The organism is Paenibacillus phyllosphaerae, assembly GCF_014192105.1.
GTDB lineage: Bacteria > Bacillota > Bacilli > Paenibacillales > Paenibacillaceae > Paenibacillus_Z > Paenibacillus_Z phyllosphaerae.
In genome coordinates, this window is the sequence record NZ_JACHXK010000018.1 from 115,343 (window position 1) to 169,821 (window position 54,479).

A 54,479-nucleotide genomic window follows, 5' to 3' on the forward strand; every position below is an offset into this window, starting at 1 on the left:
CGACTATGCTAGCAAGGCAATAAGATTCTTTGAGCAGTTGTGCATAGGGAAGCGAGTTGGAAATGGATAAAGTGTAGAAATCCTCCGGCTTTCAGAAGATAAAATGGGATTTTCATCAATTGGCCAAATTTGATTTCAGACCCAAAATCAGCGCAAAGGCAGTCAAAAACAACATATTGTCCGCTTGTCATGAAGAATTGTCAAAGCCGCTTGAGCCGTGAAGTTAAGCGGTTTCAAGCGAATGCGGAAACGACATATTTACATGCCTTACAAGCTCGCCTATCGTTAAGGTCAGGAAGGGGAGATTGTATGCGGGAAACGAATGCCGGCCTATCAGGCGGCGCAGCGACGGCCCACCGACATATGGGGAACCGGACGCTATGGAAGCGAATCGTACGGAACTGGGAATTGTACATTCTTATTGCACCTGCGTTTTTCTACTTTCTCATTTTCTGCTACGGACCGATGTACGGCATCCAGATTGCCTTCAAGAATTACATACCTACCAAAGGGGTGATGGGAAGCCCTTGGATCGGCTTCGATCACTTCGAACGCTTCTTTCATTCCTATTATTTCTGGGATCTGATCTGGAACACGCTGAGCATCAGCTTATACGAGCTGGCAATCGGCTTCCCGATTCCGATCATCCTGGCGCTGGCCTTCAACGAAGTACGGCAAGGGTTCTTCAAAAAGATGGCTCAGACGGTCACGTATGCGCCGCACTTCATATCCGTCGTCGTCATGGCAGGGATGATCATCACCTTTCTGTCGCCCTCCACGGGTATGGTGGTACGGCTCGTCGAGGCACTCGGTTTCGACAGTCCGGCATTCCTGACCGATCCCCGTTGGTTCAAGACGATGTACGTATTTTCGGGCGTGTGGCAAAGTGCGGGCTGGGGGACGATCATCTACTTGGCCGCCCTGGCTGGCGTAGATCCAAGTCTGCACGAAGCGGCAGTCATCGACGGGGCTTCGCGCTTCCAGCGCGTACGCCATATTAACATCCCCGTGCTGGTACCGACGATGACCATTCTCTTGATTTTGAACATGGGCAGCTTGTTCGGCGTCGGGTTTGAGAAGATATTATTGCTTCAAAATCCGCTCAATATGGAAGCCTCCGACGTCATCTCAACCTTCGTCTACCGCTCCGGTCTCGAGGACGCCCAGTACAGCTTCTCGACGGCGATCGGCTTGTTCAACTCCGTCGTCAATGCGGCACTCCTGCTGCTCGTGAACGGAATCGTTCGCCGAACGAGCGAGAACAGTTTGTGGTAGGAGGGTGCACATGACAAGCGGCATTAAAGAAACGCGGCGCGACCGAATCTTTTTAATCTGCAATTATGTATACGTTTTCTTAGCGTTCCTGATCGTGTTTTATCCCGTGGCGTATATCGTCAGCGCATCGATCAGCGATCCGAAGACCGTCGCATCCGGCGAAATGTGGCTGTGGCCAAAGGGCATCACGTTCGACGGGTACCAAAGGGTATTCGAGAATGCGAATATATGGAGGGGCTACGGTAACACGATTCTCTATACGCTGGTCGGCACGGTAGTCAATTTGCTCGTCACGCTGCCAGCCGCCTATGCGCTCAGCCGGCGGGACTTCGTCGGACGCGGCTTCTTCACCGGCATGTTCATGGTGACCATGTTTTTCGGCGGCGGCCTTGTGCCAACGTATCTGCTCGTGAAAGGGCTAGGCATGGTCGATACGATGTGGGCACTGATCATTCCGTCAGCCGTCTCCATCTGGAACATTATCGTCTCGCGTACGTTCTTCCAAAGCTCCATTCCAATCGAGCTTCAGGAGGCGGCACAGATCGACGGCTCTACGAACATGCATCTATTCGTGAGGATCGTGCTGCCTTTGTCGATGCCCATCATAGCCGTAATGGCGCTCTTTTATGGCGTAGGCAACTGGAACAGCTATTTCTCGGCGCTCATTTACTTGAATGATTCCGCCAAATACCCGCTTCAGCTTATCCTGCGCCAGATTCTGGTCCTGCAGGAGATGGGCGCTCAGGGCGGCGGGGCGATCGACGCCTCCACGGCTGCAGCGATGAATACGAAGGCAGAGGTCGCGGCCTTGGTCAAATACGCCGTCATCATCGTGGCGACGGTACCGGTTATCCTGATTTATCCGTTCCTTCAGCGTTATTTCGTCCAAGGTGTTATGATTGGTTCCGTTAAGGGCTGATCGTTATCCATAACCAAATTAAAGGGAGAGGTTCGCATGCAAAATCTTCGAAAAGCGTCATCCATTTTGCTTTGTCTGACCCTGACCGCATCCATGTTGGCCGCTTGCAGCTCGACCAATAACGAAGAGAAGAACCAGCCGAACACGGAAGCGGGTACGGATACCGGCAAGGAAGACACGGGGACGGAAGGCGTTAAGAAAGAAGGTTTCCCGATCGTGGAGGAACCGCTCACCCTTACGATGATGTCGCAGGATGCGGGGGTAGCGGACTGGAACACGATGCCGGTACTCCAAGAGATGGAGAAGTTATCCGGCATGAAGTTCAAATTTCAGCTCGCGCCGATCGACAGCTTCGCTTCCAAGAAGAACCTCGTCTTTGCAAGCGGCGACTTGCCAGACGTCTTCTATGCGGCTGATCTGAAACCGGCCGAGCAGGTTACTTACGGCTCGCAGGGCGTGCTTATCCCGCTGGAGAAATACATCGATGAGGGCTACGCGCCCAACATCAAGAAAATATTCGACGACAATCCTGACATCCGCAAGTCGTTCACGACGCCGGACGGCCATATCTACGCATTGCCGTACATCGATCTCTCCGCGGTGTGGTACCGTTCGCCGATGTGGTACAACGGGAAATTCTTACAAGCCTTGAACGTCACAGAGCTGCCGAAGACGACCGAGGAGCTGTACAGCTTCTTAAAGCGCGTGAAAGAGGAAGATCCTAACGGTAACGGAAAAAAGGACGAAATTCCGCTCACCTCGGTCAAGCTAGACGATCTGCGTATGTATTTCTTCGGGTTCTGGGGCATGTACGATGAGGTCATTTATGCGGATAAAGAAGGCAAAGTGCATTATTCACCGCAGGAGGAAGGCTACAAAGGTTACCTGACGTTCATGAACCGGCTATGGAACGAAGAGCTGCTCGATCATGAGACATTCTCTCAAACGCCGGACCAGAAGAAGGCCAAAGGACAGAACAACCAAATTGGGGTATTCAACGATTACTTCCCGTACTTCACGCTTGGCGGTGAGCCAAGCGGCGATAATCCGCTCATGACTCCGGTTGCCAGCGAGATTACAGGGTCGCCCGTCTACGGCAAGCATCCAGGCATCTCTGCCAACGGCACGTTCGCGATCTCGAGCAATAACCCGAATCCGGAAGCAACCATGCGCTGGGTCGATTACCTGTACGGCTACGAAGGCTCGACGCTCTTTAACCAAGGGCCGGAGAACCTGTTGTGGAAATACAAGAACAAAGACGCGCACGAGAAGGAATGGCTGCCGGTTCCGGGAGGCGGCGACCGTGAGGAGTATCGCGGGAAGATTACCCCGAACTTCGGGATCCTCACGCCGGGAGTCAACTTGAGCGAGCTGAACAACGGGCTCAGAAGCGACTTCGATGCGTGGATTGACAAGGAAAACGCCGCGAAGCTGACACCGATTGGCAAGGCGCCGTTCCGCAATGTCTATCTGACGACAGAGGAACAAAGCGAGGCGACGGCACTGCTGTCCGATCTCAATACCTATGTGCAGCAAATGGAAGCCAAGTTCGTCACGGGCCAGGAACCGCTAGCCAATTGGGACAAATACGTCGCGCAAATCAAGCAGATGGGCGGCGACCGGATTGCCGAGCTCTACCAAGGCGCATACGATCGATAACCGATAAGACAAACGAATAGCGGCAATGACAAAGGAAGCCAACCGATCGGACCCTCTAGGCCGGCAGTTGGCTTCCCTCGTTACTCGTCGTCTACATCCAGTACGGCCCCGGCACGAAAGCCTTGCCCGTGCATTTTTCGATACTGGCCTGGCGTGCACCCGGTTTCCTTCTTGAATTTGCGGATGAAATTCGGCGTGTCCAAGTAGCCTACCTTCACAATAATATCTTTGAGCGGATCACTAGTCGTTTCTAGCTGATGCTTGACCTGCTCCATCCGTTTCTTCCAGATGTACGTGAGGAAGTTAACGCCTGTCTTCTCCTTAAAGGATCGACTGAGATGGGAAGGCGAGATGCCAAACTCGAAAGCGATCGTCTCTAAGCTTAGATTCATATCGCAGTAGTGCGTGTCGATATAAGCGGCGATCCGTTCGATGACCGACTGCTCTTCCTTCTGGGTACGTTGCTCGACCTGCTTGCAGATCTTAGCGGCCAGCCGGAGGAGTCCTCGCTCGAGCTCATCCAGGGAGCTGCTGTAGAGCATGTTTGGCGCGATTCCTTGAACTAGGCTGTGATGCCCCAGCTCCGAGGCCGTCTTAAGCATGGTATTGAGCAGGTCGGCCCCAATGCAGCGAACGAGCAATGCGGAGAGACCGGACGATTGCAGGTTTGATACAGCCTCTCGGATGATCTGGGCGGTTACGTCGTAACTTCCTTGCTTCAAGCTTTGCGACAGTTTCATCAGCGTGCCGCCCGGGATCCAGACATCCTGCTCCGACGCATAGGAAAGCTTCTCGAAATAAGTGACGGTGCCATTGCCTGTCGATAGCCGCAGCTCAAAGGCCGAGCAAGCTTCGATAAAGGACTGGTTCAGCTGATCCGGGCTTGCATAGCAGGAGCCGACTCCGATGCTAGGGATGAAATCGAACGTCTCCAGCATCGTGCCGCGAACCGCTTCCACGATCCGGCTCACCTGCACGAAGGCATCTGCCTCATAGCCTTGATTGAAGCTGATGATGAGGCCGAATTGATCCGGCTGAGACAGCTCAACGCCGTAGCCGTAGGCGGCAAGCTCCGGAAATTCCAGCTGGGCGAGCATCTCGCTCCTTTCCCGGCGCGACCGCGGCTCGTCGTCATCGCTCAGCTGCCAGCCGAGCACCATGACAAAATGGTGTGAGCGATCAAACGCGAGATTGAACGCATCCAACAGCTCCGGAGTCAGGCTCTGGGCATTACCGTACTTGAGCAGCAGCGACAGAAAGTGGTTCCGGGCGAACGGCTCCTGCAAATCGATCCTCGAGCTGTACGTTTGCAGAGCGTTGCGTATATGGTCCAGCTCGTTGCCACCTTTCTTCGACGGTAATGGTTCGTTATTGGAGCGAGCGGCATGCGACTTGGACGCTGCGAACTCCACCAGCATCGAAATCGGTTGATACTGGGCTCGCGCCAAGAGCACCGCAATCGCGGCGCCGGCAATGACCACGATGAAGAACAGCATCATGATGAAGCTGCGCACATGGAGCACGCTGCTGAAGAATTGGGCGCTCGGCATCATCGTTACGTAGCTAAAGCCATTATGATCCGACTTAACGGAGATGATGGAATGAGCTTTTCCGCCGATTTTCCGGTCATGAATGCCGGGAGAAAGCGAATCAAACAGCGAATGCAGTTCTGTGTCGCCCAGTTCTTCGCCTTGTCTGTTGCCGACCAGGACTCGACCCTTGTTGTCAAGGATATAGGTCAGTCCCTTATAGTTGCCGAGAATCAAATCGATCAGGCTTGTTAACTCGGATTCCTTAATCAGATACATGACCGTGCCGTGCGGATTCGGATTGTTGGGCGTAATCGGATTCAGGTAGGCGAGCATCGAATCTTGCCGCCCGTTTGGATTGCTGACCATGTCGGCCGGGCGCATCGTTGGGAACTTGGTCTCATTCAGATCCATGAAGAGCGTTTCCTTGTCCCAATTGCGGAAGAGGGTGTTCTTCGCAAATACCTCATAATTATTCAAGCCAATGCTTGAGTAAATTTTCTGGTCGCCATGAAAATACAGGTACAGCTCGCCGATGATGGAGCTTGTTGCTTTGTATTGGTCGAGTGCCTGGATGGCCTCACCGCTGGTGATGGGATCGTGCACCCGATAGGGAGTAAGGCGCTCGTCGTAAGAGATGCGGGAGGCGATCTCGCCAAGCTCCTTCATCCGCCCATCGATGATGACCTTCGCTTGGGTCAACTGCGCTAGGGAAGACTGTTCAATTTCGGAGCGAAGATTCGTTACGGCGTTGCGGTAGACAAACAGGGTCAGAAACAGCAAGGGGATCAGCAGGATAAACATGTAGGACGATATGTATTTGACGAAAAGCTTGGATTTAAAGTAGGTCATTCTTATCCAGTCTGCCTCCTTTTCAATTCCATGCTGCATGAATGTTTACATGATACCAACAAAACGGCGGTTTGAACATAGCAGTAAAGGAAACGCTTCCAAAATTAGAGTGACAACCGGGTGGATCCACTTTTGAGCGAGAACAGGTTCAGGAAAACCGCGATTTCGGAGGGAAAGCTATGGAGGGAGACGATCGTATGACCGCAAGCAAGTCCGCTGTATTCGGACTGGATACAACCGCTTTGGAGCGGACCGAGCGTAAATTCCGGATCAAAGCGGCGGCCGCTAAGGCTAGGGCGCAGGAACTGCTGGGCGTATTTGATGAGCCGCTGACCGAGGAAGAGTTGTGGGCAATGAAATACTTGTATGCGTATATGCCGATTAATGACATGGCCGACTATAATGGCGAATTATTCCTTAGTCATGTCCGCCGGACGCTCGCGATTCGCCGTAAGATGCCCTGGGGGGCGCGCGTTCCGGATGGCCTCTTCCTGCATTTCGTTCTCCCTTACCGGGTCAATACGGAGAATATCGAGGACTCGCGCGGCATGCTGCACGATATGCTGGCTCCCCGCACGGCCTCGCTCTCTATGGCGGATGCTATCCTTGAGACGAATTATTGGTGCCACGAGAAGGCGACGTACATCGGCAGCGATCTGCGGACGATGTCGCCGCTTACGATGATCCGCAATGCACGCGGCCGTTGCGGCGAGGAATCGACGCTCGCGGTCGCGGCGCTGCGGAGTATCGGTATTCCTGCGAGGCAAGTTTACACTCCGCGCTGGGCACACTGCGACGATAATCATGCGTGGGTAGAAGCCTGGGCAGACGGGAACTGGTATTATTTCGGCGCATGCGAACCGGAGGCCCGACTCAATCAAGGGTGGTTCACTCCGCCTGCAAGGCGCGCCATGCTCGTCAATACGCGAATTTTAGCCGACTATTCGGGCCCGGAGGACATTACGCTCGCCGCGGAATGGTTTACCGAGATCAATCTGCTAGAGAATTACGCGCAAGCGCGGACGGTGACCGTCCGCGTGAAGAATGCGCAAGGCATGCCCGTTGTTGGAGCGGACGTGTATTTCGAACTCTATAATTTCGCGGAGTTCTATCCCATTGCCTCGCTCAAGACGAACGAACGGGGTGAAGCGGCATTCAAGAGCGGCTATGGCGATCTCGTTATCCGAGCGGTTCAAGGTGGCCAATGGGGGGAAACGAAGCGTGAAGGCGGTGCTATTACAACCGTAATCGAGATCGTGATCGACAGTAGCGAGCAGCCTTGCGATTCTCGGGATATCGAAATTGTACCGCCACCAGAGCTCGAAGGGGTGGAAGCAGAGCCAATAGATGGGAAGCAGATGGAGCGGCATAACCGGCGTCTGGAAGAGGGCAGCGCGATCAGAGCTGCTTATGAGGCGACGTTCCTTGGTGAAACGGAAGCGAGGCATCTCGCGCAGTCTAAGGGATTTTCAGAAGAACGGGTATGGAACCTGCTGCGCAAGGCGCGTGGAAACAGCCAAGAAATCGCCGCCTTCCTGAGCGGGAGCGCCGCAAGTTATGGGGAGTGGCCGCTACGCCTTCTCGAGAGCTTGAATGAGAAAGATCTTGCGGATACGTTCACCCCAACATTAGACGATCATCTGTTCCAGTCGCTGGCGGTACGCGGCGAGCTGGCCGATGAGCTGTTCGTCCCTTACGTCCTGTGCCCTCGCGTGCTGCACGAGATGATCGTGCCCTATAAGCGCTTCTTTCAGGAGGCGTTCGGAGGAGAGCAGCAAGTGACGTACCAGGCCGATCCCCAGGCCCTTGCCTCATGGCTGGGCGAAGCGTTCGAGCTGTGGGAAGATATGCCGAACCTAAAGGGCAAGGGCAATCCAGTGGGGGCGTATAAGCTGATGAAAGGTGATCCCATCACCCGAGCAATCGTGTTCGTGTCGGCTTGTCGAAGCTTGGGCATTCCGGCGCGGCTGCATCCGAGCGAGCTGAAGCCGCAGTTTTGGCAGCGCGGTGGTTGGGAAGACGCATGCTTCATGGGTGCGACTTTCCTAGAGGGTGCCTCTCCGAGCGAGACAGCTCAGGGATCGGGTCTGCTGCTCTTCCTTCGTGATCCTGCAGCCGATTCTTCCGCACCGGAGGCTTCCTATATGGAGAACTTTACCTTTGCCCGTCTGGAAAAAGGGATCTATAAAACGCTGCTATACCCGCACAGCACAAGCGATGTGTATGAGCGGCCGTTCGAGGTAGAACCTGGCGCGTATCGGCTGACGACAGGCGTTCGCCACAAGGATGGCTCCGTGCTCGCAAGATGGACGTACTTCACGGTTCAAAAGGGCGAACGAACGGACGTAACGCTCACGTTTAGGCAGGATGCGGCAGCCATTCCTCGGTTGGGTACGTTGAATATGGCCGCCAAACTTACGGTGCCGGACGGGAGTGGTCAAACACTTGGAGAACTGGTCGGCATCCAATGCGCGATCGTGGCATGGATCGAGCCCGAGCGCGAGCCGACGAAGCATCTGCTGCGTGAGCTGGCGGAACTTGCGGAGCCGCTCGAGGAGCTATGCATGCCGGTCATTCTCATCATCGGCGACCGGGAATGGGTGTCTTCGCTTACGCACAGCGGATTTCCCGGCTTGCCGTCACGCGTTCGATTTGTCCGAGATTCCACATTCGAGGCGCTGCCGTCGGTAAGCGAAGCGGGATATCCCTATCTCTTCGTCTTGGATGGCGGGCACGCGATTCGCTATCGGTCTTCGGGGTATCGCATCGGAGCGGGGAAGGAAGCGCTCAGGATCCTGACTCTCATTACGGCCAATGGAGCTGAAGGAGGAAAGAGAGATGAATAAGCGGACATATATCGTGGCTGGCTATGTGAGCGGCGACAAGCTGCAGGAGGTGACCGCGGAGGACTGCCGGAAGTTGACGCATCTGAACATTGCGTTTGGTCATGTAAGGGAGGATGCGATCTGCGTTGAACACTTAGGTCATCTAGGGCATCTCCAGTTACTCAAGCGCGACCATCCGGAGCTTAAGATTTTGCTGTCTGTTGGCGGCTGGAGCGCAGGGGGTTTCTCCGAAGCGGCTTCGACCGAAGCGGGAAGAGCGCGCATGGCCGAGGCCGCGCTTCGCATTCTTCGGGAGCATCCGTTCGACGGCATTGACCTGGACTGGGAGTACCCGTGCTACGGGGTGGCAGGCATTGCGGCAAGTCCCAACGATAAGAAGAATTTTACGCTGCTCATCCAGACGATGCGGGAAGCGCTGGACCAACATGGAACGTTAGAAGGCCGACATTACCTGCTGACGATCGCTGCGGGCGCTGACAGCTATTATGTGGATGGGACGGAGATGCATGAGGTCCAGCGGTATCTGGATTTTGTTCAGTTGATGACCTACGATATGCGTGGCGGATTTCAGAATTTAACGGGACACCATACGAATCTGTATACGCCGACCGGGGACCTGTTTCGAATCAGCGTCGAGGCTTCCGTCGAACTATTCATAAGAGCCGGTGTCCCGCGCGAGAAGCTCGTGATCGGAGCCGCTTTCTATTCTCGGATATGGAAGGGGGTACCGGACCGTAACCAGGGATTATACCAGATGGCGGAAACGACCGGCGGATACGGACCCGATTTCACAGAGCTGGTCGCCGCGTACATCGGCAAGAACGGCTATACCCGGCATTGGGACGAGGAAGCCTGCGCGCCGTTTTTATTTAATGGCAACAGCCTAATCTCTTACGACGACGAAGAATCGATTCGGCACAAATGCGGTTTCATCAATAACAACGGGTTGGCCGGTATCATGTTCTGGGAATACAGCTGTGATGGCACGCATCGGCTGCTTACGACGATGCACGACAATTTGACGTAAGGCCAAGGGCCGTCCGATGGGCGGTCTTTTGACGTTAGCACACCTTTAACAAGAGGGTGGGGCTAACGCTTCTCGCGTTGGCCTCCCTGCGGCATATCAAACGCGCAGGACCATGAGGTCTTGCGCGAGGGCCCTGAGGCAGAATTAGAATTAATGCAATTGGCAACTGAAGTGTTTAAGAGATTGGATATACCTATATGAACCCGATCTGATTATAGTTGGCGGGGCAGCGTCTTCAATTAACACTAAACTATAAGGAAAGCGGCTTAACTTCCCGAAAGAACCATTTGTATACGGACCGAACCGCATAAACCATAATCACCATCGATAAAAATGTGTCGTACCAGTCCCATTGCAAATACTTAATCAGCAGCGTGTACTTTTCAATGAAATACTCCGCCAAGGTGAATGCGCCCATGGTCGTGATATAGTACAATAACTTGATCGAGAGGCGGCTATCCTTAGGATAATAAATATTGAAGAATACACATATAACCGGAAGGATCAAAAACTCAAAGGAAAAGCTCGTGGCATTTGCCTTGTGCATTTCCCTAACCGGATATTGGATCCAACCGATCTCTACGACAAGCAGGCCGAGGAGCCAAGCAGGCAACTGCGTAAAGAAGTAAATGAAAGAGGCTTTGCGGATCAGCTGCTTCGGCACGAAAAAAATTGAAATCAGGGTTACGCCCCATATGCTTCCGAGAATTATCCTTTCGATGACATACATCGATCTATTCCTCCGCAACGATTTCCTTCTTGAAGAACCAAGAGATATAGAGATGGCATCCCGCAAATTGAAGAAAATTTCTCACATACCCGTTAGCAAGTCTCGAGAATTCCGTCCCTCCAAGGAATTTGTAGATGTCCGAATATTTTGCTGTAAAGTAAATAAACCACACCATGATCGATACGAACAGGATGTAGTGCATGATTTTTGTGAATAAGCTTCTTTTATCCGGGAATAGAAGGATAAACCACGTAAAGAGCATCGGATAAAAAATAAATTGCGGCACGAAATTCACCTCAGTGGCGCGTTGAAACTCCCTGATGGGGAGTGCGGAAGAAAGGTAGATAGAGCCAGCGAAAAAGTGTCGGATGACAAGAACTAGACTCCTTATTATAAGCATTTTTCCCTGTAATTGGTTATGGACATGATTGGAAACCAATCTCTATAATAGTGAACGAATGAGCCTATTTAGCGTTCGCTATTGAAGAAGGGGGAACACGTTTCATGCAGCAACGCCATCGCATACCCTCTCATCTTTTTGTATTCATAGGATGTTATTTGCTTATCCAATGTTTCGCGGCTGTTCTTCTGCCTCGCAGCAGCATTCTACCTTATCTCATGCTCATAGGCGCACCTTTGATTGTCATCGCGTTCCTATTGCCCGTTATTCGCCGACATACGGGGAAGCAGCGAAGATTCTGGGTCTACATCATTTGTGGACTTTTCTTCAATGCAATCGCGCATTTCATAAACGCGTTTGATAACTGGACTGTAGGGCTGAACGTGATGGATGTTCGCGCGGCGGATCTGTTCTATGTTACGGGCTATCTTTTTCTTGTCATTTCGTTGTTCTCGATAGGGTTTCATTTTGGCAAAAGGATCCGCTATCTAGCGGACGCGATCACCATCATGACGACGCTGTTTCTGCTCAGCTGGACGTATGTGATTAAGCCAATCTACGCGCAATCCGAGATGAGTAGCGCACTTGTATTAATCGTTAACTTGACGTACCCCCTAATGGACATTCTCATGTTATTCGCCATTATTATGTGGAAATATAAAGGGGAGATCCAAGTAAGCCGGTCGGCTCAATTTTGGCTTATCATGGGTTCCTTAAGCTGTATCGCAGGCGATACGTACTTTCTAATTGTTAGCGATATTTACGGCTACGAGGTTAATTCCTTAATTGGACCGCTTTGGAGCTTGGCCTCTTTCGCCGCGCTGCTCGCCGGACGTTCCGCTTTAGTAACCCGACGTGAGGACAAGATCGTCCGTTTGAATCCCGACAAACGGATTAGTTACGTGCTGCCGTACTTCGGATTAATGATCCTGACCATCAATCCGCTTTTTCGTTCCAGCGACTTGATCTATAAGCTCGGCTTGGTGGTGGTTGTCGGAGCGCTCGTGATGCGTCAAATCTTGCTCGTGGCGGAGCGGGAGAAGCTGCTCATGCAAGTGAATGGCACACTCGAGCAGACGGAATATATGGCCCGTCATGACACGTTGACCCCGCTCCTGAACCGCAGGGCTTTCTCGGAGGAGCTTCACGGTACGATACGCCGTGCCCAAGAGCAGAATCAAAAGGCCGCTTTGTATTATTTTGACCTCGACGGATTCAAGCCGGTTAATGACCAATACGGTCACCAAGTAGGCGATCTTCTGCTTAGTCACATTGCTGCACGGCTCTCGCCGCTCATCGAGGCGGAAGGGACATGTGCCAGGTTAGGCGGAGACGAATTCGGCGTTATCCTCTATCCGGCGGTCTCTGAGCAGCATGTCCGCGAAGTCGCGGATTTCCTGTGCGAAGAACTGGCATCGCCATTTTGGCTAGATGATAAAGAAATTCGCGTCACATCCAGCATCGGTATAGCCATCCTCGATCAGACCCAAGAAGTGACGGCTGCCGAATGGGTTCGTTCTGCGGATAATGCGATGTATATATCGAAACGCAATGGCGGCAATCAAGCGACGATTGTGGCAATGAATTATGATAACTGCGACGAAATAGCGATGAAGAACGAATAAGCGCAGCCCCGGATTGGGCATGCGCTTATTTTGTCTGCTTAACCAAGCTTGTGTAAGGCACCGCTGTTCGGAAATGATGACAGATCATGTATGAATTAACGCAAAGATTTTGTTGAACGAATCCGATTGATTCTTGTCTAAGCGTGCGTGAACTCTTGTCCATTTCGACGGAACTCATTAGGGGTGACCCCATATTCCTTCTTAAATGCCCGGTAAAAGGAACGCAGGCTGTTGAAGCCGCAATCGAAAGCGATATCGGTGACTTGATGGGACGTGGATTGCAGCATCGCTTGGGCGAGTGCGGCCCGGCGGCCGTTTACGTAATCGCGAAATGAGATGTGAAGCTGCTCGGAGAATATACGTGAGACCATAAACTTGCTGATACCCAGCTCTTTGGACAGTGCGTCAAGCGATATAGGTTCCAGAAAGTGCGTGTCCAGATAAACCAGTAGCTTCTGTACCATTGCCAAATCTTTATTGATTTCCCTGCGCTTAAGAGATAACAGCGGGAATAGGTTGCCCATCACCACAGAGGTATAAGCCTTGATCAGTCGGTTGTCTCCACGGGCCTCATACAAGTCATGTAAAGTGTGAAGAAGTTGTGTGAGGTGAGGGGGGGCCTGGCTCTGGGGGACAACCGGATGGTCCGGCACATGGGTAACAAGATCGTCAGCATAATCTCCGATAAAAACGGGGTCAAACAAGGCCAATAAAATCCGGCTATGCTTGTCTGTTCGGTATCCGTGAGGTTGGTTTGGGAAAACAATAGCCACGTCCCCCTCCGACAGGACATATTCCTGTTGGTTAGTGGTGATCCGAATTTGCCCGGAGATAACCATGGCCAGCTCCACATTCTTGTGCAGATGAAGGGGATATGTGTTATCGGTTGAGAGAAAGGAATGAAATGGCTGATTTCGGTGTTGGTAACGGATTGACATAACAGAGTCCCCCTGTCCGCCCGAGTTAGTTTACATGGTAGTTGATAATGACTTCCAACAATCTGCCTGTACATATTCTTTTGGGTAATAAACCATCATGCAATAATTGGCACAAAAAACAATCTTTATTGGCAGGTACAAAAGCTGCAGATGCTATAACATATCAGATGAAAGCAGCTAGAGCAGTTGTGCAACCATCGTATAGCTACTCAAAATTTGTCTTGCAAACGCATTCAGACAACAGATTACCTCATTTCTATGCCGCCAACCAACATGTAATCGAAGGGAGGAAGTATAGCAGGACTGTGCTAGATGACAACGGGTTAGCTGCTCTAGTCAAGCAGGATCCTGATATACGAAGCAACAGATGAAACGTATGAGTCCCCGTATGAAAAGAGCAATCACCGTCATTTCCTGTCTTTCGATAGCGCTTTCACCTAGTTTGATTTTACCCGGTGTTACGGCCACAATACAAGCGGAGGAAGTCCAATCGAAGGATGCGCAAGTGCTGGCTTTCCCCGGCGCAGAAGGAGGCGGGGCTTACACGAGCGGCGGCCGGGGCGGTGATGTGTACATCGTAAGCAACCTAATGGACTATGGTTCAGGTGAAAATCCCATTGAAGGCTCTCTCCGTTATGGGGTCGAATCAACCCCTAAAGAAGGACGTACCATCGTGTTCCACGTGTCGGGCACCATTGAGTTGAAGAACTCCCTAAGACTGAGCAACATCAAGAATCTGACCATTGCCGGACAAACTGCACCGGGTAGCGGCATTACCCTAGCCGGCTGGGACACCAATATCAGCAACTCCGAGAATATCATCATCCGCTATATGTCTTTCCGACCAGGTGCCACAAATGTCTTCAACGGCAGTGATTCCATGGACGCTCTGTGGGGAAGGGATAACAAGCAGTTTATTATCGACCACGCTTCCTTCAGTTGGAATACGGACGAGACCCTCTCAACCTACCGGGGCGAGAATGGCACCATTCAATGGTCCATCATCTCGGAGAGCTTAACCTTGTCGGGGCATTCCAAGGGCCGACATGGCTATGGCGGGATTGCAGGAGGGGACAAAACCACCTTCCACCATAATCTCTATGCGAGTCATACCTCACGTAACCCGAGACTTGGCGGCGGTTATGCCGGTAAAGCGGATGCAGAACATGTTGCAGTCGTGCAATTTTCGAATAACGTCATCTACAACTGGGGCTTTAACACCATTTATGGCGGCGGCTTCAACTTTACGAACTTCATGAACAACATCGAAATCGCTGGACCGGGAACGCGGGACAATGTAACCGACAGGGTCATCGACGCAGGGGAGGCCGGTAAGCTCGGTGGCTTCTATATTAACGGGAACCGGATCAACAATACGCTAACAGGCTGGTTAGACGGCTCCTCCAGACTAGTTAAGAATTCAGGCGATATAGAGGGGCCGAACCAAACCTTATATAAAACGGAGCCTTACCTCTCTGCAGATAGCACAGGAAAGAATCATGGCGTGACCAATCAAGGATTCGATGAGTATGTGCGCAACGGGGTGAAGGCTGCTGACGAAAATCTGCTGACAGATATCCTTACGCGGGTCGGAGCAACCTATCCACGACGGGATGCCATCGATGCCAGGATCGTTGCGGAAGTGAAACAAGGCTTAGGTCGGTACATCAACACGGAGAATGAGGTTGGGGGATATGTATCGGACTTTGGGATGATCGAGGAGCAGCGCCCTTCTGATTTCGATACAAACCTGAACGGCATAGCCGACAATTGGGAGAAGGAGCAAGGTATCTGGGAGGATCCTGACGCCTACAAAACCATTACGAATAACGGCTACTCCTGGCTTGAGCTATATATGAACGGACTGGTGGATATGGAGCATATCGCCGAAAATCCCGAGGCTAAGCTTGCTTCTCCTGCGAACAATGCTCAGTATGACCTAGGCAAAGAAGTATCGGTGGAGATCAAGGCTTCCTCCAAGTATGGGCACAAAATCAGTAAGGTAGAGGTCTACAATGGTTCGCAATATTTGGGTGATGCCAAGCTTCGCGGCGGCAAATATGTGTATACCATTCAAGGGCTACAAGACGCTTCCCACTTTATCTCTGCAAGGGTTATTGATGCGGAGGGCAACGCTACCCAAACCACTGCTGCGCAGATCCATATTAACTCTGAGCGTAAACTGTCCGTTGAAACAGGCTGGAAATCAGCGGATATCGGCAGTCCGGATGTCAAAGGCTCCGCGAGTCTGATAGACGGTGTGATTACGGTCAAAGGCAGCGGCAAGCTTGGGGAACGTGAAGGCGCCGTGGAAAATTCAAAAGAGGCGGACGCAACCAAGGACGACTTCCAATTTGTCTATCAGGAGATGTCCGGGGATCTGGAGTTTACCGTGCGGCTGGATGAAATCGGCTCCGTCGATAACCACGCCTTCACAGGTCTGATGGTTCGCGATGATCTGACGGATCGTAGCGCTGCAGCGGCACTGGGGCTCTCCTGGGTGAAAATATCAAAATCTTACCCCTGGTCCGCATATCTGGCAGGAAGGGATACCAAGGGCGGCAGCATCAACGAAATGACGGAAACGCTGGATAGTGTAGCCAATGCATCCAAGGCGGGTATACAACTGGTGGCGGACATTCCGTTTAAGCTGAACGGAGTAGAGCAGGGGTATTGGCTTAAGCTGGGCCGTAAAGGAGACACCTTTTATGCCTATGGTTCCTTGGACGGCCAGTCGTGGAGCCCGATCGGCGAGAGGACCATCCCTATGAAGAAGAAGATATATGTTGGCTTCGCCGTCGATAGCAATGATGTTGCCAACGACCTCGACCAGTTGAACTATGCCAAGTTCTCCAATATCAGCTTGAAGAATGGATTTGAACCGATGCAGTAAAAAGGCTAATGTCAAAGAACAATCCGCCAAAAACGGCTGCTAGAACTGCAGCCGTTTTTAATTTGTAGTTCCATACAATCCCGGACCCTGGAATGCACGGGCTATTAAGCGACTTGAATTAATAGCAGCTGAAATTTTGTGCAGAGCTACTATTTTGAAAAGGTATTGGAAGAAAAGCCATCGAAGATAGTATTGATCATTATCAAGTATCTTTATAACAAGCCTCGAACTAGCATGCTAGGAGGAGTAAACGAAATATGACCGATAAGAAGAACCATTTGGTGAATTCAGATGATGAGCTAGATAGGAGTATCATTGAACAATTTAAACAAGGTGTTAGCGGTAACGACCCGGAAGCTGTAGAGCGATTACTGCAACTGCATCCGTTGCTGGCTGTAAAAATCGACGAACCTTGGTTTGCTTTTGATACGCCTGCGATTGTAAGTGCCGCAAATAGGGGAGACCGTAAGATGGTTGACGTATTGCTGGAGTATGGGGCGAATATCAATGCCAAGAGCAGCTGGTGGGCGGGAGGCTTCGGCGTTCTGCACCATGATCATTACGACTTATCCCGTTATCTTATCGAAAGGGGAGCCAATGTGGATCCGCATGCTGCGGCTGCACTGGGAATGCTGGATGCTCTTCGGGAAATGGTGGAAGAGGAGCCGGACATCGTCAATCTGCGTGGGCCGGATGGGCAGGTTCCTTTGCATTATGCCGGTTCACCGGAGATCATCGATTTCCTGCTGAATCACGGTGCTGATATTGATAGGCGAGATTTAGACCACAACGGTACTCCTGCTCAATATGCTGTGAACAACCTGGAGCGGTGCAGGCATCTCATGCAACGTGGCGCGCAAACGGATATTTTTATGGCTTGTAAGCTAGGGGACATCGAGCTTATCCGCCGTATGTTGAAGGAAGATCCGAACTCCTTACAGGCACAGGTTGGGAAAGGGGACTTCACCGCTCCAGGAGGTCATATTTATGAATACAAGATCGGCCGAGCTATGAGACCACTCTTTTTCGCGGAGCGGCTAGGTCATGAAGAAATCACAGAACTTATGTTGTCCTATAGTTCAGTTGAGCAGAGATTGCTGATTGCCTGTATGCGGGCAGATCGAAGTACCGTCGGTAGCCTATTAAAGGAATATCCGGGCATTGTCCAATCTCTTCAGCCGGAAGAGCAGAGCGTCATTGCGGATGCGGCATGGAATAATCAAACGGATGCCGTTCAACTCATGCTCGAAGTTGGTTTTCATGTCGATGCTCGCCGAAGTGAACGTGCTGCGACCGCCCTTCATCATGCGGCGGGACAAGGTAATGATAAGATCGTACAGCTGCTCATAGACCATGGTGCCTCTGTGGATGTCTTAAATGAATTCGGGGGAACTCCATTGAACAGTTGTATATGGGGATCGCTTCATATTCTAAATCCTGACGGGAATTATGCCGAGGTTGCGGAAAGCCTCGTCCAAGCAGGGGCTAAACTTCCATATCAAGCAGCAGGCAGCGAGCATGTGAAACAGGTTCTTTTTTCTCTTAAATTAAGAATGGGATGACTGAATACTAAAAAGTAGGTGCACTAAAGAACCTTCCCTTATGTTGTTGGAAGGTTTTTCATTTGGATGATAAATATACTAGCTAGGCTAAGTCGACAAAGCTTTCTTTCTTCACTAGGAGGGCATAAATCCAGTGAAGGAGCTTATTAACACAAGCAATCAGGGCAACGCGGTATGGTTTTCCGACGTTGGCGAAAGATTGCGACGCGCTGAAGCTGTTCGAACGCAAGTTGAAGTTCCGAGAGCTTCCGCTGCCTTCGCTGACACTCGCGACGATGGGGATTTCAGTATCCATCGTGACGGCGCTGCTGCTTCCAGGTAAGATATACGCCTACATTACGACGGCAGCGGGCAGTATGCAGATGTATAACTGGGGCTTTATTATTGTCTCCGCGCTCAAGGTACTCCAACTGAAGGCGAAGGATAAGATGTTCTCGACCATTGGACTCGCGCTGCTGCTAGCGGCGGTCATTGGCGTCGTGTTGGAATCGAACATCTGGTGGGGATTCTTTATCAGCCTCGCCTTATCCGGCATCATCGCGATTGTCACGCTGGTCATGCAGAAGAAAATTTGGAACAAAGAGCACGCGAAGAAGCAGGCCTAGGAGTGACATGACCCCCAAAAGTTAAACACATTCGTTAAGCTACTCGTAAGGTATGAGTCCGGTATTGTATCGGACTCATGCCTTTTAATTTTGTCTTAATCCGTTTGTTATTGTAGTAGTCGATATAAGCTGCAAGTTCTTGCTTAAAGTGATCCACATTTTGAAATTCTTTGTTATAAAGAAACTCCGACTTCACCAGGCGTTCGACACGATCATTCGCGAAGTGATAATCGAATTGAAATCCAAGAAGGGGACCTTAAATGAGGTTCTCTTTTTTGTTGAAGAGTGCTATCGTAATCGTTTAAGCTCCAATGAACTAAGAGACCTGTATATTCCAAATTCTAGAAGGGTAAAATATCTTCAAACCATGCTTGAAAGAAGGTATTTCAATGCCAGAGCAACAAAAAGAAGCCCTCGATGATTTAGTAAACAGGATTTATTCACTAAAAAATGACTGGTCAGAATACTGGAAGAGCTACTCGAATTTTGATACATGGCAGTTTTGGGCTGTTCTGCTCATATTTTTGATCCCGTTGTTGGTGTTGGTATTTTGTTTGGATAGAAAGAAAGCATTCAGAGTTGGATTTTATGGTTTTGCAGTCCATGTCATCGCCATTTATTCGGATATGTATGCCACAACAAACAAAATGTGGGAATATCCTTATAAATTTATTCCCTTTCTGCCTTTAAGTATTGGATTGGACGCTTCACTTATTCCGGTTGCCTATATGCTAACGTATCAGTGGACTTTAAAACATAGGAAGAACTACTATTTTTACTTTCTAGTGTTGTCAATTGGTTTTGCCTTTTTATTTAAGCCACTGCTTTCTTATATTGGGCTTTTTCGGTTGTACCAATCTAATTACCTGCAACTTTTTATGTTTTATTTAGTTGGAGCATTACTCAGTAAATGGGTCACGGATCTGTTTGAGCGGGCTCAATCTAGAGCTTAATAGGCTGTATGCAAACCATTACAAGGTGTGACAAGCAGATTAATTGTCAAAGATCGTCGTTGTGTCGCTTAAATGAGCGGCCTTTTCTATTTCAAGGGCAGGAAATTGGGAATTATGTCGAACCTACATGGACTAATATAGCATTGGGGGAGATAGGCAATGAGCCATGCAATTGTGTGGGCGGTAATCTTATGTATAGCGATAACTGTTTTTGCCGGTTACGGATGGTTTATGATTAATTAAGTATCGGGACTTCACAGAACAATCCGCCGCTATTGAAGAAATAGCAGATACTAGTTTCATTGAGTTAACGGGAGACTTTAGTTCAACGACCCAGGAGCAGTTTGCCACCGCGGCAGCTGCTTCTTTTCATTGAACTCCCATGAAAATTAAATCCGCGAAAATCCCGAAAATAAACAAACTAGACCCAGCTGAATGTTTCAAAAAAAAGGCTGAGCCTGAAATGAATTGAAAAACTAAGATACCAGAGTACTTATAAGGCTGAAGTAAAATGAGGGCTGGTGCAGCAACCAGAGTAGGATTAATCTCCCATGAGTGCTTCCCGAAAGGGAGCGACAATCTGTGATGCACCGTGGTCGTTGGAGTCAGACTAAAGGATGGGCTCTAAGGCACCATAGTTCATCGACCTTCCTCTCCCAGCCGTATTAGTAGTATGGCCTGATCCGCTAATCCATTTTCATCATCTGTGGTGCGGCGCCTGCGCTACATGTTTGGCTAAAGGGAGATTAACGCAGGCATAAATAACTTGTTGAATCCAAGATAGCAATCGAAAAGAAACTCTTAATCATAAATTGTAATAATATTAAGCTGACTGTGCCTGCCTCTAACGAATAGAGGTTGTAGTCGTTCGAAATCGATTGTTATTACGATCAAATAAATAGGAAGTGGTCAGAATGGCGAAACTTTCAGGTTCACAACAAGTAGAAGAATACCTTCAGAAACTTGAACATCCATTAAAAAATGAGATTGAGGAAGTTCGTAGAATCATCTTAAGTATTGATAAGGAGCTATCTGAACATGTGAAATGGAATGCACCAAGTTTCTGTTTTCATAATGACGATAGAGTAACATTTAACCTTCATGGTAACGGTTTTTTTAGACTTGTGCTTCACCGAGGAGCCAAAGCAAAGGAAAGCGTAAACTTAAAGCCTCATTTCGAAGATGTGCAAGGGCTTATGGAATGGGCAGCAAATGACAGGGCCAGCATAAAATTTTCCGATATAAGAGATGTCGAAGCAAAAAGTGAACTGCTAAAAGAAGTGGTCAGAAGATGGGTAGATGTAACGTAGAAAACAAATTAATCTGCAAGCGAATTTGAAATTTTAGCAGAAGGACTCGGCTAACGGGGGAAATTAACTGAATTAGACCCTGTGCAGCTGGTCATGTGATCGGCTGCTTTTTTCATTGAAGTAACGGGCAGCATACTTCAATTAATTTTGGGTAATATAACCAAAACATGTTGGAGGGTCATCAAGTGAGATACATTCAATCTTTAACACTTGTGCTTTTTTTGTCCGCTTCATGCACTCAAGCGTATGCAGAAGAAAAAAGCAATACATGCGTAGCTGCTCATCGAAAACTTCTGAAAGAATTATTAGTAAAAGTAGAACAAACATTAGGGACACCAATATCTGCCCATGATAAAAGAGGCTTTTCTATTGAAGAGAAGCTAGACCCAAATGAATGCATTGTGGTTGTGAGCGGAAAAATACACTATGAGGAAAATATTGACACCATACAAGTAACATTTAAGAAAACAAATGAATCTTGGATTATCTTAAGTATTAATTACCCGGAACGAGATGCTGCAGCAAAAAAACTCTCTATGACAAATCTACCTTCTTTAACAACTGAAGTAGAGGCTACTCCTCCGAAGATCGTACCTGGGAGCGCATACTTACCCGGTGCCCCTGAAAGCATTGTTCAAACCAATCCCGATCGAACTCCTAAGATGTATCTGGATAACATCATTTCATTGAAACATCTGAGCTTTGATAAAGATATCCCTCCAGACTTGAAACGAGTAGTGACTAAATATCTTACTGCACTTGAGGAGGACGACTTTGAAACGGCTGAATCGATTCGATATTCCTTAATTGAGGATCGTTCTCGCTGGACATGGGATATTAGAAACAACATCGTTGAATTTACTCAGGTCTCCATCGATCAGGAGCACAGTAAACTTAAATGGAACGATTTTGTGGAAGTTGAAGAAGCCAGTCCAATAATAATACTCAGAATTAAACACCTTGATAGAGAAAGTCAGACAGAGACAATACGGCGCTACCTATTTGCTGAGAAAGATAAAAGCTGGAAGCTGGCGCGTATAGACTAAAAAATTGAATTTGTAGCCTGTTGGCGCTAAGTTAATGGGAAACTTTAGTTGAATCACACAGCGGCGGCCGGCCACTCAATCGGCCGCCGTTTATCGTTAAAGTTCACAATGAACCTTCGGTAAACAACTTTATTTTCGGTCACCAGAATGAGAGAGGGCTCCTGTTCGCAGGAGTCTTCTTTTTTGTTCCTGCTCCCGGAATTTACAGATCCTTTAGAGCAGCTTAACCGCTCTATGACATAGATTATATATAGTTGGATAGTTTCATAGACGAAGAGCTGAGGGAGGTTGTCGAGTATGGATCTTGAAAAGGACGGCAAGAAACTAAGCAGGTTGGAATTCTTGCAAATCGGTGGGGCGGGCGCGCTCGCGCTTACGCTCGCTACAACGGGTTTTCCGACGGAAGTTCTTGGAAATGGCAAGGAAGGTCAGATCAGCTCAGCGAAACCAAACGATAAACTGCAGTTCAACCGCGATGGGAAGTTTAAGATTGTGCAGTTCAACGATACGCAGGATGACGAACATATCGACCGGCGGACCGTGGAGCTTATGGAAAAGGTGCTGGATGCGGAGAAGCCCGATTTTGTCGTCTTGAACGGGGACAACATTACCGGCGGATGTGCCTCGGCAACCGAAATGAAGCAAGCGATGAACAACATTATCGAGCCAATGGAGAAAAGGGGCGTCAAGTGGGCGGTCACTTTCGGCAACCATGACGAAGATTCTACGCCGGAAGGCGGTCTTAACGAGGAAGATATGCTGAAGCACTACATGTCGTTCCCGTATAATTTGAATCAAGCCGGCGAGAGGGGAATTACGGGTACAGGTAATTCGAGTCTGCTCATCCGCTCTTCTAATAACCAGAAGGCCGCGTTTAATATTTGGCTGCTCGACAGCGGCAGATATGCCCCGAGTACGATTGCAGGTCAGGATTTTACTGGTTATCCCACCTGGGATTGGTTGCGATTCGACCAGGTAAGCTGGTATTATGAGACGTCGAGGAAGCTGGAGCAGCAGTGGGGCCACAAAGTACCTTCGCTCATGTTCATCCATATTCCGCTGTGGGAGCACCGTTATATGTGGTTCGATAGCGTGGACGGAAGAACGGCCGAGGATCACGATCGTGCGGTCGCGAAGCATCAAATCGTAGGGGAACGGAACGAGGAGGAGTGTCCGGGGCCGTTCAACAGCGGCTTGTTCTCCGCGTTATTAGCCAGGGGAGACGTCAAAGGCGTCTTCTGCGGGCATGATCATGTGAACACGTATCATGGAAACTACTTTGGCGTATTGCTTGGCTATTCAGGAAGCACCGGATTCGGAGCATACGGCCTCTCTGGTGAGGAGAGAAACCGGCTGCGCGGGGCCCGCGTCTTTAACCTGGATGAGAATACTTCCGATGTACTGGTGGGGACGCATATGGTCTTCGCATCAGATTACGGCATCGATCTGACCGCGAATGATCAAAGCACCGAGCCGGCGCCATTGCAGGATCGCCAATCGGACAAGGGCAATAACGGCAAGGGCAAGGGACACAAATAACATAGCTTACATCAAAATAGTCAGCAACGTCGAAAGAGCTTTAAACTGGTACCCATACAATGGACACTTTTTAACGTGTCCATTGTATGGGTGCTGTCGGGTGACAAGAACATATATGCTTAAAGTCGCGTAGTTGCGGCTTTTTTTATTTTAACGATATAAGTTCTTGTCAAAAGTGAATGACAATAACTTATATCGTTTGCCGATTGGTGACAAAAACATGTATTGTTTAACCCAAACGAAGATGATTCTCAATTAGATTGTTAATCGAGCTTCTCGTCCAGCTGAAGAACGGCGAACTTGTCTGCGCCGGCGCCGACGCATGCGGCGGAATCTGTCTGCATTGTGCAAGGCGTTATTTCCTGATAACGATAAGTAGCAATCGTCAACGCCCATCCTCCAACTGCCATTCTCGTCGATGGATCCCTATTGCTAATTATCGCGGAGCAAATTGGCCACAGGCATTAATCTCCCTCGGTACGATTTAGTTTTCTCACGAATGCTCGCTTATTCGCAGGATTTCGCCTTTGACAGAAATGCAGAATGATAGTTTAGGACTACTGTTGAAGACCGAGACAACATGAAGGCGTCAGGAAATAGAGGGGGAGGTTTTAACCCCATATCCTTCCATATACTGCACGCATGCTCCACGCCGCCCCTGGAGGTTTTCACTCCCATGTCTCAACGGGTCTATGCCCTCTTATTCCTTCGTTACGCCTGTCCAAGGGGTGGTTGTCAGATACCGAGCAAGCATTTAACTACCTGGAGAGCGGACGGGCCAAAGGAAAGGTAGTTATTAGAATAAAGTAATTCTAGAAAGAATCCAACCGATCACAATCTCTCTCGACTAAGTCGGTCGATGTCGGATGACAAGTTATTGTCATACGTAAATGACAAGAACTTTAGTACATTGCCGAAAAGTGACAACTTGAGTACATTGCCGCGGCAACACCACAATGGGGTGGCCGAGCGCGATATAAGCTGTGTTTCATCAAGCCTTTCTAATCGTACCATGTTAATGGTAGTTAAAGCATTGTGGGCAGGGCAGATGTCAGTCACCTGGTCATAAGTAATGTACAAAATACCATGTAAAGGAAACGGTTCAGTATAAGGTGTGTATCACCATATTACAAAATCAGTAGTATCAAGGGCTTGAGCCGATTTAGTTCCTCGCCTTGCCGCTTCGAAACGATCAAGCGCAATTCCACCCCGAGAGCTCCCGGCGCGCAATGCGATCCCGGAGGTCAAGGACGCTCAGTCACACGTCGGCGGTTAAACCTTGTGACTGGCCCATCCTCCAACGGATCTTCTATCTCGTTTCACGCCATCGGAGTCTAATGCAGCCAAATGAGAGAGCAAGCCCCGCAGAACATGTGTGGGCTTGTTTTGTTGTATGCCGACAGCCGCTGCGCATATGTATAGTGGCATATAGGCGATAACGACACCGTCATGTATGTATCATGATGTTCGATTGTAAATGGGACTATTAGCAGGGGAATAAGATTTTTCGTCGAATTTTGTCTAATGGATTATGATTGCCTCATCGAAGGTGAAGCAATAGCGGGAATCGTGAAGAGATTAATTTATCGAGAGGACAGATGTTCGGACAATGAATAACTTGCGGGCGTTTTCGGATCATCCTTTTTATTTGTTTCGTGACTTCAGAAAATTGTATATCGGCCGTTTCGTCTCCGGACTCGGTGACAAGGTGTTTGTCATCTCACTCGCTTGGTGGCTCCTTACCAAGGGCCAGGATAACGGGAATGTTCATTTGGGTATCATGATGGCTCTGACATTCCTGCCGGTAGTCCTGTTCGGGCCGCTTATGGGACCTCTGGTCGATCGGTTCAACCGCAAGACTTGTATGATTGCAGCTGACGCGCTGCGTTGTCTCCTGTTCGCAGGACTAGGTGCGGCTTTTGTGCTGGATTATACGCCGCTGTTTCTAGTGTATACGGGCTGTTTTCTCGTGGCAGCACTCATCCCGTTGTTTGAAGCTGCTTCCAGCAGCTCCCTTCTGCAATTAACCAGTGAACGTCACCTAGCTTCGGCCTCTGCCTTCGAAGCATCCGTCGTCGAACTGTCGAGTATAGCCGGGGCGTTGTGCGTCTCTGTTCTATTCTTCCAGCTCGGGCAGGGCGGGGTATTTCTATTCAACGCTGGCACGTTCCTCTTCTCATTGATCATGATCGCTGGGATTCGCACGAACTTAAATGCTGCCGCCTCTGCTAATGATCAGCCTGATTCGGCAGAATCGTATGCCACGCAATTCCGCAGCGGGTTCACTTATATCCGAAAACATAGATCGATTTCCAGCTTGCTCGTTCTATTTACGCTGCTTGACTTCTTCGTCTCACCAATTCTGATCTTCATTCCTCTTCTTGTGAAGGATGTACTTCATCGCGATATCGCATGGGTGGCTGTATTAGAAATTGCAATGTCAGCAGGTTCGCTTGCAGCCTTTGTATTGTTCAGTATGTTGAAGAAATTCAGGCGTATATATAGCATGTACTTTGCCGTACTCGCGCTGATGAGTCTCATCTTAGCTGGCATGGGATCGTTCACTGTCATGATCGTGCTGGTCGCAGGTGTCTTTATCTTTGGGGTCTGCCTTGCGATTGTCAACGGGATGTCGATGATGCTGTTTCAGCATGGCGTACCGGATGAGATGAAAGGACGTTTTTTTGCGATATTGAAAACCGTCTGCTTTGCAGTCATTCCATTGACCTTTGTGCTTAATGGTTACTTAGCCGGCATATGGACGATTCCGATATTAATGGCTGCCAATGGGATCGGTGCACTTGTATTGTCGGTTCTCGTATTGTTTATTCCGCGTATCACCAATGAAATTTGACAGATGAGGTGTACAGCTTGAGCGATTCTATAGACCATTCCGAATTATTGCTGTTCGATCACCACAAGGGGGGTGAATGGAACGAAACGACGACAGACTACCCCAAGGATGCAGCGATTCACGAACTGTTCGCACAGCGGTTGGCACAGTTCGGCTCGTTCACAGCAGTTGTGGATGCCCAGAACAAATCGTATTCGTATGATGCGCTTCACGAACGTGCCGCTCAGTTCGCCCACAAGCTTGTTGACCGGGGGATTGCGAGGGAGCAGCTGGTAGGAGTACTGCTCGACCGTTCCTTCGACTGGATTGCGAGTCTGCTCGCTGTGTTGATGGCTGGAGGCGCATATGTGCCGATAGATCCGGAGCTGCCTGAGGCGCGAATTCGAACCATCCTGCTGGAGAGTGGTGCCAAGCTCTTGTTGACTTCTTCCGGAAATACAGGTCAATTAGCAGATTATACAGGTGAAATCATGCTTACTGATGATATTTCCTTCGACATAAACGGTTCGTTCGATCAGATACTAGAAACAGGCGATGGAATAACGCGAACAATGTCCGCCTATGAGGATCGTACGCAGGTTATAGATAGATCTGATGCAGAAGGTGCGAACAAGGGCAGCGCGCTGGCTTATGTCATGTATACATCTGGCTCAACCGGCCGTCCGAAAGGGGTCATGATCGAGCATCGCAGTATCATCAGGCTGGTCGTCAACACCAACTATGTCACCTTTCGCCCAGGGATCGACCGGCTGCTGCAGACAGGTTCACCGGGCTTCGACGCTTCAACATTCGAGATATGGGGTGCGCTTCTGAACGGCGCTTGCCTGGTACTGGCTAACAAGCATCACCTGCTGGATACCGCGAACCTAGCAAGCGTACTTTCACGGCATCGCATCACGATGATGTGGTTGACCGCTCCGTTATTCCACCAACTGGTGCTTGATGACCCAAGCTTGTTTCAAGCGCTGGACGATCTGATCGTTGGCGGCGATATAGTCCAGCCATTGAAAGCATTGGCTGTCTTGCATGCATGTCCGAACCTGAGACTCGTGAATGGATACGGACCGACAGAGAATACGACGTTCTCGACGTATTATCCAGTTGATCGAAGCCAGCTGCCCGAGGCATCGATTCCAATTGGTTGGCCAATAAGCAACGCAACAGCCTATATCGTGGATGATTCAGGACAAGAGCTCCCGATCGGGGCTGTAGGTGAGCTATGGGTTGGCGGGGACGGCGTTGCGCGTGGATATCTAGGGGAGCAGGAATTGACCGCACAGAAGTTTATCAGCAGTCCATTCCGTGCAGGTGAGCGGTTGTATAAGACAGGCGATCTGGCAAGGAGGGACCGTAATGGTGCGATCGAGTTCCTCGGGAGAGCAGATCATCAGGTGAAGATCCGTGGCTTCCGGATTGAACTGGCGGAAGTCGAGCATCACTTGCTCCGCTTATCCGGTGTTCGTGAAGCCGTTGTACTCACGCAAGGACGAGAGACAGACCAAGAATTGTCAGCGTATTATGTCGCAGAACCCGGTGTGACTACTGCGGCGCTTGCTGACCAATTACGTGCAGAACTGCCGGATTATATGGTGCCAGCTCAATTCATTCGGTTGGAACGTATGCCGCTTACGAGCAATGGCAAAATCGACCGAAGTGCTCTGCTGCTGGCGGCACCAGATACCGAGCCGTCTACAACGCCTTACCAGCACAAGGAATCAGGTGAGAAGCTAACTCAGCTGGAAGATGCACTGCTGACCTTATGGCGGCAAGTGCTCCGTAAAGAAGAGATCGACAGCAAGAGCAACTTCTTCTTATGCGGCGGACATTCCATTCTGGCCATGGCGTTAGTAGCTCAGATTAGGCGAACATTCGGCGTACCCTTTTCGATCAAGACGCTATTCGATTATCCATCGGTAAATGAGGCCGCTATTGTGCTTGCTTTGCAGCTAGCTCAGACGGAAGGGCCAGCAGAGCAGCAGTTAGCGCCTGCCACGGTGAAGGACCGCTACCTGCTCTCTTCGGCGCAAATGCGTATGTTCGTTGAGCAGCAGCTTGTACCTGAGAGTACTGCCTACAATATTCCGATGTGCTGGCGCATCGACGGACCTGTAGATGTTGCTCGTCTTCAGCAGTCCTTACAGAAGTTGATCGAACGGCATGATTCACTTCGCACATCCTTTACCGTCATCGAAGGGATTCCGACTCAGCGCGTGCAGGAATCGGCACAGGCTATTCTCAACCTTATGCCTGTCGATCCACAGGATTGGGACGGGAGCAGCGAACAGTATAGGCGTGATTTTGTTCGGCCATTCGATCTCACGCAAGCCCCATTGCTGCATGCCGCAGTACTGGTACATGAAGCGGAATGCTTGTTGCTGCTGGATGTCCATCATATCGTCTCCGACGGTAAGTCGATGTCGGTCTTGCTGGATGAATGGTCACGGCTCTATGCAGGTGAACAGCTTGTTCCCGTTGCTGGTTCTTATGTCGATTATGCAGAGTGGGAACAGCAATATCTCGATTCAACGCCAGGAGAGAAGGAGGCAGCCTACTGGCATCAAATATATGCCGAGCCAATAGTACCGCTCCGGCTGCCTTATGACAAGAACGTCTCACCCTCTCAGCCAAGAGGGATGGGTCGTTATGAATTCCATCTAAGCACAGATATCAGTTCTCAGTTAAAGATGTGGTCAGACTCGCAGAGGTCGACCTTATTCGCCACCTTATTCGGGCTGTACCAATTGCTGTGGCACCGAAGAACTGGACAATCCGATATGGTCATCGGGACAGCGGCGGCCTCCCGCCATCATGCGGAAATACAGCAGCAGGTGGGGATGTTCGTCAGTACGCTGGCCATTCGCGGCCAGTTTGAAGACGGTATGACACTTACAGAATGGATAGGACGAACGAATCGGACTTTATTGGAAGCTTACGAGCATCAGCTCTATCCCTATGAGCGTCTCGTCAGGCATATTCGCCAAGAGGAGGAAACCGCTCCGGAACAGCTATTCGATACGGTGTTTGTTTGGCAGAATGCCGGTCCAATGACGTTGGCCTTGTCTGGCCAATCGGTGACACGGTTGCCTGCACCGGATCAGGACCCTAAGTTCGATCTGCTGCTGGAAGGCGAGGAGAAGGATGGACAGCTGATCTTCCGCTTCGATTATGCAGCTGACCGATTCAGCCAAGAGACGATTACGTTGTTGGCGGATGACTTGAAGGCGCTGGCTGCGTGGACAGCTGAGTCGTACAGCGATACAGCTGTCGATTCCTGCAGACTGCCGAGCTTAGTGAGACGGCAACAACGGGTGCAGGGGTTCAATGATACCGCAGTCGATTACCCGAATACCGCGAGTATCCCATCTCTATTCGCCGAACAGGTGCAGCTGTTCACACAGCAGACAGCCGTTGTCCATGGATCGCTGTCTCTTACTTATGGGGAGCTCGAGAGCCGTGCGAGGCTGCTGGCTGGCGTTTTACATGAGCAAGGGGTCCGAAGCGGTATGATCGTTGGGATCATGCTTCCGCGTTCCTTGGATTATATTGTCAGCGTACTCGCCGTACTTATGGCAGGCGGTGCATATATGCCTTTGGATCCGGAGCTGCCGGACGAACGTATTCGTTACATGCTGGAGGATGCAGGAGCAGCACGTATGCTCACCACCTCTATGTATGCGGCCAGGGTCAGCACGCTGCCGATCGGAATTGTACGGACAGAGGAAAGCTGTGAGCAGGAGACGGCAAGCGATTCGATGCGGGCAGCTATGGTTGAGACAGACGCGAATGCCTTAGCGTACGTGATGTATACTTCTGGATCGACTGGTATGCCTAAAGGGGTAATGATCGAACACCGCGGCGTTGTGCGGTTGGTTAGAGGTGCCAATTATATTGATTTCCATCCTGGGCAAGACAAGATTCTGCAAGCCGGTGCGATAGGATTCGATGCCTCGACATTCGAAATATGGGGCGCACTGCTTAACGGGGGCACGTTGGTACTTGCGGATAAATACGATCTGCTCGCTGCGGACAGCATGCAGCAGCTTATCGCCACTCATGGTATTACGATTATGCTGCTGACAAGTCCTTTGTTCCATCAACTGGCCGCAGAGCGGGCAGAGCTGTTCGCCCCGCTTCGGGCATTGCTCGTCGGGGGAGATGTCGTTCTGCCGCAGGTGGCCAAGGCAGTCAGGGAGAGATGCCAACGTACCCGTCTCATCAACGTTTACGGACCGACGGAGAATGCGACGTTCTCGACCTGTTTTACGATCGACGAGGATTATGAAGATTCGATTCCGATCGGGTATCCCGTCAGCAATTCTACGGCCTACATCGTTGGGAATGCCGGTCAGCTGCTCGATGTCGGTGAAGTAGGTGAGCTGTGGGTCGGCGGAGATGGCGTAGCTCAAGGCTATCGCAACAAGCCGGCTTTGACAGCGGATAAGTTTATTGTAAGTCCATTCCGAGACCAAGAACGGGTGTATAAGACGGGCGATATGGCAAGGTGGCGCTCTGACGGTGCGATCGAGTTTCTAGGGCGGCAGGATCGTCAGGTGAAGATTCGCGGTTACCGGATTGAAATTGCCGAGATCGAACATTGGATGATGAGGCACGAAGCTATTCGAGAGGCTGTAGTCCGGGTCAAGCAGCTTGGAATGTCTATGGAGCTGCTGCTCTACTATACAGCTGACCGGAACGTTCATTCGTCGGAGATGACTATTCATGCTGGTGCTGGATTGCCGGTCCATATGGTTCCACATGCTTGTATGCAGCTGGATCGAATGCCATTGTCAATGAATGGGAAGATCGACATCAATGCGCTGCCGGATATTGAGGTGAATGATAGTCGAGCGGATGATCTGAAGGCAGCATGTACCGAAATGGAGTTGCGGCTGCTCGAGCTCTGGCAGGAGACGCTAGGGACGGAGCCGATCGGAATCGACGACAATTTCTTCAAGCTTGGCGGTCATTCCTTGATCGCGATGCGGCTGATCGCCGCGATGAATCAAGCTTTGGGTATGAAGCTGCCAGTACGTATCCTATTCGAACAACCAACTGTACGCCGGCTTGTAGCCACTGTAGAGGACATTGCAGGTGAGGCGCTGCCGTTGATGGAAGCGGGCGACTCAACTCCGGTTGTGGCAATCGACACTAGGCCCGCTCTTCATGCACCCAACTTCAATAACGCCACTTATCCGATTGCCTATTCACAACGGAACTTATTCCTTGCCCATCACCAACATCAGGAGAGCCCTGCCTATAATATGCCAATGGTTTGGAGCTGGATAGCGTCTTCAAATGAGCCAAGACCAGATCGGCAAAGGCTGGAATCGTCGTTGCAGGAAATGATCGCCAGGCATGAAGCGTTCCGTACCAGCTTCCATATCGAGGAAGAGCAGCCCGTTCAACGGATACACAGTGCGGCTGAATTAACTCTGCAAGAGGAGACAATCGACCGCGAAGCGGATCTGGAAGCTGCAGTCCGCACCTTCATTCGCCCTTTCGATCTCGCACAAGCGCCATTACTGCGTGCGAAGCTTATCCGAATGTCGTCCGGAGCGCCTGATAAGCTGCTGCTCGACATGCACCATATTATCGCAGATGGTGTATCCGTCGATCTTTTCATGAACCAATTGATGGTGATTTACGATGGCGGTCAGGCATTGGATCGGCCAATCGTTCAGCTCAGGGAGGCAGCGCTCTGGCAGCACGAGCAAGTAAAGAGCGATTCGTTCAAGCAGCAGGAGGCCTATTGGCTGAGTCAATATGAGATAGAAGTGCCGGTTATAGAGCTTCCGCTGGATTTCCCACGGCCTTCCCTACGGAACGGTGATGGAGGACGTGTGACCGTAAGCCTGGATCGTCATGCAGCAGACAAATTGAATCGATTGGCGGAAGACCATTCAAGCACGTTATTCATGCTGTTGTTCGCCGTCTATAACGTGTGGCTGTCCAAGTACACGTCACAGTCTGATCTCGTCGTTGGCACGCCAGCTGCCGGACGCCGTAATCCCGCGTTTCAGGATACGATCGGCATGCTCGTTAATACGCTGGCGATACGCAGTTATCCATTAGGGGAGAAACCGTTCAACGTATTCCTGGAAGAGACAAGGGCTAATATTGCCAATGCGCTGGAGAATCAGGATTACCCGTTCGAACTGCTCGTCAGCCATGCGGCTGCTTCTCGTGAACCTGGCCGCAATCCCTTGTTCGCTACGATGTTCGTGCTTGCGTCAGATGCGACGACAGGAGAGAAGGCTCAACGATTCCGGCGTGATCGTGCAGGTATTCACCGGGCAAAGTTCGATTTGCTCGTCGAGGCGGAAACGACGAGCGATGAACTTGCGTTTCATTTCGAATACGATGCAGGGTTGTTCGAACGCAGGACCGTCGCTGCGATGTCGGCTCATTTCATGAACCTTCTCCATGCGGCAACTGTGGATCCGTCCGCTCGGCTTGCGCAGATGGAATGGATTTCGGCAGATGAGACGAGTGCGCTGCACGCATTCAATCCGCCAGAGCAGCCGTATGCCTGCGGCCGAACAGTACTTGAACTGTTGGAGAATAGCTTCAGTGCGCATGCAAGACGTACAGCGGTCGTATACGGGAAGGACAGCCTGACTTATGATGAACTTCATAAATACGCCAACCGGGTGGCACGCGCGTTAATGCGGCAAGACATCGGTCGTGGATGTATCGTGGCTATGGTTATGGATCGCTCCATCGAAGCGATCATCACCGCGATTGGTATCATGAAAAGTGGTACGGTGTATCTGCCTATCGACAGAATACTTCCTAAGCAGCGAATGGAACGGATCGTGAAGGAAGCAGGCGCAGCGGCTGTGATCATTGCCGATGATCTGCTAGATGGATGTGTGTTCGAGCAGGGAACACTTGCAATAACATATGAGGCGCTCCTCCAGGAGCAGAACGACTCGGATGTGCTAGTCCGGCGGGAGGTAGGGGATCTGGCCTATCTCATTTTCACCTCTGGTTCGACGGGTCATCCCAAAGGGGTCATGATCGGAGAGCGTTCATTCGTCAACGCGGTAGAATGGCACCGTCAGTTCTATCGGATTGGCGCAGAGGATAGAAGCACACAGTATGCTTCACTCGGCTTCGATGCATCGATCTTGGAGATCTTCCCGTATCTAATCGCAGGCGCAGCCCTTCATGTCATACCGGAATTGCTGAAACTGGACATTCCTGAGCTAAATGCGTATTACGAAGCTGCTGGAATTACGGTGACCTTCTTGCCGACCCAAATCTCGGAATCGTTCATGACGCAGGAGAATCGATCGCTGCGCCTCCTGCTCACTGCCGGCGATAAGCTGAATTCGTTCGTGCCGCAGCGTTATGAGGTGTACAACAATTATGGCCCGACAGAGAATACCGTTGTCGCCAGCTGCCATCTCGTGCAAGATGACGAGTCGAATATCCCAATTGGCCGTCCTGTCGCCGGCAGCCGGATCTATATCCTTAGCGCGGATCATCAGCTAATGCCAATCGGCCTTGCTGGGGAACTGTGTATTGCTGGAGCAGGGCTGTCTCTTGGGTATTGGCAACTGCCAGAGCAGACGCAGCGCGCTTTTGTCCAGAACCCATTCTCTCCTGGTGAACGCATGTACCGTACTGGTGACAGGGCGAAATGGCGTCCAGATGGTACGTTAGAATTTCTCGGAAGAATCGATGAACAAGTGAAGATTCGCGGCAATCGTGTTGAACCTGCAGAGGTACAGCGGGTGATCAGTGAACATCCTGAAGTGAGCAGCGCAATCGTATTCGATCATACCGATATCGGCCAGAATAAAGTGCTGTGTGCCGGATATGCAGCAGATCGAGAGATATCGCAGAAAGAATGGATGCAATATTGTGAGGAGCGGCTTCCGGAATATATGCGGCCTTCGCTTTTCTTGAAGTTTACGGCTATTCCACTGACAGCTAACGGCAAGATAGATCGAAAACAGCTCAGAGAGCTCGCAAGTGCGGTATGGTCGAGTAAGGCCGATCGACAGGCAGCAGATCAACCGCGAGACTGGATGGAGTCTCTTATCGTGGATTCTTTTCAAGCTGTACTTGGCGCAAGGATCGGTATTCACGATCGGTTCTTCGAGAACGGCGGCGATTCGATCAAGGCGATTCGGGTTGTTGCTCAACTATCTGATCGGTTCGAGATTCGGATCAATGATCTATTCGAATACCAGAGCGCAGCTGAATTAAGAACGCATATTCGGGTCAAAAGCAAAAGCAAATCGGTCAATCCAGAATCCAAAGACGTGTTTCCTGCAGCCGTCAGCCTCTCGACATTAAAGAAAGAGCTTCGCCATTACAAGGCTCGGGTCTTGGCGGATCTGAAGAACCAGCGTGGTGAAGGTGTATCGTTCAACGAAATTCTGCTGACTGGTGCAACGGGCTACTTCGGAATCCATCTGCTGCATGATCTGCTGAGGAGGACGAACAGTCGAATCCGTCTGCTCGTACGGGCTATGAATGATAAGGAGGCAGTGGCAAAGGCTGCGGAATGCTGGAGTTTTTATTTTGACACGCCGTTCTCAGCGTATTCGAATCGAGTCGTCGTCATTGCGGGAGATCTGGAACTCCATCGGCTTGGGCTGGAAGATGCTGTATATGAGAAGCTTGCAGAAGAAGTCGATTGCATCATCCATAGTGCAGCCAAAACCCAACATTACGGCTTCCGTGAACAGTTCGAACGTGTTAATGTAACCGGTACGGAGCACATGCTGCAGTTAGCTGCAGCTGGCAGAAGCAAAGCTTTCTACTATATGTCTACGATGAGTGTCGCTGCGGCTGTCGATCCGAACACTCGAGATCTGTTATTCACGGATTACACTTTTCCGGATGACGGTATATCGGGCAATTATTATATGGATACGAAAAAACAAGCAGAATTACGAGTGCTCGAGCACCGTAAGAAGGGGCATGCGGCTGTCGTCGTGCGGCTCGGCAATCTGGTGTTCCATAGTGGCACAGGGCGATTCCAGCGCAATATCGGCGATAACGCCTTTTATGGTCTGATGCGCGCTTGGATGCAGCTTGGCAGAATGCCCGATTCACCAGCCAAAATGCTGGACTTCTCGTTTATCGATTATGCAAGTGCCTCAGTAGCTGCGATCGTCTCCCGCGGAATTAACGATCCGGTTCTACATGTCACGCACCCAAGGTCGATCAGTTACCGGCAGGCTGCACAATATATCAACCAATCAGTAGGCGATGGCCAAATCCGATTAGAGCCCGTCGACAAACTGCTGCGTGAAGCTGAAGCCGTCAATCGGAATCACATGGACACGGGACAGACGAATGAAATCAGTCAGGCCTGGGAGAAGGTTCTGCTTGAACTAAGTCCAGACTATGCATCCAAGCGGCAGGAGCTCGTTCATCAATCCAAGAAATCGCATGCTATATTGGTTGAACTAGGCGTGGAATGGCCGGCAGTGTCGCAGGTCCATATAGCGCTCATGATAACCTATTGCCGAATCGTAGGCTGGATGTAGGCTGATGGAGGGGAGAGGGGGCAGCAATGAAATTAGAACGATTGATCGCTATGATCTACAAACTGTTGAACAACGAAGTGATCTCTGCGTCCACGTTTGCGGAAGAATTTCAAGTTTCCCCGAGAACCTCTATCGAGATATCGACGTCATCTGCGCCGCTGGCTTTCCGGTCATCTCGTATCAAGGAATGAATGGCGGGTAAGGTAGGATGGATGGCTCCTGTCTACAGACCGTTGCAGGCAAGCTAGTTATGATCAATTTTGCTAAGTCTTTGCACTACGGGGTATCTTGAAAGAACAGCTTCAACACGCACTTAAACTTTATGGAGAAGAAGTATGACTGTCGGATGACAAAAACATACGTACAATCGACTCCGCTAAATATGCGGAGTTTTTTATTTATGTACCCAAGTTCTTGTCATGGGTCGATGACAAGAACTTGGAGGCATTGCCGCGGTCTCTGCCATCACGAAGCTCTAGAAAGGCCAAAGAGGGGTTTGTATCAAGATAGGAGGCATAAGGAGCAAGGTAAGAAAAGGGGCCAGCAACACTGATCCCAATTATCTTGACTTCATATTAATAGACAGCTGCTAGCAGCAGCGCTGCGGTTTCTTCTGTACGCAGCATCAGACCCGCAAGCACAGCGGACGCTTGGCCTGTGTTTCACAGGGACAATGCATAGTAGTAAAATAGCAGGTTCTTCAAAATTCTAAATATGATGCCGATATACATGGTACTGCTTATCACAATTTAAGTAACAAAAGGATGGTACAACAATGGAGTGCACGAGCTGTGGCAAGACACTACCTCTTGAAAGTAAGTTCTGTAATCATTGCGGTGAAAGGGTACTACCTACTCATACTACGCAAGAGAAAGAAGAAGTACTACTTTTTGCTAATCAGGATTCGACTGTTGAGAAATCCGAAATAGATGAGAATTCTGCGTCAGATAATGACCATCTCGAACAGAAATCGCCTCAACTGGATAATCCTCCGATAAATAGATCCAAGAAGCGGTTTATTATTGGGGGGATGGGAGCACTTTGTCTAGTCATTATTACTGTGCTGATAATTTACCTACCCCCATTAGTAAAATATAATGGCGCCCAAGAAGCATTGGAAAATAATGAGTTTGATAAGGCAATTGAGGCATTTGAAAGTCTTGACGACTATAAAGATTCTGCATCCTTATTATTGGAGAGCAAGTATGGTGCAGCAGTCAAAAGGGCTTCTCACGAAAATTATGAAGGTGCTCTTCGTTTATTTCTAGATATCGAGGAATACAAGGATAGTCCTCAAAAGATCCTTGAAACCAAGTACCTCATGGCAGGCAAATTAATGGCCTCAAAGAAATACATTGATTCTGGTAAAGTGTTTGAGGAGATCAAGGACTATAAAGACAGTGCATTGAAAATTAAGGAAGTTAAATATCTTATGGGCAAGGAATTTCAAGTTAAGAAAAACTACGATGAAGCCGTTAAGGTATTCAAAGAAATCTTAGGCTATAAAGACAGTAAAGCTATTTACTCCGAGGCACTTTACCAATTGGCAATGACTCGAATTGCTAGTAAAGATTATGTATCTGCTATAGGTATGTTAAACCAAACAGACGGTTACAAAGATACCAATAAACGACTAACTGAGTTGAACTATATACAAGGTGTTAGATTGTACGAAGAAGGGAAACTTGGTCAGGCCAAATCCTATCTACAGAACTCAAAGGGGTATAAAAGTGCTAGTACTTACTTGCAGAAGATTGCTATACCAGATAAATTCCGGGGAACTTGGGGTGACGAATACGGCATCTCACAAGTCATTTTTGATGGATTAACGGTCTATTCCGTCTACCATCCTAACGACCCTAAAGTGAAGGTATATAAAGCTACAGCTACTGTTGAAGGATCTGCACTAGTGGTCGATGGTACCCGCTATTGGATGAAGAACAATAAGGTCTTGAGCGTAGCGACGGGTCCGATTATACAAGTGTTAATGAATACATCTCGTCATCAACGTATGCACCGATAGAGAGCCCATCACCGGCTATAGGCATGACTGCGAATGAAGTGCGCAATTCGAAATGGGGAAATCCGAAAGAAATCAACCGAACAACCACTGCTTACGGGGAAAGTGAACAGTGGGTATATAATAATTACAAGTTCATATATTTAGACGACGGTATTGTAACCTCGATATCAGAATGATAATGGAGCGCCCATTAAGTAATGGGGCTCTTTTTTTATGCGCGCTCACTGTCGGATGACAAGAACATACGTACAATGAGATCCGCTAATCAAGCGGGTCTTTATTTTTATGTGCTCAAGTTCTTGTCATACGTCAATGACAAGAACTTGAGCACATTGCCGAATGGGCGATAAATATGGAGTTGCTGCATGCTTGGGGCTCGTCGCTAGTTGAATTTAACTAAATACTGCAGCGCCTTCAACTTTGATAAGACTCCTTTTGGAAATCGATGTTTTCCCAAACCCCTTGCATGGGCTGTTACTCCACTGTAATTTTTATACTTTGAAAAAACTTAAAGTTTACTGGAGTAGCTGCATTCTCAATGCAAGCATGATGTAAATATGATTCCAAGATCAATTGTTGTTCGTCTTTATTAGAATCAATTAAATATCGGGGTAGAGGACCTGTATTTGCTAATTCCTCAAAAAGCATCATTCCGATTGGATTTCCAGCAGCAAAATAACTGCCAATTTTTTCAAATTCATAACCGCATGCTGAATAATCCCAGTTGTGTTGGATATCCATTTTTTGAAGGTCATCATGAATGTTATTCAGATTTTTAATCAAACTCGACTTGTAATTGGCAACAAGCTTTGTTGTATTGGAATCAGCTGATGGACTGATTCCAATTGACAGCAATCTACGGATAAAAGCAAGCTTATGGTGATGTCCATATTTAGGTCCAAATCGATCAATAGATTCTTTGATCAAGTTATCAGCAAAATCGATGGGATCAGAATAGGTTTTTGGTATCGGTTCTGTCTTCTTCGTTTCTGTATGATTATCCATAAAGGAATCTATAAATCCTTTAAGTGGAATTAGAAGTTGATACCGTAATTCAGCGTATCTATTTAGCTGCTCAATGTTAATTGATATCGGATTTAGTTTTTCTGATTTATCTGGGTTGTTGGAATAAACGTATACCATGAAGTCACCATGGCCTGGAGCTTTGGCCGGCCAACTAGCAAAAAACCTTTCCTCTGTGTTTGGTTTTACACCATCAATACTATCTAAGTTCACCGGATGAGTTCCAAAAACAGCACGTATATGTTTGAAGTATGTATCGTCATTTAATTTAGACTGAGAAAATATAGATTTATCATTTTTTAGAGGATATGGGGTGATTAAGGCACGGTGTAATTGAATAATGGCATCAACTAAGACATCGATTGAAATTATATATTGCATCAGATTAAGTGTTTCTAAGTGATCATAGCCAATCCCTATTTTTGGTGAGGGTTCTATATTGCATAATCCATCTGCGGTTACGGTTATCCAATCCATAGCAGAACAAATTGCGTTTAATTTATTCTTACCGTCAATATTTTTGTATTTGTAACGAAAAAAAGGATTGTCATTGACAACATCTCTAAAATCCTCAATTAATTCGATATCAATATTTATCGGCATTCTTCTGTTCTCCTACAAGTTTTATTAAAAATATATCACAATTGGTATATGCTGGTACATGGGACAACGTAGGCCAAAGCAAAAACCGACTGAACTAAAAGTACTAGAATGAACATATCGCCTGGACCGCTCACCGAAGAACGAACCAGAGCCGCGTGCTCCGAATGAAATGTCATAATTCGCCAGGTGGCCGGGAGCATTATTACACCCATTTGTAAATTTAATCAAGAATAAAGAACCTCCAAACCACGAAATAATAGGTTTGGGGGTTCTTTTAATTATGTTTTCAGTTATTGTGCTCTGTTCATCGACCCAGGGAGAAGTTTGTCGCCGCGGCAGCTGACAATACAAGTTGTTTGTCCTGATTGGCCAGCGAGACAGTTGACTGGCTTTTTTGAATGAAAGTGGGAATTGAATAATAACGACCCAAATCAAAAGACGTTTGATTGTGACACTAGCCATGTCGGATGATTCGCAAGTGCTTCCGACGGGAGCCTCAGAAGTACGCATCCAATTGCTAAAGCCTTTTTGGATTATGTGAGGGAACAGGGGTTATTTCCCGCGTCCGGCGTAAGCTTCCGCAACTTGGTGGGAAAAGGGGTAGCAGCGAGGATCGGCGGCAACCTTAAGTTGTTCCTGGAACTTCATGAATCGCTCGGAGTTTGAGGTGCAATTTAGGTTCAAATCTTAAAGGAAGTTGTGGCCAGACTATCGCTAAAGCAAGTGGTAAACCAATTGCGTTTTTGACATTGCCAATTGAGACGATCCAATACCAGCCCTCAGACAGACGAAAATAAAGCAGTCGTTCAAGACAAATGAACGGCTGCTTGTCACTATAGTAATCCTTATTATTAGGACCATTCGATAGTGTAGAACAAAAAAAACGTCCATAATGGACGAATGATTTTGGTTTGTTGCCTCCGGCTTATAGCTTATATTGTTATTGTGCTATTCGTTACACCAACTCTCCACAAGCAACCAGAGACAACAGAATTACGATTATGCTCATAAGCACCAACCCTTTCGTAAAGACAAGCAGTAGCAGGTAGGAGATTGCCGCACTTTGTAGGCCTGCAATAAGACCGTTAAGCATCGGATTCTCTAGCACCCGAATCGCAAATTTGAAGAGCACTGGACTTACACCAGTTCCTATTCCAATCGTAGTTGGACATTCATTATCCTATGGATAAGTCTGGTTGTCAATGTGCCCGCGATACAGAAAACAAGGCCATCATCATATATTGATGATGGCCTTGTTTTGTTTCCCTCCTACATACGTGAAGCATGCGATAACTGCGAAAGACTCCTCTCGACCGTAACACCTGGAGCGCGGGTAGCGATAATACCATCATTTCTATTTTTACTAGCAAAGAAAAGAAGGGGACCTATGCTATAATACCTATAATCTAGAAATTCAGTAATTTTGAAGGAGGTTCGTCTTTGGGTCTTAACGAGATTAAGTCACAGGTAAGATCAAAGCAGCGTAACATAAAGACCAAATTGAATACGACCACCCTGCAGCGTGAACTGACAGACGGCAGCGCGGAGCAGTACCGACTTTACCATCAGGTGATCACTGAGCTTCTACAGGCGGGAGATATGCAGGCCATCCGACCTAAGGAAACAAACGGCCGAACTCCGCCACTGCCTTTACAAGCATGGCTCATGCCAAGTTCATATACAACTCTGTGGGACCCGCTCGCGTTAATGCGCTTAGCTGACCGGATCGACATCTCTGGCTATCAGCGGCATCCCGAGTGGCAGACAGAGGAAGAATGGAAGCATATCAGCCGGCTCTACAAATTCCTACAGCTCGCCGATACGAGGCAAATCGTCAGTGTGGAGGAGCGTTGTTTGGAGCTGTTTGGCGATGAGAAATTCTTCTCTGAGGGCGGAAAGCAGCTGCTGTCGCGCACAGGAGTGACATTGACGCAGCTAAAGACACGGGCACTCGGCGAGCCGTTCGCATTTTGGCTGCGGCCTGGCACAGAGCTTGCTACCGTTCGCGGAATCTTGATAGTGGAGAACCTTGGCTTTTATCACACATGTCGCATGCTCATGCCAGACGACATCGATATGGTCATTTATGGGGGCGGCAAGCATATCGAGAAAAGTTTTTTATTCTACTACGACATCTTCCCTGCAAGCGGGCATTTGATCCAATATGCTGGCGACATGGATCCGGAAGGATACGGTATATTCTTGCGGCTGAAAGCACGATACCCCGAGGCGGATATCCGTCTGGCAAAAGAGATTTATCAAGACTTATGCACATATGACAGTGAGGCGAGACCCTGCAAACAGGAGAAAAAGGAGCAGCATCTCGAAGCGTTTCTAGCAGAATTAAGGGATGAATATACCTGCGGAATTGTATGTGATCTGTGGAAGCGGGACCTGCGGCTCGCGCAGGAATTTCTAACGGTGGAGTCATGGCCACGCGTAATCGGTGCGCGAAGGAGGGCGGAAGATGAATGAGGTATGGGACGGATTTGGCCAACGAATGAGGAAGCTAAATCCTTTGTTCTCTCTCGGTCGCGGAATGGAGATTGGCTCTTTGGCTCCGTATGCACAAGGTATCTTGCTCCGTGTCATCTTAGAGTTGTTTTATCGTGAGCTCAATGACCGTGAAGACCGAAGCAGACGCGATATTGAACAGATCGTTGCGGATACTGTGCAGGAGATGGGTCTTACAGCAAACGAGCATGAGCTGCACCGGATCGCCGCAGGTCTAATCCATCAAGGAGCGGAGCAACTGAATAAGCCATTTGAATCATTGGTCTATAACGAGCAAACGCGGGAATGGGAGAGCAGCGAATTCCGTTATGTGACTATGGACGAGCTATTCTCCGACCTGCCCCGCGGACTTTTGATTTATAAGTTGACCGAGGAAGCGCAAGAAATCATTTTCGTGAGCCGGGAGATATCGGAGGAGTTTTCTATCTCCATTGAACAGCTCTATAGTCTGCAGCTCATCAAGAACGGCAACTTCAAAAAAGCAGCCAGCAGCTTGGACTTGCTACTCGCGCGGGTTCGCCGCCTCATTTTGGATGAACAATTGTTTCAACGGCAGGTAGCAAACGATCCGAAAGTGCTCGTGCTCACCGAAAATAAACAGCGAGAGGATAATCAAGCAGCAATTAATCAGCAGTTCGAGACGGAAAAGAAGGAATTCCGGAATATTCTTGCGCTCATAGATCGTCTTCAGCAACATCAGGATCGTCTTGAGGGAATGAACGACCTATTGCTGCTTCGCCAGAAGGTAGAGGTCTCAAGGCAGCAACATGACAGGTTTGCACGCCTGGTGGTACAAAGCATTGCCACAGAAATTCGACTTAAGAGCGAGAATCCTGCGCTCTTCTGGGAGAGAGGAGCACTTTCATTTTCTGAACACGTATTTGAGGAATGGATTGCACACAGAGGCATTCACAAAGAGGAGACGCTTGAGGCGCTGCTTGCCCCGCTATTCTCGCCACACAACGAGTTCATACTCCCGCTAGATTGGCTATGGGGTGAGCAGGAGATTTCGCTTGATGATGCAATGGATGAAGAGGACTTAGAGGATATTGATTCGGAGCAAGACGATCGCTTGAAGAAGCGGGTGATCGATTGGGATGCAGTTGCAACGGCATGGGCACCTGTAATTGACGAGCTACTGCAGGTCGGCGAATGTTCCATCTCGGCATTAAAAGAAGAAGATGCGGATGTACAGAATCGCTGGCTTGCTGATCCTGCGGCACGTGAGATGTGGATGCTCTTTACACGGAAGCCGCTTGTTATTGAGGCACTGAATCCCGGAACGATGCCTAACGACGAGCGCCTTAAACTTCTCCACCATCTGATACGGATGGACCATCGCTTCAAGGCACTGGAAGGAAAAACGATGGCGAGCGTGTACGACCGGGAAGCACAGCCAATTGATTGGAACGGGATGCGGATCACACCGCTTAAATTAGTGCTGAAGGAGCGCGATTCACATGGATTATGAAGCGGTAAAACGAGCCTCAGGCATTTACTTCAACCTGCTGCAGAAGAGAGTGGTGGAGAAGAGTGACGAGCTGTATAGCTTGTATTTTCAGGCTGAAGTGCGAGAAGCTGTGAAGCTGCTAGCATCTGAATCCGGTACACAGGTTATCGAAACGTCAGCGCGAATCCACTTGGTCACTAGAGCGAGCGGCAGCGTGTTTGCAACCCATTTTACACACCTGAAAAGTCGCCATAAAGAAGTAGAGAACAAAAAGTACTTCTACTGTATTTCGATCATTCTCATGGTGTACTTAGCAGAGATTGACCGTAACCAGGCAGCAAAGATTCGGTCATTCCGCGAAGGGCACACCTTTTTTGCGATAGAACGATTAGTATCAGTCCTCGTGGATCGGTGGACAGACATTTTGAAAGCGGATGGGGCAGCAGTCGAGCGGCGCAGCGGGATTGCGATACGAGAAATGGTCGAGTTGTGGAGGAATGCAGATCCGGACCCTTCTGCAAGTAGCCGACCAAATCGACGGACACGGCTTGGCCTGATTCGCAGCGGATTCAAATTACTGGAAGAAGAAGGTCTCGTACATATACTTGACCGTGATGAATTGCCAAAGGTTTTTCCACGACAAGAGCTGGTTGACCGGCTCGAGTATTTATACGGCGACAGCGACCGCTACGCGGAGGTTAAGGCGCTGATGGAGCACGATAAAGCTGAGGGACGAGAGGGGGAAGAACAGTGCCACGGATCAACCGTCTCCGCATCGCAGGCCTAAAATATGATGGGATGCGTAAACAGTACGACGATGAAATTTTTGATTTCCATAATGACCAAGAAGCGTGTCATGCACTGATCAGTTTCATTAACAGCGGTGGTAAAGGCGTTCTGCTACAGACGATGTTTCAAGTGATGAAGCCCGGCACTTCATGGGGAGAGAAAGACAATCGGCGATATCAACAGTTTTTCTTTAATGAAAGGGAAAAGTTCCAGCCCTATACCTTTCATGTCGCGATGGAGTGGGAGCTCGATGGCAAAGAGAAACGGTACCTGATTGCCGGAGGCGTGTACACCGCAGAAAGAATCGCATCCCGCTCCGAAGATGACAATGATTTTGAAATTAAGTCTCGTTTCTTGATGTACACGAAGGAATTAGACATCGGCGACAGCATGCTATTTGCATTCTTGCCTTTCAAGAAGGGGTCAGAGAGTACCACACTGACTGATATGGACAGCTGGCTTAAACCAAACGGCTTTGAAACTTTTGAGCAAACGAAACGTTACCATGACACGCTGCGCATGTATAGTATTGATCCTCGGGATTGGGATGTGATGAAAGAGATCAATAAATACGAAGCGGGCGTCGGCAAGTATTTTGAAGGAGCCGAAGACGACTACTCATTAGTTCGCAAGAAGGTTATACCAATGGCGAGCCACCGGATTCGTCAGAACGACACAGATGATGATTTGGTCGACATATTTAAGAGTCAAGCGAGCATAGCTAAAAATCTGCCGGTCCTAATTAGCCGAGAGAGTGCTCATCGGGAATTTCTCAGTGAGGCTGAACCCCTCGTAGTTGAAGCAGAGAAATCGGTGATTAGAGAGAATGAGGAAGCCGCACATGAGCTGCAGGGAAAACGTCTGCTTGCAGCGCTGCAGTTTCTGATCTCTCAGTCAGAAGAGAAACAAGCTGTGATCTCCGCTCAACTTAAGAAGGTTGAAAAGCAGATCCGTACGCTGCGATACGAACAGGACAACCTAAGGTATGCTCGCCTGGCACGAATGATCGAACAGCTCCATCTCACGATAGCAGAAAAATCGAAGGATTATACCCAACTCTTAGCCGAACACGCTGCCGCCGAGGTGGAGTCTTCAGATGCACGGTTCGCTGTCCAATTGCGTAAGTGGAGCGATCATCACGCTGATTTAGAGGGCGTAAAGGATCAGATAAGAGTCCTTACCGATAGCAGCGATGCGAAAGAAATTGCCAAAGAGCTTGAGGCATCAAGGATTAGACTCGAGGCATCATGGTCGGATTTATCCACATCGTTCGCAGATGAGGCCGGGAAGTATCAACAGCTTGAGCGTCGACTCAATGAGGATTATCGGGTGGCGGGGACATCCGTCAGGAAGTCCATCGAGGCAGTTTCCAACATTACGGCGGCGCAAGTTGAACTTCAACGGTCTAGGGATAAATTTACTGTCCGACAGAAGCAGATTATTGAAGGGTTTGGTTCCCTCGCTGAAACAGATGCAGAGGCGCTGTATGCAATAGTAAACCAGACATGTCAAGAAGCAAAGCATAGGCAGGAACGTGCTCGATCGGAAGTCCATCAGGCAATTCATGCCTTGAATGATCTTAAAATAAGCGAGTCTATAGCTACCGCTGCTTTGGATTATGCAGAGAAGGAAGCAGCTAATCTTACTGCAGAGATCACGAAGCGAGAGGCTGCCGAAGGTAAACTGTTAAATCATTTGTTGTCGATTGTCCAACAACCGTTTGAAACATTCGACCGTCCGTTTGCTGAAGCAGCTAACATGAAGTTAAAGGATATCCATGCACAGCAGAATGTACAACTGCAGAGAGCCCAAGAGGCGGTTTGGGCAGCTCGTATTGACGTGTCATTGTCAGAAGAAACGTATTGGGTAGCTAATAACGATCTCAAACGGGTTTACGAAGCGTTAAAGCCTCTAATGGAAGTGTATTACGGCACGGAACTGCTATCTCAAATGCCTAATGATGAGCGCATCGCACAGCTTGGTCTACACCCTTTACTGCCATTTGGGCTCGTGGTGACGTCGAAAACGTGGCACCGGGCTAATTTGGACCTAAAGCGCCTCGTACCGCAGGTTCAAGCGCCGGTTCCAATATTCATTCGCGATCAAATGATCAACGATGAACCCCCCACTTCCTACGTACTGGCTGCAGGCAATAGTGACATTCTTTCGCTCGATGCGGTAGCTTTTAGGCAATGGCGTGAGAGTGGTGAACAACGTCTACGAGAGTTACTAGATACCCTATACGAAAGTGAGAAGTCGGTAGAACATAGCGGTAAAATGTTGGAGGACTTATCCCATTTACTGAAATTGGGCCTTGCTGCCGACTTAAGGTCTGAAGCTGAACGGCTTGCTGTCGAAGTTGAGGCAAGCAAGCGGACACTCACAGCTTTACGTGGTCAACTGGAGCGGGCACAAGAAAGAATTGATATGGCGGAAGCTGAGCAGCGAAAGGCTGAAGGTGAAATGCAACAGGCTCAGACCGGTCTCGACGAAGTTAAGCGTTACATTGATGAATGGAAAGAAGAAAGCGAGCGTCGGAAGCGGGCGATAGAACTCGAGGAAGCACTCGTAGACGCGGAAAAAGAGAAGGTTATCCGGACAGCTGCGGAGCAAGATATTTACGAAAAGCGAGAAAGCTGGCGTGTGGCCTATCAGAACTGGATTGTAAGGGCGGAGGACACCGTAAAGAATCTGACAACTGTGCTATCCGATGCCACCTTACCAGTCCCATGGGATAGGTTTGTGGATTCTGATGTGTTTCCTGAGCTCAATGCAGGGCTATTTCTTCCCGTAATGAATGCCATCTCTAATCATGAGATCATGCGAAAGTCACAAGAAAATCAAAATGTAGAATTGGCAATACTGCATGAGCGAGAAAAACAATATGCTGAACGGGAGCAAATTCACGCGCAGGCATGCGAACTACAGCGCGCGGACTGGCGGAACTCCTCCGTTAGTACAGAACCGATGTCCGTTTTGGATCAGCGTCAGGTTCGGTGCGAATTGCGTGTTCGAGAAATTAAAAATAAAATTGACCCTCGGAAAGAAGAACTGTACGGCCTGCAGGCAGATCTTAATTCGAGAGAAAGTGCACTTAAAGAAAAGGCCGAAGATATTAAGGAAAAGCACCGTCTAGCAGCCGACCCTTGGCTTGCAGAAGAGCTCGACAGTAAAGCACGAACGATTGAATTATCGTTAACATCCATGCTAGAAGGACAGATAGTATTGCGATCTGACCTGTCGACCTTAGAAGAGGATTCACGAAAGTACAGTCTTGCCGAAGCTGCGATTTCCGCGCTGGTTGGAGATGGCGGCGAATTGGTCTTTGATGATACTGAGTTAACTGCTGTTCGTTCGTCGCCTGCTCAAATAGCGGACGAGTGGAAACGTAGAAAGGAAAGCCTTACTGGTGATCGGCGCAGTCAGCGCGAAGTGTTGAATAAGAGTCTTCGGATTATCTGTGATAATATCGATTTGAAGACTTGGGATGCGGCATTCAAAAGAGATCTCTCAAAAAGCCTGAACCAGTTGGAAACGAAATCGAGTGCAAATGTAGAGGAGACTCTTCGCCGGATGATCCGGTTCAGTGAGGACGGGGTAGTGAAGTTGGGCCAAGAGAAAGAAAAAGCAGAGCGGGCACAGGATTTCTGGGCCTCCCGCGCTGCGATGAAAGCAGTAGCCATCAGTGATCAGATTCGTTACATGGTCAATAAAATGACGGTTAAAAATGAGTTTGGACCATTCCCTCTCGTGAAGCTTGAACGCGATGTCCTGCCGCGGCGGCCCGAGGACTGCGAAGTGCCGCTACGCGACCATTTTATATCGGCGATCACCCATATTGTTCAGGAATTCGAAACAATTGATGAGGGCAGTAAAAAGCTCGATGATGCAATCCGCAAATGGGTCGGCGACGAAGAGATTTTGCTAGCAGCTCTTGGTCGAAGCTATCCGAACCTCCTGGTCTACAACATGAGCACAGACAATGCACTCACATACGGAAGACCGCGTAATGAATACTATTCAAGCTGGCGAACGATTAATCAAGGTTCGGAGACGAAGGCTGACGGCAGTGGTGGACAGAAGCTGGCAGCACGCACCATCGTGATGATGATGCTCTTGTCGATGAAGGCAGCAACGGACGAGCACTGGACGACGCTCATCTGCGATAACCCGTTTGCGAATGCGGTGTCTGCGCATGTACTTGATCCTATATTTGAAGTCGCCAAGCAGCTGCGTTTTCAGTTGATATTCGTATCGCCGCCTGAGTTAATCCAGACGGATGTCAGTAAACGATTCCCGGTATATTACAAGCTCGATTTCCGCGAGGAACGAGGTCGTGAGATGGTGACCCAGACCGTTGAGCGAAGCTTCCGGACCTACGTGCGATAGAACGGCTTTTAGGCCGTTCTTTTTCTACTCCCGTCGCTTTTACGGGAACGTTTGTTTGTAGTATACTTCTGTATGTGGTTTATTCCTTTATGAAGGAGGCGGGGAATAGCATGATGTACAATGTGCATTTTTGGTACGGTAAGTACGGAAGTAGAAAAAGCAAGTCCAAGTTTGAAGGTCTTGTTTTTGCGAAAAACCGTGAACATGTCCATGAACTGATAGATAATATCAAATCGGAATTCCCACTAATTGAAATTGAATATGTTAGCATTACAGGAGGAACGAAGACCCTTGAAGAAATCTATGAAACTTGGGATGAATTACGAGGTATTCCGCCCGAAAAGGGTAGAATATTAAATGCATTTTATCAAAAACAATTAATACGTAAGTATCTAGCATAAATTATGGGAGCGGTTCTTTTCGCCGAATAGACATATGTATAAAATACTACGTAATATTAAAATGTAAGTTTTGTTGACCAAGCTATGAATCTACTGTATTTTCATATAGTGTTACACATTATATATGGACATCCACAAAAGAGAGTGTAGGAGGTCCTTTTTTTGTGGCAAAAATGATTGTGGCGGTGAGGGCAAGTGGGATCCTATTTTCATGTATTTTGTCCCAAAGGAGTGACCAGTAAATACAGGCTGATTGTTTACGATTGTAAGAAGGAGCCCTTTATTCCGTTGACCGAGTATTATCACGATCAGATAAAGCGAATAAATGAGAGTTCAGTTTTAGCATATCTAAACACCCTTAAGCCGTTCTTCTATTGGATTGAAAAGAAAAGCAGCTATAAGGGGGCCATCGTTCAATGGAATGGTGAACCCAAAGGCGTTAAGGAAGCTGTAAGACAATATTTAATACAGGAGATGCATTGTAAAGTTCGCGGCAGGGAAAATCATGAAGGTATTTACATGACGAGTAAAAGTTCAAAAACAGTCCAGTTGTTCTTAGCTGCGATCAAGGGTTTTTACAGGAGCATGTTACGTATGAAAATGTATCCTTATGAAAACCCTTTGGTGGATTTAGAGTGGGAAGATAACTATGGTGAACTACCTGGAGCACGCCAGAATAGACCTAGGATGCCACAAGCTGCCGGTACTGAAGAGCCTCTATCGTTTCGTGGGCGAACTGATTCTTATTTCAAAGTCATTAACGAAGAATGGGTTCCAGAAATTATAGGAGACTGGGATTTACCATATCGCATTTATCACGCAGGAAGCCTTGAAAACTGGCGTCTTCGGGATGAGGTCATTTCTCGATTCATGTTTGAGACAGGCGCAAGAATATCAGAAATATTAGAATTAACAGTTGGTGACTATCGCAAGCGTTCAGATATTCATGAGTTAGCTGCGATTAATAAGGGTAGCTTCAAGAAAAGAATAAAGTTCATTCGAATCTCTCCTGAGACATTGAAATTGCTTATACGATACGTCAACACAGAGAGGAGACAATCCGCACCCAACCAAGTCAAATTTCAGGACTTACCTGATTCAGCGCCTTTATTCTTATCCACACGAGGCACAGCTTACACATATTCAGCATTCTACTCGAATTGGACTCGGGTAACTATTAGTGCTGGAATTAAGTTAAATCCTCATAAAGCCCGACATTGGTTTGTAACCTCAATACTGCGTGGGATTTATGAAAACGCGAGTTCAGGTGCTGACATTGAGAGCAAAAAGAAACAATTAATAGAATATATGAAGTGGCGTGATCCTGAAACTTTGACCGTGTATGAGCATTATTATGACGAGCAGAAGTTCCGTGACTTACATGAACAAATGCAAGAAAATTACTTGAAACGTGAAAAAGCGTATCTTAAATCAGTTAAGAATGGTTCAACGCCTGAACAACTAAATAAAGAGCCGACCGAGTTAGTGGAGATTCTTACCTCTGACGACTCTGAATGGCTAACTGACTTTTATGAAGGAATGAATGATTAGTGAACAGCATGGAACTACCAGTCGAATTTCAAGATAAAGCATGGGCTAAGCTTTTATTCGGTAAGCTCCCTGACAGAATCCTGTTTTTAACCGATCCTAACGGTAATTATTATTGGGAACAGGTCGAGGAGAAGAATCTCAAATATTTTGCAAAGCAATGTCTAGGAAATCCATGGGCAGATCATTTTGGTCTGGCGTTGTTATGCTTAACAGATCGAAGATTAACCCCATCCTCAATCATGAACATAACCTCGGTTTTAAATGCACGGTTCCGTGACCTATTCAATCACTTTAAGTTAAGCAAAGTCGAGGACTTATTGCCCTCTCACGTCGAAATGTATGTAACTGGCCAGATCCTTCAGGAACACTCGGATAGACAACGTCAGAGTATTCTCACGCTGTACAATACATTTATGTTTAATCTTAAGAAGTGGATTGGAACACAGTTCACGGATGAAATTCAGCAGGACCTTGCTCAATATCAATTGCCGGTACTGCCGTTCGATAATCGTGATTTTAGTGTTCGAACCAAGGCAATTACCAACGCTAAGAACAAAAGAAAAGAAGATACATCTGCCGTGACACCTCTACTGCCTGAAATAAGAGCCATTGGCCATTTGAGGTGGAATCAAGTTAGCCGGCTGCGTGAGGCCTATCGTAAGGCTGTTCAATCCGTTAAAGACGACAACCTGACGCTACCAGTTGATTTTTATTATGATGAATCGGAGTACGCAAATGAAAGATGGCACTTCACGCTCTGGGATATCTCGAGCTATGAACACGAGATTGAAGGAAAAAACCAATATCGTGAGCCGAATGATAAGGATTATTTCCTGGAGTACATTAAAGCCGAAAAACTCGATGATGGCTCTGCCGGGGAAGGCCCCTGGTTTTTAGACCTCCTGCGACTAAGATTATTAGGTCAATGGGATACCCAATATACAGGTGAGGAACATCGGGCCAAAGTAATGGAATACCTTAACCACTGGGGGTATGATGTGAATGAGGATGGTAAGACTACAGCCCCGTTTCTCCCGCGCAATCCTGGCTTATTAATCCAGGGTTTGTATCTTACAAAGAAGCAGCGTAACACAAATAAGGTATTCATCAACATTGAACCGATTTATGCAGCCTGTATGTTTGCTCGCTTTGCTTTGGACATTATTACGTCTTCAGGAGCCAGAATAAATGAATTGCTACAAATCAGCTATGACAAAGAGTGCTGTATAATAACCGTCGATAAAAGTGCCTCACCACCCAGGAAAAATTACATCTTCCGTCTCACTCCCAAGGGACGAGAAGAGGCTGAGAATTACTACATGCCTGAAGATGTTTTTAAGTTTATGACTGAAATTGTTAAGATGCTAAAAGAGTCATACGGTAATGATGGAATTCCTGATGTTGAGTTCGATGTAGAAAGCCGGAAACATCTTCTGGACACTAAAAAGTATATTTTTCAGTATCAGTCTAGGCATATCAATGTGTTCACTATCAATGCTATTTTAAGATTCTTACTACACGGCATCATCATTCAAACAGCTGAAGGCAATCAGGTAATCGTGAAATCCCACTTATTTCGTCATGCATTTGCAACGCATGCCGTTCAAAGCGAAAAGCTTCCGCTGGATATCGTCAAATCGCTCCTCCATCAGAAGGATGTTGAGGTAACTGCATACTACTCAGCTCCCACATCCCAGCAAATTTCCGATTCAATTAATAGTCTCCATGAAAGTTGGATTACTCAAATCGATATTCAGAAGGGGATATTAAGAGGGCCAGAGGAACTTCAAGAATTATTTGATGACTACCGTGAGAAAGTAGGTACCCTTTCAAAGGTAGTAGGAGGGATCTGTACGATCGATTCGGTTTGCCCTACAAAAATGGCATGTATCGGTTGTGCAGCAAAGGTTCCGCGGCCAGAGTTTAAAGATGAAATAACGGTTCTTTACGATTGGGCAGATGAAAGTGAGAAGCGATTTGAAAAACTTGGATTGCCACTTGAAGCTCAAAAGATGAAGATAACTAAGAACCGCGCTCGAAATGAGCTCAAAGAGATACAATTAATTGAAAGATACCAGAAGGATGAAAAACATGCGCCAGAAATCAGAATCGCCCGTAAATAATGAGTTATCTTGGCTTCAGGTCAGATACGAGCAACGAAAAAACAGATCCGTAGAGTTAGGAATCAATGCCATCGATAAGCTTGTAAAAGATAATAATCCCGTTTCTTATCGTACTGTATCGGAACTAACTCGGGAGTTAGATCCGGATGGTGAAGGCATTCACCCTAATACGATCCGTAAAAATAGTGAACTTCATGATTATTTCGTTCAGCACCGAACTGCCAAGCCATATAAGCCGCGTAAAAGGGCTGTAAAACAGCTCTTGGACGATATGGACTCATTCAAGCAGATCAAGATTAACCGTGACCTAGAGCGCGTTAGACAGCGTTATATGCAGTCCACAAAGGCCGAACTGGTAGAACATCTGATACGACTTGAACTATATGTTGCTCAGCAGAATCAGATTTGGTTGAAAAATGAGTTCGAGAAATTTCAATGATTATATTAGTCGCTCAAATAAGCTAACAGCAGCCGGCGTTAAGCTAACGGGCAGGATAGTTCCAATATGTGGTAGTATTGTATAGGATACTTCGATTAAAGTTTATAGAATAGGGGCTAAGGTCAATGGGGAAATACCTTTGTGACTGCGGAAATTTGCTCTCCAATACATCCGTGCCAAACGAAGTGCAACTACGTGTTTATACTGACGAAGAGTATTGGCGATTAATGGGGGCTGAATCAGCGTCAGATTTGATTTCGCCTAGTATTGATGTTTGGAAATGTGCTATGTGCGAAAGGCTTTTTGTTTTTAAGAAGGGTTCACTATATAAGAAATATAAGCTGGACGTATAAATTTAGTTTTAATCTATCGAAGAACGATACTTCAACAAACACACCAAGAAAAGGTTGCCGCGAATAGATGACTATCGGGGAAGTTCAAATCATCGTATTTAAGGTTCTCAAAGGTAGATTGCTCCATTTATCATATAGCTTAAGGGTAGTATGTTTCTAAGTAAGGTTTTAGGTAGTGTTGTAAAGTGAAATAGCGATTCTAATCAATTTAGATGGAGGCATTAAAATGGACTATAAGGTGCACAGTGTATCCAAAACATTTTATGAAGATTCCTTACAAGTTATAGGCATATATCAGAGAATGATTGACGAAATTGACACCTATAAGCCAGATGAACGTATGTTGGTTCATTCCTTTGATGCTAGAAATTATCCTGGGATAGAAGACATGTTACTTAAAAAAAGAATTATTAAGTATAAAGTTAGATACATGGCAAAATACCTTACAATTGCAAGAAAAAAAGAAGAAGGTCCTTCGATTAGACGAGAACTGCTTCTAGAACTAGAAGGTATCAAAGAGCACCTTGCTAATGTAATTGTCGCTGATGACCATTAAGTAACTGGTGAACTGAGAGTAGCTTGTCGAAACGACAGTTCCCCTTAACCGTTAAGCTAACTGGAGACGATAGCTCAAAAACCAATGACGGCAGCCGGTCAGAATGAACTGACCCCCAAAAGCTAGACACTATCGTTAAGCTACTCGTAAGGTATGAGTCCGGTATTGTATCGGACTCATACCTTTTAATTTTG

The 54,479-nt window shown here is 48.2% G+C and carries 31 protein-coding genes and 2 pseudogenes; 26 read left to right on the top strand and 7 right to left on the bottom strand.

The features are described from left to right. Positions 1 to 363 precede the first annotated feature (363 nt). Genes FHS18_RS26860 through FHS18_RS26870 form a run of 3 tightly spaced genes read left to right on the top strand, consistent with a single transcriptional unit; the run spans position 364 to position 3,853 of the window. A complete protein-coding gene (locus FHS18_RS26860; RefSeq protein WP_246427938.1) occupies positions 364 to 1,275 on the top strand; it encodes an ABC transporter permease in 912 nt (303 codons plus the stop codon). A 10-nt stretch (positions 1,276 to 1,285) separates the two neighbouring features. Then, the gene (locus FHS18_RS26865) at positions 1,286 to 2,194 is read left to right on the top strand and encodes a carbohydrate ABC transporter permease (protein WP_183603467.1); all 909 of its coding nucleotides are present in this window, start codon (positions 1,286 to 1,288) and stop codon (positions 2,192 to 2,194) included. 36 nt (positions 2,195 to 2,230) lie between these two features. Next, the gene (locus FHS18_RS26870; protein ID WP_183603468.1) at positions 2,231 to 3,853 is read left to right on the top strand and encodes an extracellular solute-binding protein; all 1,623 of its coding nucleotides are present in this window, start codon (positions 2,231 to 2,233) and stop codon (positions 3,851 to 3,853) included. Between the two features lie 80 nt (positions 3,854 to 3,933). Here FHS18_RS26870 and FHS18_RS26875 read toward each other — a convergent pair whose 3' ends face one another. Next, positions 3,934 to 6,234: a helix-turn-helix domain-containing protein gene (locus tag FHS18_RS26875; RefSeq protein WP_246427930.1), complete on the bottom strand. Its 2,301-nt coding sequence runs from the start codon at positions 6,232 to 6,234 to the stop codon at positions 3,934 to 3,936. A gap of 197 nt (positions 6,235 to 6,431) precedes the next feature. Here FHS18_RS26875 and FHS18_RS26880 point away from each other — a divergent pair, with 197 nt between their 5' ends. Further along, positions 6,432 to 9,080 carry a transglutaminase-like domain-containing protein gene (locus FHS18_RS26880; RefSeq protein WP_183603469.1) on the top strand — a complete coding sequence of 883 codons (2,649 nt, stop codon included), beginning with the start codon at positions 6,432 to 6,434 and terminating at the stop codon, positions 9,078 to 9,080. Continuing rightward, positions 9,073 to 10,107, top strand: coding sequence for a glycoside hydrolase family 18 protein (locus FHS18_RS26885; RefSeq protein ID WP_183603470.1), 1,035 nt, complete (start codon positions 9,073 to 9,075; stop codon positions 10,105 to 10,107). The genes FHS18_RS26880 and FHS18_RS26885 overlap by 8 nt, the downstream gene beginning before the upstream one ends. Before the next feature lie 250 nt (positions 10,108 to 10,357). Here FHS18_RS26885 and FHS18_RS26890 read toward each other — a convergent pair whose 3' ends face one another. Next, a complete protein-coding gene (locus tag FHS18_RS26890) occupies positions 10,358 to 10,837 on the bottom strand; it encodes a CBO0543 family protein (RefSeq protein WP_183603471.1) in 480 nt (159 codons plus the stop codon). 4 nt (positions 10,838 to 10,841) lie between these two features. Then, positions 10,842 to 11,237: a CBO0543 family protein gene (locus tag FHS18_RS35460; protein WP_354471599.1), complete on the bottom strand. Its 396-nt coding sequence runs from the start codon at positions 11,235 to 11,237 to the stop codon at positions 10,842 to 10,844. A 386-nt stretch (positions 11,238 to 11,623) separates the two neighbouring features. Here FHS18_RS35460 and FHS18_RS26895 point away from each other — a divergent pair, with 386 nt between their 5' ends. Next, positions 11,624 to 12,862: a GGDEF domain-containing protein gene (locus tag FHS18_RS26895; protein WP_246427939.1), complete on the top strand. Its 1,239-nt coding sequence runs from the start codon at positions 11,624 to 11,626 to the stop codon at positions 12,860 to 12,862. Positions 12,863 to 12,999: 137 nt separating this feature from the next. Here FHS18_RS26895 and FHS18_RS26900 read toward each other — a convergent pair whose 3' ends face one another. Further along, complete coding sequence (locus tag FHS18_RS26900; protein WP_183603473.1) at positions 13,000 to 13,800, bottom strand: AraC family transcriptional regulator; 801 nt, start codon at positions 13,798 to 13,800, stop codon at positions 13,000 to 13,002. Between the two features lie 388 nt (positions 13,801 to 14,188). Here FHS18_RS26900 and FHS18_RS26905 point away from each other — a divergent pair, with 388 nt between their 5' ends. The 3 genes from FHS18_RS26905 (at position 14,189) to FHS18_RS26915 (ending at position 18,860) form a co-directional block, all read left to right on the top strand. Continuing rightward, positions 14,189 to 16,693 (top strand): pectate lyase family protein, encoded by a 2,505-nt coding sequence (locus FHS18_RS26905; RefSeq protein WP_183603474.1) that lies wholly within the window; start codon positions 14,189 to 14,191, stop codon positions 16,691 to 16,693. 257 nt (positions 16,694 to 16,950) lie between these two features. After that, complete coding sequence (locus FHS18_RS26910; protein WP_183603475.1) at positions 16,951 to 18,255, top strand: ankyrin repeat domain-containing protein; 1,305 nt, start codon at positions 16,951 to 16,953, stop codon at positions 18,253 to 18,255. A 188-nt stretch (positions 18,256 to 18,443) separates the two neighbouring features. Continuing rightward, positions 18,444 to 18,860, top strand: coding sequence for a hypothetical protein (locus tag FHS18_RS26915; RefSeq protein ID WP_183603508.1), 417 nt, complete (start codon positions 18,444 to 18,446; stop codon positions 18,858 to 18,860). Positions 18,861 to 18,894: 34 nt separating this feature from the next. On the opposite strand, the pseudogene FHS18_RS26920 reads toward FHS18_RS26915, so the two are convergent. Next, a pseudogene (locus FHS18_RS26920) lies at positions 18,895 to 19,059 on the bottom strand (IS3 family transposase); the annotation flags it as partial. Between the two features lie 190 nt (positions 19,060 to 19,249). Between FHS18_RS26920 and FHS18_RS26925 the strand changes: the two are divergent. From FHS18_RS26925 to FHS18_RS26940, 4 genes are all read left to right on the top strand, one after another. Continuing rightward, positions 19,250 to 19,813 carry a CBO0543 family protein gene (locus FHS18_RS26925; protein WP_183603476.1) on the top strand — a complete coding sequence of 188 codons (564 nt, stop codon included), beginning with the start codon at positions 19,250 to 19,252 and terminating at the stop codon, positions 19,811 to 19,813. A 914-nt stretch (positions 19,814 to 20,727) separates the two neighbouring features. Beyond that, a complete protein-coding gene (locus tag FHS18_RS26930; protein WP_183603477.1) occupies positions 20,728 to 21,123 on the top strand; it encodes a DUF1801 domain-containing protein in 396 nt (131 codons plus the stop codon). A 185-nt stretch (positions 21,124 to 21,308) separates the two neighbouring features. Further along, positions 21,309 to 22,169: a hypothetical protein gene (locus FHS18_RS26935; RefSeq protein ID WP_183603478.1), complete on the top strand. Its 861-nt coding sequence runs from the start codon at positions 21,309 to 21,311 to the stop codon at positions 22,167 to 22,169. Between the two features lie 297 nt (positions 22,170 to 22,466). Further along, positions 22,467 to 23,708, top strand: a complete 1,242-nt coding sequence (locus FHS18_RS26940; protein WP_183603479.1) for a metallophosphoesterase family protein — start codon at positions 22,467 to 22,469, stop codon at positions 23,706 to 23,708. A 263-nt stretch (positions 23,709 to 23,971) separates the two neighbouring features. On the opposite strand, the gene FHS18_RS35035 is transcribed toward FHS18_RS26940, so the two are convergent. Beyond that, positions 23,972 to 24,097, bottom strand: coding sequence for a hypothetical protein (locus tag FHS18_RS35035; protein WP_281378871.1), 126 nt, complete (start codon positions 24,095 to 24,097; stop codon positions 23,972 to 23,974). A 1,220-nt stretch (positions 24,098 to 25,317) separates the two neighbouring features. Between FHS18_RS35035 and FHS18_RS26945 the strand changes: the two genes are divergently transcribed. The 4 genes and pseudogenes from FHS18_RS26945 to FHS18_RS26960 all read left to right on the top strand — a co-directional run bounded on the left by FHS18_RS26945 (position 25,318) and on the right by FHS18_RS26960 (position 38,094). After that, positions 25,318 to 26,562 carry an MFS transporter gene (locus FHS18_RS26945; protein ID WP_183603480.1) on the top strand — a complete coding sequence of 415 codons (1,245 nt, stop codon included), beginning with the start codon at positions 25,318 to 25,320 and terminating at the stop codon, positions 26,560 to 26,562. Between the two features lie 17 nt (positions 26,563 to 26,579). Continuing rightward, entirely contained in the window at positions 26,580 to 36,071 is a 9,492-nt protein-coding gene (locus FHS18_RS26950) for a non-ribosomal peptide synthetase (protein WP_183603481.1), read from the top strand. A 26-nt stretch (positions 36,072 to 36,097) separates the two neighbouring features. Continuing rightward, positions 36,098 to 36,270 (top strand): annotated as a pseudogene (locus tag FHS18_RS26955) (helix-turn-helix transcriptional regulator); the annotation flags it as partial. Positions 36,271 to 36,846: 576 nt separating this feature from the next. Next, positions 36,847 to 38,094 carry a hypothetical protein gene (locus FHS18_RS26960; RefSeq protein ID WP_183603482.1) on the top strand — a complete coding sequence of 416 codons (1,248 nt, stop codon included), beginning with the start codon at positions 36,847 to 36,849 and terminating at the stop codon, positions 38,092 to 38,094. Between the two features lie 474 nt (positions 38,095 to 38,568). Here the strand turns inward: FHS18_RS26960 and FHS18_RS26965 are convergent, their stop codons facing one another. Next, positions 38,569 to 39,720 carry a hypothetical protein gene (locus FHS18_RS26965; protein ID WP_183603483.1) on the bottom strand — a complete coding sequence of 384 codons (1,152 nt, stop codon included), beginning with the start codon at positions 39,718 to 39,720 and terminating at the stop codon, positions 38,569 to 38,571. Between the two features lie 1,440 nt (positions 39,721 to 41,160). On the opposite strand from FHS18_RS26965, the gene FHS18_RS26970 reads away from it, so the two are divergent. From FHS18_RS26970 to FHS18_RS27010, 9 genes are all read left to right on the top strand, one after another. Beyond that, a complete protein-coding gene (locus FHS18_RS26970) occupies positions 41,161 to 42,195 on the top strand; it encodes a Wadjet anti-phage system protein JetD domain-containing protein (protein ID WP_183603484.1) in 1,035 nt (344 codons plus the stop codon). Continuing rightward, complete coding sequence (locus tag FHS18_RS26975) at positions 42,188 to 43,705, top strand: hypothetical protein (RefSeq protein WP_183603485.1); 1,518 nt, start codon at positions 42,188 to 42,190, stop codon at positions 43,703 to 43,705. The genes FHS18_RS26970 and FHS18_RS26975 overlap by 8 nt, the downstream gene beginning before the upstream one ends. Next, positions 43,695 to 44,471 carry a DUF6063 family protein gene (locus FHS18_RS26980; RefSeq protein WP_183603486.1) on the top strand — a complete coding sequence of 259 codons (777 nt, stop codon included), beginning with the start codon at positions 43,695 to 43,697 and terminating at the stop codon, positions 44,469 to 44,471. Before FHS18_RS26975 ends, FHS18_RS26980 begins: the two co-directional genes overlap by 11 nt. Further along, the gene (locus tag FHS18_RS26985) at positions 44,435 to 48,862 is read left to right on the top strand and encodes a coiled-coil domain-containing protein (protein ID WP_183603487.1); all 4,428 of its coding nucleotides are present in this window, start codon (positions 44,435 to 44,437) and stop codon (positions 48,860 to 48,862) included. The genes FHS18_RS26980 and FHS18_RS26985 overlap by 37 nt, the downstream gene beginning before the upstream one ends. A 110-nt stretch (positions 48,863 to 48,972) precedes the next feature. Beyond that, a complete protein-coding gene (locus tag FHS18_RS26990) occupies positions 48,973 to 49,263 on the top strand; it encodes a hypothetical protein (protein WP_183603488.1) in 291 nt (96 codons plus the stop codon). Positions 49,264 to 49,551: 288 nt separating this feature from the next. Next, a complete protein-coding gene (locus tag FHS18_RS26995; protein WP_246427931.1) occupies positions 49,552 to 50,814 on the top strand; it encodes a tyrosine-type recombinase/integrase in 1,263 nt (420 codons plus the stop codon). Beyond that, the gene (locus FHS18_RS27000) at positions 50,814 to 52,937 is read left to right on the top strand and encodes a site-specific integrase (RefSeq protein WP_183603489.1); all 2,124 of its coding nucleotides are present in this window, start codon (positions 50,814 to 50,816) and stop codon (positions 52,935 to 52,937) included. Before FHS18_RS26995 ends, FHS18_RS27000 begins: the two co-directional genes overlap by 1 nt. Continuing rightward, a complete protein-coding gene (locus FHS18_RS27005) occupies positions 52,906 to 53,376 on the top strand; it encodes a hypothetical protein (protein WP_183603490.1) in 471 nt (156 codons plus the stop codon). Before FHS18_RS27000 ends, FHS18_RS27005 begins: the two co-directional genes overlap by 32 nt. A gap of 579 nt (positions 53,377 to 53,955) precedes the next feature. Then, positions 53,956 to 54,285, top strand: a complete 330-nt coding sequence (locus FHS18_RS27010) for a hypothetical protein (RefSeq protein ID WP_183603491.1) — start codon at positions 53,956 to 53,958, stop codon at positions 54,283 to 54,285. The last annotated feature ends 194 nt before the right edge of the window (positions 54,286 to 54,479 follow it).

What these genes read in the sequence shown, in the direction of transcription:
- FHS18_RS26860 (WP_246427938.1), top strand. Translation starts at nt 364, where the DNA reads ATGGGGAACCGGACGCTATGGAAGCGAATCGTACGGAACTGGGAATTG.
- FHS18_RS26865 (WP_183603467.1), top strand. Translation starts at nt 1,286, where the DNA reads ATGACAAGCGGCATTAAAGAAACGCGGCGCGACCGAATCTTTTTAATC.
- FHS18_RS26870 (WP_183603468.1), top strand. Translation starts at nt 2,231, where the DNA reads ATGCAAAATCTTCGAAAAGCGTCATCCATTTTGCTTTGTCTGACCCTG.
- FHS18_RS26875 (WP_246427930.1), bottom strand. Translation starts at nt 6,234, where the DNA reads ATGACCTACTTTAAATCCAAGCTTTTCGTCAAATACATATCGTCCTAC.
- FHS18_RS26880 (WP_183603469.1), top strand. Translation starts at nt 6,432, where the DNA reads ATGACCGCAAGCAAGTCCGCTGTATTCGGACTGGATACAACCGCTTTG.
- FHS18_RS26885 (WP_183603470.1), top strand. Translation starts at nt 9,073, where the DNA reads ATGAATAAGCGGACATATATCGTGGCTGGCTATGTGAGCGGCGACAAG.
- FHS18_RS26890 (WP_183603471.1), bottom strand. Translation starts at nt 10,837, where the DNA reads ATGTATGTCATCGAAAGGATAATTCTCGGAAGCATATGGGGCGTAACC.
- FHS18_RS35460 (WP_354471599.1), bottom strand. Translation starts at nt 11,237, where the DNA reads ATGCTTATAATAAGGAGTCTAGTTCTTGTCATCCGACACTTTTTCGCT.
- FHS18_RS26895 (WP_246427939.1), top strand. Translation starts at nt 11,624, where the DNA reads ATGGATGTTCGCGCGGCGGATCTGTTCTATGTTACGGGCTATCTTTTT.
- FHS18_RS26900 (WP_183603473.1), bottom strand. Translation starts at nt 13,800, where the DNA reads ATGTCAATCCGTTACCAACACCGAAATCAGCCATTTCATTCCTTTCTC.
- FHS18_RS26905 (WP_183603474.1), top strand. Translation starts at nt 14,189, where the DNA reads ATGAAAAGAGCAATCACCGTCATTTCCTGTCTTTCGATAGCGCTTTCA.
- FHS18_RS26910 (WP_183603475.1), top strand. Translation starts at nt 16,951, where the DNA reads ATGACCGATAAGAAGAACCATTTGGTGAATTCAGATGATGAGCTAGAT.
- FHS18_RS26925 (WP_183603476.1), top strand. Translation starts at nt 19,250, where the DNA reads ATGCCAGAGCAACAAAAAGAAGCCCTCGATGATTTAGTAAACAGGATT.
- FHS18_RS26930 (WP_183603477.1), top strand. Translation starts at nt 20,728, where the DNA reads ATGGCGAAACTTTCAGGTTCACAACAAGTAGAAGAATACCTTCAGAAA.
- FHS18_RS26940 (WP_183603479.1), top strand. Translation starts at nt 22,467, where the DNA reads ATGGATCTTGAAAAGGACGGCAAGAAACTAAGCAGGTTGGAATTCTTG.
- FHS18_RS26945 (WP_183603480.1), top strand. Translation starts at nt 25,318, where the DNA reads ATGAATAACTTGCGGGCGTTTTCGGATCATCCTTTTTATTTGTTTCGT.
- FHS18_RS26960 (WP_183603482.1), top strand. Translation starts at nt 36,847, where the DNA reads ATGGAGTGCACGAGCTGTGGCAAGACACTACCTCTTGAAAGTAAGTTC.
- FHS18_RS26965 (WP_183603483.1), bottom strand. Translation starts at nt 39,720, where the DNA reads ATGCCGATAAATATTGATATCGAATTAATTGAGGATTTTAGAGATGTT.
- FHS18_RS26975 (WP_183603485.1), top strand. Translation starts at nt 42,188, where the DNA reads ATGAATGAGGTATGGGACGGATTTGGCCAACGAATGAGGAAGCTAAAT.
- FHS18_RS26980 (WP_183603486.1), top strand. Translation starts at nt 43,695, where the DNA reads ATGGATTATGAAGCGGTAAAACGAGCCTCAGGCATTTACTTCAACCTG.
- FHS18_RS26990 (WP_183603488.1), top strand. Translation starts at nt 48,973, where the DNA reads ATGATGTACAATGTGCATTTTTGGTACGGTAAGTACGGAAGTAGAAAA.
- FHS18_RS27005 (WP_183603490.1), top strand. Translation starts at nt 52,906, where the DNA reads ATGCGCCAGAAATCAGAATCGCCCGTAAATAATGAGTTATCTTGGCTT.
- FHS18_RS27010 (WP_183603491.1), top strand. Translation starts at nt 53,956, where the DNA reads ATGGACTATAAGGTGCACAGTGTATCCAAAACATTTTATGAAGATTCC.